Here is a 57,671-nt window from a genome sequence, read left to right as displayed (position 1 = left end):
AACGTATTTTTCCATTTGCAAAGCGAGATGGCATCAAAAAAGGGATTGTTCAAAACGTTAACTTTCAATACGACGTTAACGCCCAGAATAGCATTACCACTACTGAAGAGGATTTCTTTACCAGTAAAATGTTTGATGAAGCAAAGATCGGGGCAAGGCATAGAATTCCTATTGGAACAAATTTTAAAGTTGCCAAGTACCTTAGTGTAAGTTTAAATGGTAGCTATGAGGATGTATGGACTTTGGAAACTGTAAGAAGGCGTTTTGATGAAGATGAACAAAAAGCAGTAACCGACACTATTCCTGGTTTTGACCGTTTTAACAGATATAATCTTGGTGCTAGCATAGGGACCGTGTTGTATGGTACCTTCAACTTTGGAGAGGACAAAAAGATACAGGCCATACGACATGTTATTCGGCCTTCTGTGAGCTATAGTTATGCTCCTTCTTTTGAGCAGTTTTATGATACATATACAGATGGTGACGGTAGAGAGATACAATATACTCCTTTTGAAACCAGTATTTATGGTAGACCATCATTGAGTAAGGGAAACTCCATGAGCTTTTCCATACAAAATACACTCGAGGCCAAAGTAAGAGATAAAGATTCTACCGCAACGGAACCAAGAAAAGTGAGCATACTAAGTAACCTCACCCTTTCTGCCAGTTATAACTTTGAAGCAGACTCCCTTAAACTAAGCCCAATTAACTTAAGTGGTGGTACCGAAATCATTAAAAATGTTCCCATTAACTTTTCAGCTTCCTTAGATCCTTATGCTATTGATAATAATGGAAGAAGAATAAATACATTTAATGCCAAAAACGGAGGGGGGCTTTTACGATTGACATCTGCCAGAGTAAATACAGGTTTTTCCATTAATAGTGAAATGTTCCAAAAAGGAGGGGCTAAAGAAGATGAGGAATCCAAACAAAAGGATCCTGATTATGGTGCCAACCCCTTTGACTTGGATAACGCCCGAGATCGAAAACCACATTTTCAGAAAGACGATAAGGACCCTGATCAGACAGAGAACCCTCTATATGCCTCTAAAATACCTTGGGACATGAGACTCACCTATGTCGCAACTTACAACAATAGCAACAGGCAAAAAGAAATTACCAATCACTCGTTGATGTTTTCTGGTAATGTACAGCTTACCCCAAAATGGGAAGTAGGTTTTAACTCTGGTTATGATATAAAAAACAAAGGATTCACCGACACTAGGTTCAGTTTTAATCGAGACTTGGACAGTTTCCGATTAAGTTTTGACTGGACACCTTTTGGAAGGTTTGAACGATGGTACTTCTTTATTGGTATAAAAAGTTCTATTCTTAGCGACCTCAAATGGGAAAACAGAAGTCAACCTTTTAGTCGCAGATAACCATAATTATTTTGATGATCTAACTTAATTCCAAGTAATGAAAACAATAATAAACACACCAAAAGCACCGGCACCGATAGGCCCATACAATCAAGCAGTACTCGTCAAGGATACTTTATATATTTCAGGGCAAATTCCTATTGATCCTGAATCTGGAACATTGGTAGAAGGAAACATTAAAAAGGAGACCCATCAATCCATGGAAAACCTAAAGGCCATCCTTACTGAAGCTGGAATGACCTTTGAAAATGTTATAAAGACTTCCATTTTCATTAAAGACATGCATCAGTTTTCGGAAATAAATGAGGTGTATGCAAATTATTTTGATGCAGAAACAGCACCAGCAAGAGAAACCGTAGAGGTAGCTAATCTTCCAAAGTTTGTAAATGTAGAAATCTCTATGATTGCAGTTAAATAGTTTCTTTGTGAAACTCTACAAGCCCCTCAATAGGTCGTTGCCTAACAACTCCCAATATCAAATCGTTGCGTTCTAAAACCGTAGCTAGTTCGTCGCGCAAAAAATACGCAATACTACCTACAAAGTTGATTGGAACTTTGGTTGCCAATTCAAACTGCATAATGTAGTTGTTCACAAACTGCTGCAATCCTTTATCTATGACGCCACGACAATATGGGTGTTCTTTATTTTCAATAATGAACCTGGCAAAAGTTGCCAAATAGGTATTTGGGTTGGGCTGTTTGTATAGGTTTTCCTTGATAACATCTGCCTCTAGGTTATATTCTTTGGCAAATTTTATCCCCAAATCTTGGGGCATCTTATGATAATAATAATCTCTTATCAATTTTCTTCCAAAGAAATTACCACTTCCATCATCCATTAAAATATATCCCAAAGAGGTTACTTTTTGGAACAATTGATGTCCATCATAATAACTGCAATTAGACCCTGTACCCAATATGCAAACAATACCTTGATGACCAATTTTAGTGGTTGAATAGATAGCCGCGTAAGTGTCTTCCCGTACTTCAGTTTTGGCGTTTGGAAAGAAATCCTTAAAAATCTCTCTTAAAAAGTTCTTCATTCTATCGGTGCCACATCCAGCTCCATAGAAATATAGGTGACTTACAATATCCTTGTTCTTGGAAAGTTCAAAATTGTTGGCTAAACGATCTTCAATGACCTCTCTGGTCAGTACTTCGGGGCTTAATCCCAAAGTTTGGGTCAGGAACAACTGTTCGCCTTTATCATTTAGGGCAATCCAATCTGATTTGGTTGCTCCACTATCCACAATCAATATCATAAGCAAGGTTTTATATTGAATCCAGGAAAGATGATAGACCTTTCCTGGATTTTCTTATAAGATAATGAATTAAAGATTTGCTACGTGCTCAGCTAAATCAATCAATTTATTAGAATAGCCAGCTTCATTGTCATACCATGAAACTACCTTGAAGAAGTTGGAATTCAATTCCATTCCCGCCCCAGCATCAAAAATACTAGTTCGCGCATCTCCAATAAAATCTTGTGATACTACTGGCTCTTCAGTATAACCTAAAATTCCTGCCAAATCTCCTTCAGAAGCATCTTTAAAAGCTTTCTTGATTTCATCATAAGAGGTTGCCTTCTCCAATCTCACTGTCAAGTCAACAACAGAAACATCAGCAGTTGGAACCCTGAATGCCATACCGGTAAGTTTCCCCAAAAGTTCTGGAATAACTTTGGTAACCGCTTTAGCTGCTCCTGTAGATGCAGGAATAATGTTCAACATAGCACTTCTTCCTCCTCTATAATCTTTTCTAGATGGGCCATCAACAGTCATTTGAGTTGCTGTGGTCGCGTGTACAGTGGTCATTAGACCTTCAACAATTCCAAAGTTATCATTCAACACTTTAGCCAATGGGGCCAAACAGTTAGTGGTACACGATGCATTGGATACAATGGTATCCGATGCTTTTACATCATTATGGTTAACTCCCATAACAAACATTGGGGCATCTTTGGAAGGTGCTGAGATAACTACCTTTTTGGCTCCTCCATCAATATGGTATTGTGCAGTTTCCAATGTGGTGAAAATTCCTGTACATTCTGCAACGATATCTGCTCCTACTTCATCCCACTTTAGATTTTTAGGATCTCTTTCGGCGGTAATTCTAACTGTTTTACCATCTACGATAAGGTTTCCATCTTTTACCTCAACTGTTCCATCGAATCTACCATGAACCGAATCATACTCTAATAAGTATGCTAGGTGTTCAACATCCAATAAATCATTGATTGCGACCACATCCACATTAGCTCTCTTTACGGTAGCTCTGAATACCAATCTCCCAATTCTACCGAATCCGTTAATTCCAATTTTCAAATTTGACATTTTTTCTGTATTTGATTTTTATTATGTAGTCATTATATCAGAAACCTTCACAAGTTCCTCATCAATCTCTGTATGGGCCTTAATGGCCTCACTTATTGGTGTAAGTATAAGTTGGTTGTCCCTAATACCTACCATGTAATTAGATTTTCCTTCCAATAGACTTTCTACGGCCTTTACTCCCATTCTACTAGCCAACACCCTATCAAAACATGTGGGGTTTCCACCTCTCTGCATATGTCCTAATACAGACACACGAACATCATATATAGGTAAATGCTCCTCAACGTATTCTTTAAGTTCAAAAACGTTCTTACCTATCTTATCTCCTTCGGCCACTATAACAATACTTGAAGATTTTCCAGATTTCTTGCTTCGCTTCAAGGATTCTAGTAACCGTTCCAATCCTAAATTCTGTTCTGGAATTAAGATTTCTTCGGCCCCAGCTCCAACACCTGCATTAAGAGCAATATGACCAACATCTCTTCCCATTACCTCAACAAAGAAAAGGCGGTTATGGGAACTGGCAGTGTCACGTATTTTATCTATTGCTTCCACTACCGTATTTATTGCAGTATCAAAGCCAATGGTATAGGTAGAGCCAAGAATATCGTTATCAATGGTACCTGGCATACCTATTACTGGGAAATTGTACTCTTCATTGAAAATCAGAGCGCCGGCAAAACTTCCATTACCTCCAATGACCACAAATGCGTCAATACCTTCCGTCACCAACTGGTCGTGGGCTTTTTTTCTCCCTTCTTTGGTTCTAAATTCGTCGCATCTAGCCGATTTTAGAATAGTTCCACCTTTATTGATGATATTATTTACACTACGGGCATCCAAAGGTTTAAAATCTCCTTCTATCATTCCCTGATATCCTCTATAAACTCCTACGCAATCTATGTTCAAGTATGCGCAAGTTCTTACCACAGAGCGAATTCCAGCATTCATTCCTGGGGAATCTCCACCTGAGGTAAGTACCGCTATCTTTTTGATTTCTGACCCCATTTAACATTTTAAGAGATCAAAACTAGCAAACTTTATTTAATAAATGAATGACATAATAACGAATTTGATATTGGTTATTTACGCAAACGTTTTCGTTGGTTTTTTTTTGAGAAATTCTAAAAATACACCCCCTTAATTTGACAACTTCTTGGCAGTGGTATTCTTAGGACGAAAACGAATCAGGCTATCGTTTCCCATAATCTCGGTAGATTGTTCTTGTTTTGGGGGCACCTCCTTTTTTTCTTTCTTTTTAAATACCTTTTGCATCAGTTCCTTGAAGCTATTAAAATCTACTTGGTAAGAAAGTCCTACACCTTGAGTATATCCTTGTCGTTCAGCCAAAAATTGTTGTACTTGATTTTCACGATTAAAAATCTTTGCACTCAATGTTCCTTCTTCATTCAACAACACTTGAACTTCAACATCTCCGGCAACAACTGTTTCAGAAACCCCACCAACTGGAACTCCTACCCTACCATTGACCAAAACTCTGTCTGAAATCTGGGTTGAAACGGTAACACCTATCCTGTCCTCAGTCAAAATATCAGCATTAGTGTCCACATACCCTTGTTCGTAAGAAACCCCAAGGTTAAATTTATCATTATCTCCTGCAAGAATTTGATTTAGAAGTCCAGAAGCCGTTTGAATTAAATTTCCTGTAACGGCTTGTTGGTTAATTCCTGTTTGCTCACTTGCAAAAGAACCCTGTGCCAATAGAAAAAAAGCATTGCGTTCTTTTACTGTAGGGTCTTGGAGCCTGTATTCCAATTCTGATTGTACAACCGAGTTTGTTCCGGGGAAATCAATATCAAAATTGATGTTTGGACTCTCCAGTTCACCATCTAGTCTAACTACAACTTCTGTTGGTATCCTTCCTGTGTAATTTGAATTGTCTAAAAGAGGCGCGGGATTGGCGTTGAGTGCATAAACTGCTTCTAAATTTAATTGTGCTGCCAATGGATCCCGCTCCCATAAAATGGTACCTCCAGGGCGCACTTTGAACTTTTTATCTATTACACCTGCGTATTTAAAATTATATTCCCCTGTCACAGCAACAAACTCTCCATACATATTGAATTTACCATTGGTATTGATCTCAATCAATAAAATACCTTCACCGGTACCCTTTAAAGAACTTCCTGTACTTTGATCTACTACAATCTCAACCTCTGCCTCAGGTGTTACCACAAGGTCAAAAGCCATTTCCAAACCTTGATAATCCTGTAAGACTCGCTCTTCTTTAAAAGTTTCGGAACTACCTTTTTCAATAAAGTTGATAAAGGAATAATCTCCCACACTGGTAATATCACTTAAAGGAATCTTCAAAGAAGTTCCTCTTGCCGTTGTAGCATCAACCGCAATAGTAAGTGCATCGGTAGATCCATAAATACTCCCTGTTCCATTTATAAAACCTGTTCCATAGTATAATGCCTCTTCATCGAATCCGGTGTTCAGTATTAGGAACCGATCATTATTGGTGTCCACATCCAAGTCCAAAGACCAATCATCAAAAGCTGTGTGGTTTATGGTTCCATCCAAAGTGGCCTTTGTTCCTTCTGCCACATCAGTTAGGCGAATATTTTCAAAATAAAAGGTCTGGTCAAAAAGACGTACTCTTGAATATGGTGCAAAATCATAATCAACGTTTAACTCAGCAATACCAACACCAGCCTCGTTAAGGCTAAGGGTTCCATTTATAGAAGGGTTGGAAACATCTCCGGTAATCTTGGCAAACCCATTAACCATACCTCTTATATTGGATATGACTCCATCTCCCAAGGGGCTGAACGGTTCAAGATTCAAGTCTGTAAAGTTAGCTGCTAAATCCAGTTGTCTTTTTCTATTTTGACTGGTCACCTTCCCATTAATGCTCATTTTTTCCTTGCCATCATCTATTAGCCAAGTACTAACTCCAAATTGGGTCAAGTCATTATTTCCAAAAATACCTATCTCCAAATCGCCCATGCGTCTTTTGTTCACCATAAAATCCTTTACATTCAAGCTTGAAGTAGGTAAGTACTTTCCATCTTTTTGAAGAATATTTAGAAATCCATCCACTGAGCCATCCAGTTTAAGACTGTCAATCTCCGGAGTAATCTTATCAAGGGATACAATTTTAAATTGAAGGTCCAGGTCCTTGTAAGTAGAGTCGGCTAGTTCTCCTCTCAATCTAATTTGCTCCCTGTCGGCATTGTCCATAACAACATCTTCTATTTTAATGCTATCCAATGTTTTATTTATTATGACCTTATTTTTATTATTTCCCTGTTTATTGAGCACCCATTTGTTTCCTTTAAAACTAACATCAGATTTCTTTAAGCCTATTACAGACTTATTGTCTTCGTTGAAAGTATGGTAGAAATTGAGTTTGTAACTGTCATCAAATCCCCTCCCTCCTTTAAACTCGGTTCTAAAGAACAAAGTATCCTTTAATGTGGTATTGATAAGATTGAAATCCTTAACATCATAATAAACAGTGGACATATCTTCCACAGAGACAAAGGTGTTGAAGAGTGGATTCTTATTATCTATTTTAAGCTCAATATTTTCAAAATCATTTTTATAGGCCTTTATGCTGGGTGATTTGAAGGTTAGTTTAAAATCTCCTTCGTCTGAAATAATATTTCCCCTAATAAAGGTGTTCTGCCCAAAAATGACTTCTGGAAAGAACACATCTACAATCTTATTGTAAATCTTAAAGTTGAAGTTCAGTTCCTGACCTTCAGAAATTTCATGCGGTTTATAGTTGGTATAGATGCTTCCGATAGAATTTTGAATTAACCTTCCCAATTCGTTCACCTTGAACTTTCCTTTAGCGTATCCGGTTATAATGTCTGGGGAATTTATCTCTATGGTCCGCACAGTATCTTGATTAAAGGAAGAGGAAACAGCAAAATCCTCGAAATAATAAGTTTGATTTTTGTTTTGATAAGTGGTGTTTGAAAAACGCACCTGCCCTGCGATGTTGTCCAATGTACTACCATCGATATCCATATTTAAGTTGCCTTTAAAAATGGAAACACTATCATTAATGAAATTCAACTTCTTTAAATCTGCATGATCTACAGAGGCAATAAAATTGAAGTTATTGGTATCATCCCCAAAATCGGCCAATCCTTTAAAATCAAACTTAAAGTTCTCATCACTGCTGACTACCGACCCATCAAACAATTTTTCTTTAAAAACCCCGGAGACCCTTAAATTATTATATTCATAATCATTGAATTCCAATTTATACACTTCGCCAATAGCTTCCGTATTTAGATATTCTGATATAAACCCTTTTCCTTCTACGTTAACATCCAGTGTAGCCAATCCCAGTCGATTATCTTCCACAAAATTTCCTAAATCAAAATCAATAAGAGATATAAACCCAATGTAAGATGCATCATCTATGGTTTGTATATTGGTCATCTGCAAATCGGTATAACTACTACCAATGGCTGTATTTAGGTTGATTTGTACATCGAGTGATGTTTCTGTCACCTCCGCGTCTCCGCGAACCGTAAACTGACCCAATTTTTGAAAGGAAGACGGAATGTTCTTTCCAAGTATGTTAGGAAGCAAAGATCTTAGTTGATAGTAGCTAGACGTAATATTTTCTATATCTGCCCGCATTATAAAAGGTGCTTCTTTACTGAACATGTTGTCAAACTCAAAATCACCCCTAATTCCTGTATTCTCGGATTGAACAAATAGCTCTTTTACCTGTAATTGGTTTAACACTCCACTTACATCTCCAGAGAACATGACCATTTTATTGGTGCCAAACTCATCATAAAGCAAGTTAATATCGTTGAGCGACACCTTGGATTCTTCAAAGTAAGCATCCACCTGAACTTTATCCAAGAATTCTGAAAAGTCTTCCCTATTATAATTGAATACCAAATTTCCTTTGAGATCTGATTCTTTGGTTTGAATACTCAAGACGTCAAAACGCATTTGTTGCTTGGTATACTTGAACTTTGTGGAAAGGTTTTCAAGAGCAACACCTCTTTTGCTCATCAATGAAAGGTTTTCAATATTTAGAGATACATCTGGTCCTAAAATCTGGAAATCCTTTGCCAAAACCTCAAGGTCTGTAAAGTTCAAAGTTTCATGATTCTCTAGATTTTCATCAATGAGCTTAAACCTTCCCCTTGAAATTTGTATCTCATCAGATGACATAAAAAAAGGAGGGGTTCCTGGTGCCCTTGGTTTTCCATCATCCAACTTGTCTACAAAAACATCCAAATTGGTATTCCGTTCACCTTCATAAGTCTTCAAGTTCATAAACAGACCGTCTACATCAATGTCTCCAAATTCCATTTTTCCATTCATCATGTTACGAATATTCAGAATGGAAGTGGAAAGTTTTTGGATATAGAAAAGGGTATCCTTCTTATAATCCTCAACATAAATACCTTTGATTCCTGTGTTCAGATTAAAAAGGGATAATCCCAAGCGATCTATATTGATATTTGTGCCAAACTCCTCATTAAGGGATTCCGTGGCATATTTGGCCATCTTGGTCTGCACTGCCGGTATAGAAAGTATTAAAGAGCCCAAGACCATAATCAGCAGAATTGCCAATAGTATCCGAAGTAGTATTTTCCTGAGTTTTCTGATAGGGCTTTATGTTTTACCTTTGCTCGACCAATTTTTGTTCCAAAACCAGTGGCATCCAAAAAAAATTACATTCTTGCAATAGAATCTTCTTGTGACGATACCTCTGCAGCCGTTTTATGCAATACAAAAGTATTGAGTAATGTGGTAGCAACACAAGAAATACATAAGCAATATGGAGGTGTAGTCCCAGAATTAGCTTCTAGGGCACATCAACAAAATATTGTTCCCGTTGTGCATCAAGCCTTGGCCAAGGCAAATATCGATAAAAAACAACTATCTGCCATAGCTTTTACCAGAGGTCCTGGGCTAATGGGATCACTCCTTGTGGGCACTTCTTTTGCCAAGTCTTTGGCCCTGGGCCTTAACATTCCTTTAATTGAAGTAAACCATATGGAAGCCCATATTTTGGCTCACTTCATTGAAGAAGAAGACATGGGCACTCCAGAGTTTCCATTTTTAGCAATGACCATAAGTGGAGGACATACACAGATTGTTAGGGTAAACGATTATTTTAATATGGAAGTTCTTGGTGAAACCTTGGATGATGCGGTGGGTGAAGCCTTTGATAAGAGTGCCAAACTTATGGGATTGCCCTATCCTGGAGGTCCTTTAGTAGATAAATATGCACAAGAAGGAAATCCAAAGGCGTTCCCTTTTCCCAAACCTAAAGTTGATGGCCTCAACTTTAGTTTTAGTGGCTTAAAAACCAGCATTCTCTATTTTGTACAGCGTGAAACCAGAAAAAATCCGGATTTTGTTTCAGAGAATATTAAAGATATCTGTGCTTCAGTGCAGCATACCATATTGGAAATTTTGATGGACAAGCTAAAGCTTGCTATCAATCAGACTGGGATAAAACAGATTGCCATTGGTGGCGGAGTTGCCGCCAACTCCGGAATTAGGTCAAGATTAAAAGAAGCTGAGCAAACCATGGGCTGGACAACTTACATTCCCAAGTTTTCGTATTGTACAGACAATGCAGGCATGATAGGTATTGTTGGATATTTAAAGTTCCTCGAAGGAAAATTTGCAGACCAAAAAGTAGCGGCCAAGGCGCGTTACACCATTGGAAGTTGATTTAAAATTTATACCTTTTCGATTTTAATTTTCATTTGGATTAAAATGGCATATGACGAAGAATTGGCGAAAAGAATTCGCAATGCAATAACACTTTTTCCAGAAGGTTTTACTGAAAAGAAGATGTTTGGAGGAGTTGCCTTTTTGTATCAAGGAAAAATGACCATTGGACCGGTCAAAAACGATTTAATGGTTCGTGTCATTGATTCAAAAATGGAAGCTATTCTGAAACAAGAATCTGTTAGACCCATGGAATTTACAGGAAAACCCATGAAAGAATTCATTTTTGTATCCCCTGAAGGCTTTAAAACCGAAGAGCAATTACAAAACTGGATTGAATTAGGTCTTGAACATGCAAAAAGTAAATTGAAATAAATGCAACACTTCTATAATCCATCACTCGATAACAGCTTTAAACAATTTTTCTTTTCTTCAGAGGAGAGCAAGCATATAGTTAAGGTCCTTCGAAAAAAAGAAGGAGACGTTCTGCATATTACCAATGGCAAAGGATATCTTTTTGAAGCTGAAATTCTGGTAGCCGATCCAAAAAAATGCAAGGCACAGATTATCTCTGAAGATAAGACCGTTCCTAAACGCTATAAATTACACTTGGTGGTGGCCCCTACCAAAATGAACGACCGATATGAATGGTTTTTGGAAAAAGCCACTGAAATTGGCATTGATGAGATTACACCCATTATTTGTGAACGCTCTGAACGAAAGATTATAAAGCTGGAACGTATGGAAAGAGTAATCTTATCAGCAATGAAACAATCCCTACAGACCATGCTGCCAAAATTGAACCCACCTATCTCTTATAATGACTATTTACAGCAAGAAATAACTGGGTTGAAATTTATTGCCCATTGCGACGAAGGTGAAAAAATGGAGTTAAAAAGACGTGTTGCAGCTGATAAGGATGTTACCATTTTAATAGGTCCCGAAGGGGATTTCAGTACCTCCGAGATTGCTCTTGCCATGGATAATGGATTTGTACCCGTATCGTTGGGCAATACTCGTTTAAGAACAGAAACCGCCGCCATAGTAGCTTGTTCCACGGTTTCCATTATCAACAATTAAAGCATCACAGAGGCTTTTGTGGCAGCGGTAATATCAAGATTGCCTTCTTCAACCAGTAATATCAGGGTCAGCGCTTCATTTTTTGAAACAATGGCAGGAACCGAAATTGAAGCTTTGCCTTCGGAAGATTGCAATGGCACGTAATTTTCTAAAACTACAATGTTGCTGTTCTTTAAGATTCGATTTCTATTCTCACCTCTTTTGATTGAAGTGGTTCGTTCATCCAAAACCAAAACTGCCCTGAGCTGTTTTCCTTCCAAGCTTCCTTTCACCTTAAAATCATATGAAATATTGGAACCTGATAGTATCATATTTTTAAGCACAACACTGTTTTCAGCTTTCTTGAGCTTGTAATTTGATATTATTGATGTCAGTTTTGAACCATTTGATCCCACAAAATGTTCCTTCCCGTTAACCACCAATTGCGGGGTGTAGTTACTTCTATATTGAAATTTTTGATTGTAATCCTTTTGCTTTTTTGTGAATGTTGATTGGCTAAAAGGATCCCTCCAACCTATATAATTCCAATAATCCACATGATATGATAAGGCGAACACCTCTTTCGGGTACTGTTTTTTTGCTTTTTCCAAAAGTACATCCGCAGGAGGGCAACTTGAACATCCTTGTGATGTAAAAAGCTCCAACACCACCACGGGCTCATATGTACCTTTCTCAACTTTCCATTCTTCATTTACCCTATCCTCCATTCTGGCTGCATAAATCGCAACCAAAGAGATTCCAAAAAACACAAACGAAGGAATTAAGATTTTTTTAAACATGAATACTGTACTTTTGATTATCTAGTTATTCGCACCTACATGAAACAACTTACCTTTTTAGGCTGTTTTTTAACTTTTTTTGTGATTGGAATCTGTCAAGCTCAGCAGATAGCTGTGTTAAAATATGGTGGTGGAGGTGATTGGTACTCCAACCCTACGGCACTACCCAATCTAATAGCATTCTGCAATAACACAATTGGCACAAAAATCACCGAAAAACCAGAGACGGTGGAAGTGGGCAGCGTATCTATTTTTCAATATCCTTACCTCCACATGACAGGACATGGAAATGTATATTTTTCAGATGAAGAAGCTGAAAACCTAAGAACCTATCTACTTTCGGGAGGTTTTTTGCATATTGATGACAATTATGGCATGGAACCTTACCTAACAAGGGAATTGGAAAAAGTCTTTCCAGAAAAACAATTGGAAGAATTAGGTGCTGATCATCCAATTTTCAGCCAGCGGTTTTCGTTTCCTGAAGGCCTCCCCAAAATACACGAACATGATGGCGAAAGACCACAAGCACTTGGAATTTTTGATAATGGAAGATTGCTGTTATTGTTTACTTTTGAAAGCGACCTTGGTGATGGGTGGGAAGCCCCATCGGTTCACAATGACCCCGAGGAAGTACGATTAAAAGCATTACGAATGGGCGCTAACATACTAGAGTACGCCTTTAAAAGCTAACCGATGAATTCAAAAATTATAGCCAATGGAATTCTAAGGGCCGTAGCCGTAATTACCGGAGTGGTTCTTTTAGGATATTTTCTATTCAAAATACAATCTGTATTGGCCTATTTGGCCATTGCAGCTGTAATAGCATTATTGGGAAGACCAATTGTTCTTTTCCTTCGAAGAAAATTGAAATTCCCCAACACATTGGCCGTGATAGTGACCATGATTTTAATGGTGGGTATTTTTTTAGGCATTTTGTCTTTGTTCATTCCTTTAATTTCTGAACAGAGCAAAAACCTTTCACTGTTGGATATTGAAGCTTTGAAAGCAGATGTAAATACATTGTATCTCCAAATTTTGGAATACTTTGGAGCTACAACAGATAAGGTTTCTGATTTAATACAGGATTCACATTTGGAAAAAAATGTTTTGGAAGGCCTTGATTTGGGATTTATTCCCAACTTCCTTAATTCTTTTGTAAACACCTTGAGTAGTTTTAGCATTGGACTTTTCTCGGTACTTTTTATTTCCTTTTTCTTTTTAAAGGATAGCAAATTGTTCCAAAACGGGATGTTGGTCTTTGTTCCTGATAACAAGGAAAGTAATTTGGTGAAATCCGTTGATAAAATCAACGGCTTACTATCCCGATATTTTGCAGGAATCTTGCTTCAGCTTTTTATTTTGTTTGTCATTTATACCATTGCATTGTTAATTGTTGGAGTTGAAAATGCTATAGTAATAGCATTCCTTTGTGCCTTGTTCAACATCATTCCATATATAGGTCCAATTATTGGTGGAGTTATTATGATTACCCTCACCATGACCAGTTTTTTGGGCGCAGATTTTAGCACTGTTATTTTACCAAAAGCACTTTATGTTCTTATCGGTTTAACCATTGGACAACTTATCGACAATTTCTTTTCACAGCCCTATATTTTTTCAAAAAGCGTAAAGTCGCATCCGCTTGAAATCTTCTTGGTAATCATAATCGCCGGGCTTGTTTTTGGGGTAGTAGGAATGGTTGTTGCAGTACCAGCTTATACCGCTATAAAGGTAATTTTAAAGGAGTTTTTGGCTGAAAATTCCTTTGTTGAAAAGCTAACAAAAAATTTGTAGTGTTAGTTTGAATAAATTGATATTAAATACTGGTGTACAGCATTTTATAAAAAATAATTGGAATACTGACATCGTGTCAGTTTTGTTTAAAAAACCACATTTTGAAGGTATTTCACAGAAAGAGCTTTCCGAACAGTTAGAGGCTAAAAAAAAATGCAAAGACAAGCTTCCTACATGGTTCCATACCGAAGAAATTTATTACCCAAACAAACTGAATATTGAGCAAACCAGTTCAGAACAAACAGCAGCTTATAAATCAAAAATAGTATCTGGAAAATTACTTCTGGATGCAACTGGCGGACTAGGCGTGGATACCTTCTATTTTTCCAAAAAAATGGACCAAGTTTCGCATTGCGAAATTGATTCAAAACTCAGTCATATTGCCCAACATAATTTTGAGGTTTTGGGTCAAAATAACATCGTTTGTATCGATACGGATGGAATTGAAACATTAAAGGCCTCCCGTCAAAAGTATGATTGGGTTTATATTGATCCCTCTAGAAGGAGTAACGTTAAAGGAAAGGTGTTTTTGTTTAAGGATTGCATCCCAAATCTACCAGAACATCTTCCTGCAATTTTTGAAAAATCATCAAACATTCTTGTAAAAACCTCTCCCCTTTTGGATATTTCACAAGGGCTTAAGGAACTTGATTTTGTCAAGGAGATTCATGTTGTTGCTATCAACAATGATGTAAAAGAACTGCTTTTTGTATTAGAACATGGATTTGATGATGATGTGAAAATCAAAACCATAAACTTGGTTCAAAACCGAGAAGATGTTTTCAATTTCCAACTCAAAAGCGAACAACGCTCCTTTCCTACCTTTGGCGAACCAGAAAAATACCTCTATGAACCTAATTCTGCAATCCTGAAATCGGGAGGGTTTAAATCTGTTGCAAATGCGTTTGGTCTAAAAAAATTACATCAACACTCCCATCTATACACTTCAACCAATTTGATTGAGTTTCCAGGAAGAAGGTTTGAAATCTCCCAGATTCTCCCCTATTCAAAAAAGGCCTTAAAAGATTTGAGCGTCAACAAAGCAAATATTACCACTCGAAACTTCCCAATCTCTGTTGCAGAACTCAGAAAAAAGCACAAAATAAAAGATGGTGGAGGTATTTACTTGTTTTTCACCACTGATTTAAATGACAAGCTTTTGGTGCTAATTTGTAAAAAAGTCTAGTCATTACAATCCCATTTAAAATTAGCGACCTTATCATTGGAGGCTGCAGATAAGTTATAATGCCACCATTCAGTTCTGATAGACCAGAAACCATGCGCTTCCATGGTCTCTTTTAAGAGTCTTCTATTTGCGAGTATTTCTTCGGGTAAGTCCATATTATCATGGTAAGCTCTTTTTCCAAAAAAATCGAAGTCTGTTCCCATGTCCAGTTCCTTGCCTTCCAAATCTACCAAAGTAATGTCTACTGCCCCGCCTTTGTTATGAATTGAGCCTTTGACCGGATTTGCCACATATTGTGGATTGGGCACAATCTCCCACATTTTATATTGTACCGAATTAGGCCTGTAACAATCAAAAAACTTGATTTTAACTCCTTTATGCAAAAAAGTTTTATTGGCTTGAATTAATGCTTTCGCGGTTTTTACCCTAGTATAACATTCTGCACAATCGTAAACCTTAGCTTTTAAAAAATTGTTCTCTGTTGCATATCGCATATCGTAAGCAAAGTCATTACTGAAATCTGCCAATCTCACAAAAGTAGTATCAGCTAAACCATCAAATGGCATTAAAGTATTTTTCTTTACTGGCTCATGAACAAGGGTATCTTGGACGATTTCATCAATGGATTGGGATGTACTTGGTAAAACAATACTTATTGATTTATTTCCATTTTGCTTCTTACAGGAGCAAACAGTTATCAATAGAAAGCATAAAAAAAAATTCCTCATCAATCTCTTTTTTGTTGGTTGAACCAGATATATAGAGAATCATTGGTATATGCCCTACTCCATGAATTGTGCCCGACCCCTTTATATCGTGTATACTTTATATCGTAATTCATTTCTTTTAGTTTAGCCACCATTCTGTCAGATTCCTCTACCGAAATCACCTTATCTCTATCTCCATGAAACACCCAAATAGGCATATCCTTGTCAATCCAATGGGCATATGGTAAAGGTGCCATACCGCAAACCACAGCCATTGCGGCAAATTTATCAGGGTATTGGGTGGAAAGCTCCCAAGCAGCACTTCCGCCACGGCTAAGTCCAGTCAAGTAAATCCTCTTTTTGCTAACTCGGTTTGTTTCAACCACTGAATCTAAAAGTTTTACTACTGCCCCCGTGTTCCACCATTTCCTTTTGTGTGGATTTTGAGGAGCTAACACTAAAAATGGAAATTGCTTCCCTTCAACCAAAAGTTTTGGAGGTCCATTTTTTTTAATCTCCTCAATTTCTCCTCCAGATTCCCCTCCTCCATGTAAAAAAAGTAACAGTCCAAAATCTTTTTCTGTATCAGCTTCATACTCTTCTGGATAATATAGATAATACTTTAGGTTTTCAATGTTCACTGTTTTAACCTCATCTTCAATAAGCGTAGATTGGGCAGCACAACCTTCCAATAAAAAAAGCGTTGCCAGTAAAAAGGATACATGTAAGATTTTAGGTATTTGCATGCCCTAAATTACAAAAGTTTATCGGCGATTTCATTCCAAGAATCCGCACGTTCAAATCCATTGGTATTCATGTTATGTGGAGAAGTATACATAATGGAACGTCCTTCAAAACTTTCTAAGTTATAGGCTCTATCATCTATTAAAACATCGCCTTTCAAGATGTATTTATGCCCACATAATATGCGCCTTTCCCATGGGATGAAGGGAAAAAAATCATCAAGCCAATCTGATTTTTCCTTTAGCGAATTTGGAAACTGCATTGCGGCGGAAGCAATATATACCTCATGTTTTTTATTGAGCTCAGCCATTACTTCCTGACTTCCTTCAATGAGTTTTAAATCTCTAAAGAAACCAACCTGCCAAGCATGGCTCATCATTCCTTTAACGTGTTCCTCAGGTACACATTGCCAAGCTTCTTTGCCTTTACAATCAGCAGGGTTAAGCTGTACTCCAAACTCTTCTTTATATAATTCCAAATGGGCTCCATACGTATCGGCCAGCACCTCATCCATATCAACAAATAGTGTCATTCCAAAAAAATTAAGTCTCGAAGGAATGAAAAAATAAAAGAACCACAAACTAAGACAGAAAATATAATTGATAATTAACCTCTTCCTTTGTGCTTTTTCTTCTTATCTCCGAAAATGAAGATTACTGATCCTTTTTTGTAGAATCCCTTTCGATTAGGGTGGTTTTTACCAACTTGGTAGTAAATGGCATCTCTCCTTCATACTCTATTCGATCAACAAGTATGTTTGCCGCCAGTTCACCAATATATTTTCCATGTTGGCTGACCATGGTCAATGCCGGCGATACGTATTTAGAAAGTCTTCCATTGGTGAAGCCCACAATGGAGATTTCATCTGGAACGGTGATTCCTTTTAGTTTTAGAATGTTGAGGGTATCCACAGCTGTCATCTCATCCAATGCAATTATGGCATCTATTTCCCTATTGTCCAATAAAAGGGAAATCAAAAGTTGTAAATCCTCATTTTTTCCAACCTCTACTACATTTTTTCCATCATAGTTGAATCCACTCTCCCGTAGCGCCTTTTTGTAACCCTCAACACGGAGTTTCCCAACACTGGAATTATATATGGTTGAAATAATGGCAATTTTATTGCATCCTGTTTTTAACAGATGTTTTGTAGTGTTGTAACCGGCCTCAAAATCATCTACCACAATTTTATCACAACTTATTTTTTCGGTGACTCTATCGAACAATACCATGGGAACATGATTTTCAATAAGATTCTGTAAATGTTCGGTATTATCCCTAGCTTGTGTTTCTTCTGAGAGTGATAGAATTATTCCATCAACAATACCAGATCCAAGTAATTCAACCGTTTGAAGCTCTTTTTTGTAAGATTCATCCGAAATACAACTTATAATGGTATACCCTCGTGCATTTGCAGATTGTTCAATTCCATAAAATACCTGGGTAAAAAAATAATTTAAAATATTAGGGACTATGACGCCAATGGCTTTTGTAGTTTTGTTCAACAAATTTAGAGCAACACGATTTGGCTTGTAATGATGTTCTTTAGCATATTCCTGAATCTTTACTTTCACTTCCCTGCTAATCTCAGAACTGTCTTTAAGCGATTTTGAAACTGTTGAGATGGACACACCAAAATGGGAAGCAATATCTTTTAAGGTAAGCTTTTTCATAATCCACTGATTTTATCCTTCAGAAGCCTAATTTATCCAGTAAAATAGGACAGAATAAATACGACAACAGCAATAAGCAATAGTGAAAGCACAATATCAATAGTAGAAATGCTTTCTCTGTTCAATTGTCTATCCTCTGCCGACAAGGTACCAAAAGTAAGGCCTTTGATCAAACCATAATTGGGTGGGTTTGTTGCCAAACTAACCCCAATGCAAACAATCACCGAAAAGACAAACATGAAAATAGCCATATGCGCAAAATTAATCGTGGCAAATTCTAAAAAGGCTCCAGATAAATCAGCTTGATATATTTCTGCCAAAATACGAAGTGCTGCAACCACTAAACCTGAGAATAGTGTAATTATAGCTGCTTTAGAATTAACCCGCTTCCAAATAATTCCCAATAAAAAGACTGCTGTTATGGGTGGAGCAATATACGACTGTACACTTTGCAGGTACTGATAAAGAACACCTCCTCCTATCTTTTCCATGATTGGAATCCAAATAATCCCAAGAACAACAACAATGGATGTTGCAACTTTTCCAATTCGTAGAAGTTTGTTTTCTGCGGTAAGTGGTTTTAATTTTTTGTAGATATCAATTGTAAAGATTGTAGAGCACGAGTTAAAAACTGAAGCCAAAGAACTCATCAAAGCAGCCATTAATCCTCCGGCCACCAATCCTTTAAGGCCAACAGGCAGCAAGGTTTTCACAAGTACTGGAAAAACCTCATCACTCTTTTCATAGGTCAATACGCCTTGCTTAGCAAGGGCAAAAGCTATGATTCCAGGAATCAGAAAAATAAAAATGGGCAACAATTTTAGGTAAGCTCCAAAAATAGCTCCTCTCCTTCCAATCTTAATGTTGTTGGCAGCCAAAGTTCGTTGCACAATGTATTGGTCTGTGCACCAATACCAAATACCAACAATAGTTCCTCCAATCAACATTCCTGTCCATGGAAAATCTGGATCAGAAATTGGCCGCCACAGATTAAAATGTTCGCTACCAGCTATTAGACGAAGCTCCTCCCATCCACCTACTTTTTGTAATCCTAAATAGGTAATAATCAATGACCCGGCAATGAGAATTACAGTTTGAAGTGTTTCTGTATAAATAACTGCCTTCATCCCACCAATAATAGTATAGGCCCCAGTGAAAACAACAATGCCTATTGCTCCATACCAAAATGGAATCCCCAAGAGCTCGGAAACCACAATGCCACCGGCATATATAGTTACAGATACTTTAGTAATCACGTAACCTACTAAGGAAAAAACAGAAAGAAACCATCTTGAACGACTATCAAACCGCTTTTCCAAGAACTCAGGCATGGTGAAAGCTTTGCTTCTGAAATAAAAAGGCAAGAAAAGCCAACCTAAGAGCAAAACAATCCAAGCGTGAAGTTCGTAATGGGCCATGGGCATTCCGGATTCAGCTCCTGTGCCTGCTAATCCTACTACGTGTTCAGAACCTATATTGGAAGCAAAAATGGAAGCGCCAATTACAAACCAGCCCACATTTCGGCCGGCCAAAAAGTAGTCTTCGGTATTTTTATTTTTTTGAAGCACCACCCAAATGGCAACTCCGATGAGTGCCAAAAGATAGGCAGCCAGAACCCACCAATCTGCTGTTTCCAATATTGATTCCATATAACTCTCTTAGGTATACTGATTCAAAATATTCTCGAACAATTCTTGTTTACCACTTATTTGTTCAGGCTCGCCTTGACCACTAGCATAATCATACAAATCTGTAAACGATAATCTACCGGCGACAAAATCGGCTCCTTTTCCAGAATCAAAAGAGGAATATCTTTTATGCAAGATTGATTCGTAGGGTGATTGTTGAATTACGGCATCTGCCGTCAATAATGCCCGCGCAAAAGTATCAGCACCGCCTATATGGGCCAAAAAGATATCTTCCAAATCCGTTGAGTTTCTTCTGGTCTTAGCGTCAAAGTTGATGCCACCACCTTGAAGTCCTCCAGATTTCAAGAAAACCAACATAGCTTCGGCAACTTCCAGAGTATTGTTTGGAAACTGATCTGTATCCCATCCATTTTGATAATCTCCCCGGTTGGCATCTATACTTCCCAACATGCCGGCATTGGCAGCCACCTGAAGTTCATGCTGAAAAGTATGTTGGGCCAGAGTAGCATGGTTCACCTCAATATTTAGCTTAAAATCATTTTCCAATCCATATTCACGAATGGAGTTTATTGAAGTAGCGGCGTCAAAATCATATTGGTGCTTTGTGGGTTCCATGGGTTTGGGCTCCACAAAGAAAGTTCCTTTAAATCCTTGACTTCTAGCATAGTCCTTGGCCATGTTCAAAAATCTTCCAATGTTGTCCTGCTCTCGTTTCATATCAGTATTCAACAAAGACATATAACCTTCCCGACCTCCCCAAAAAACGTAGTTTTCCCCATTAAGTGCAATGGTTGCATCCAAAGCAATTTTTACTTGAGCTCCTGCCCTGGCGACCACATCAAAGTTGGGGTTGGATGCCGCTCCGTTCATATATCTTGGATGCGAGAAACAATTGGAGGTACCCCAAAGGAGTTTAACTCCTGAGGCTTTTTGCTTCTGTTGAAGATAGGCTACTATCTCTTGAATTCTTTTTTCGGATTTTGACAAGGTTTCTGCTTCATCAACCAGATCATAGTCATGGAAACAGTAATGGCCAAAACCCATTTTTGTAATAAATTCAAAAGCAGCATCAGCTTTATCTTTTGCAGCCCTAATGGTATCACCTGAAGTTGCCCAAGGAAAACTCTTGGTACCAGGCCCAAAAGGGTCCCCTCCTGTTCCGCATAGGGTGTGCCAATAGGCCATGGCAAACTTAAAATGGTCGCGCATGGTCTTGCCGGCAACTACTTGGTCTGGGTTATAATGTTTGAATGCCAATGGGTTATCTGAATCCCATCCTTCATATTTAATATCCCCTATTCCTTTAAAAAATTCTTTATCTCCTAAAAGTGCCATGGTTGAATGTTATTTGTTTGTAATTAGTTCAAGTTCTTTTTTCCAATCGTTATATGCCTTTTCAAAAAGCGACAAACCCTTTGAGGGTTCGAAGGTCATTACATAATCATTCTTCATGAAAGATGAAAAAACATCATATCCTTCTGAAGCAACAATACACGCTCTGGCAGCACCTATCGCCCCTGTTGTGTCGTATATTTCTATTTCTTGCTGAATCAACGTAGCTATGGTATTGGCAAAAATCTCCGAACGAAAAAGATTGTCGTTCCCTGCGCGAATGACTTTGGGGTCGATACCATCACATTTCATAATCTCCATTCCATATACAAATGCGAAAGCAATTCCTTCAAGGGTAGCCCGGCAGAGATGTCCTCTAGTATGACGGTTAAGATCCAAGTTTACGATTCTTGTTCCCATATCTTGATTTAGAAGCATACGTTCGGCACCATTTCCGAAAGGAATGACACACAAACCATCGGAGCCTACCTCCACCTCATTGGCCAAATTGTTCATTTCTTCATAAGACGAAACGGCCAAATTGTTGAGTAGCCATCTATATTGGATTCCAGCTCCATTAATACAAAGTAATTTTCCAATATTTTTTGTTTTTCCCTTGATATAATTTACATGCGCAAAATTGTTGACCCGCGAACTTTCTTTTACGGACAGATTATCAGTAACTGCATACACCACTCCTGAAGTTCCACCTGTTGCAGCTACTTCGCCAGGATTAAGTACATTCAAGGATAAAGCGTTATTGGGTTGATCACCAGCGCGATACAAAATCGGAGTTCCTTCTAAAAGTCCACTTTCCATTGCTCCAGTTTGAGCAACCTCTCCCTGATTACCAAAAGTGTTTACGATATCAGGTATCAAATCTTGGGGAAAGCCATGGTAGTTCAATATGTCCGTTGAAATTTCATCCTTTTCAAAATTCCATAAAATTCCTTCTGACAGCCCAGATATTGTAGTATTGGTCCAACCCGAAAATCTATAGGCAATGTAGTCACCTGGAAGCATGAATTTATGGATTTCCTTGAATGTTTCAGGTTCATTGTCTTTAATCCATCGCAATTTAGACGCTGTAAAATTAGCAGGTGCGTTCAACAAACTATTGTCACAATGCTCAGGCCCAATAGTCCTATACGCCTTGTCACCTATATCAACCGCCCTGCTATCACACCAAATAATTGACTTTCGAAGGGATTTTCCGTTTTCATCCAATACCACCAGTCCGTGCATCTGATAGGCTATTCCGATGCCATTGATTTCTTTTTTGGAAATGTTATGGTGCTCTTTGATTTTCTTAATCCCATTGCAAACATGCTCCCACCAATCTTTGGGGTCTTGTTCTGCCCATCCTTTTTGGGGAGCATCTATTAACATTTCCTCCTCAGGTTCTTGAACAACCCCTACACTTTTACCAGTGGCGCATTCAACCAAAGCTACCTTAATTGATGAACTTCCTACATCTATTCCTAGATAATACATTGATTTCTAAATTGATGGAATTAATCAAATGTAAAAAATGTTCACTCTAATAAAACGTTCTACTCAGATATCTGGAATGTCATTCATTGTAGAGTGGATAAAAATCATGTTGGAATAATATTTCAATTAATTGTTTTTCAACCAGTTATATATCTTATGCTAATCATGAGAATTTTTCGAAAAGGTTTTCGTGAATTTTCGTTTGCTGGTAAATCCAATTCATTAGTCTTAAAATCCTGATGGGCTTCAATCTAAAGATTGCTCAATCCCATCTGGCCTTTCTTTCGATATTTGAAATTTATCGTTATAAATTCTATCCATTTGGGTAAAACTGCGATGGACCACAAACACCTTAATTTCCAAAACCAACTAAATGCACAAAAATTAAAACACCTTAAATTTTGGCATTAGGTTTTAATAAAACCAAACTATCTATCTCTCTGACAGCCGCTATTAGTTCAAATAGCACATCAATTAGTTTTTATGAGCACTGAAACATGTTTATAAAAGTTCTAAAACTTTGGTTTTATATATACAAATCAATCAAATTTTACGTTGTAGGTAAAACCTTACATTAAAACAGTACTATTATGACAAAAAGTTAAACATCAATTTTTGCTGGCACATTGGATTACGAGACACCTATGAAAAACAGATAAATCAGTACCAATAAATACGTATTCCATGCAAAATGCAGTTTCTTCAGAAGGAAGACTTAACAAGTCCGTAAGTTTGATAGTAGTTTCATCCTTAACGGCTTTCATACTTCTATCCATTTTAATCCTTTGGCTGGGTCAAAATGAGTTTACCACATTCACTTGGCTAGTAACAGGTATTCTCATAGCTTCTATCCTATTCACTGGAATATATGCATATGGGAATATTAAAAAAATGCTTTACGCTGGTAAACTTCTCTTACAAAATGATGCCAAAAACAAAGCAATCCTTAAAAATGCCGCTGACGGTATTGTAACCTTAAGTCAAGATTGGACAATCTTATCCTATAATAGGACCGCTGAAAGTTTGTTTCAATATAAGTTCGAAGAACTAAAAGGTAAAAAAATTGATGCATTATTGACTCATCAATCGGGTGTGCCTTATGAAGGGGTTGAGGATATTCAACTCACCAATAAGAATCAAAAAGTTACAGGTCAAAGAAAAGACGGAACCCTATTTCCCGTCCATTTATCATTAACCGAGGTCAATATAAATAGTACCACAATACTGACAGGGGTATTCCGTGACCTTACAGAAGAAATTCGACAACAGGAAGAAATTGAGAAAAGAACTCAGGAAATTGAAAAACAGAATTGGATAAAAACAGCTGTTTCCCAAGTATACGAAGCCACTAAGGGAGTACAAGATATTGATGCCCTTACCGCCATATTGAGTGGGGTTATTAGTAAGCTATTGCAAGCATCAATAGGCACCTTTTATTTAAACCAGCGTTTGTTTATTTCAGAATCTGACGAATTGAAGCTGTACGGAAGCTATGCGTTCAAAAACACCACGGGGCTGTCCAATAGTTTCAAGTTTGGTGAAGGATTAATAGGTCAATGTGCATTGGAAGGAGAATCTATTATTATCACAGATATACCTGAAGATTATATTGAAATAAACTCAAGCGCAGGGAAATCAAAACCCAAGGAAATAACCATAATTCCAATTAAACATAACAAGGAAATCATTGGGGTGATGGAGTTTGGAACCACTACGAGATTTAATAGTGCACAACAAGAGTTTATAAAAGAGATATGCTCTTCAATTGGGATTATTATCAAAGGGGTAGTTGAACGGGCCAAAACCGAAGAACTTTCCATTGAAATCAATAATCAGATATCAGCTATCAACCGTTCCAATGCTGCTATCGAGTTTGACCTTGACGGAAACATCCTTTCTGCAAATAGTCTTTTCCTTGACTTAATGGGATATACCTTGGATGAAATTAAAGGAAAACACCATAAAATATTCGTTGAAACGGAATTCTCAAAATCAAATGAGTATAAAGGGTTTTGGAAAGAGTTAAAGAAAGGGAAATTTAAACAGGGAGAGTTTGAGCGTATACAAAAAGACAACGAAACAGTATGGATTCAAGGATCATACAATCCAATACTTAATGTAGACGGACAACCTTACAAGGTACTTAAGGTTGCCGTAGATATTACAAAACAGAAAGAACAGCAGATAAAGACCGAAGAACTCTCAATTGAGATTAACAATCAAATTTCTGCAATCAACCGATCCAATGCTGCAATAGAGTTTGATCTTGATGGAAATGTACTCACTGCCAATGAGCTTTTTCTGGATCTTATGGGCTACACAATAGATGAGATAAAGGACAAACACCACAAAATATTTGTGGGGAATGCATACTCTAAATCAAAAGAGTATCAAGAGTTCTGGAAGGAACTCAAGGTAGGCGCATTTAAACAAGGGGAGTTTGAGCGGAGAACAAAAGACAGAAAACCCGTTTGGATACAGGGTTCATATAATCCCTTATTAGATGCTGAAGGTAAACCCTATAAAATTCTTAAAATAGCAGTTGACATTACTGAGCAAAAGAAAATTCAGTTTGAAGTACAAAAACAGAAAGAAATTGTAGAAGCACAGGAGGAAGAACTAAGAGTCTCCAATGAAGAATTGACCAAACAGGCCAACCAGCTACAAGCTTCCGAAGAGGAATTGAGGCAACAACAAGAAGAACTGGAAAAGGCTAATGTAATGTTAGAGGAGAAGGCTCAACAACTTGAAGAACAACATCTATATACCGTTGAGAAAAATGCAGCATTGGAACAGGCGCAGGAAGCTCTAGTGATTAAAACGGAAGAACTTGAGAAAAGTGGAAAGTACAAATCGGAGTTTTTGGCCAATATGTCACACGAGCTTAGAACACCCCTCAATAGTGTAATCATCCTTTCCAAATTGCTTCAGGACAACAAATCTGATAACCTTACTGACAAACAGATTGAGTTTGCCCAAATTATCAATAAATCTGGTGAAGACCTGCTCAGTTTAATTAATGAAGTTCTAGATCTTGCCAAAGTTGAATCTGGAAAAATAGAACTGGAAATTGAATCACAGAACTTACGTTCTTACGCAGAGGAAAGTCAGAAAACCTTCATTGCCATTGCAGAGGATAAAAAAGTGAATTTTGAATTGAATGTTGATGATTCCCTTCCTGAAACATTTTCAACAGATAAGCAACGACTAAATCAAGTGATTAAAAACCTCTTGAGCAATGCCTTTAAATTTACCGATCGGGAAGGTACGGTCACATTAAAATTCAAAAACAGTAAAACGCTACCAAAATTTACAAATCCAACACTTTTAAAAAGTGAAAAAGTACTTCAAATTGCAGTAACAGATACAGGTATTGGTATTGCCCCAGAAAAACTTGAATCGGTTTTTGAAGCTTTTGTTCAAGAAGATGGAACTACACAAAGAAAATACGGAGGAACAGGTCTTGGACTTAGTATTTCCAAAGAATTAGTAAAACTGCTGGGAGGGGAAATATTTGTGGAAAGTGAAATTGGGCAAGGATCAACTTTTACACTCTTTTTACCTTTTTCAACACCGGAAAACATACAATTAAAGTCAACTAACCAAAAGACGAGCGAAGAAAATCACACTCCGGTGAGTGTGCACGAATCAACTCTTAAGGAAGACGTTGTTGCACAACCGGTGGAATTAAATACAGGAAAAAAAGTTTCCGATAAAAAACTTGAAGGAGTTATTGCAGATGACAGGGATTTGCTCAAGAAAGGGGATAAAACCCTTCTCATTGTTGAGGATGACCTTCAGTTTGCCAAGGTACTTTTAGATCAAGCAAGGGAAAATGGTTTTAAAGTACTAGTAACCAACCAAGGAGATAAAGCACTTCAACATGTAGAAACATACCTCCCCAATGCCATTATTCTAGATATGCAACTACCCATAATGGATGGGTGGACCGTACTTAAAAAACTCAAAGCAAATGAAAAATATGCCCATATTCCAGTTCATGTTATATCTGGTATAGACAAAACAAAACTTGGTCTGGAATTAGGTGCAGTTGAGTACTTGGTAAAGCCCATAGCTCTTCATACTCTTGAGCAGACTTTTTCCAATATATCAAAAACCATTTCTGGTACTGATGTTAAAAAAGTACTGATTATTGAAGATGATGAATCCAACAACAAAGCTTTGCAAGAAATGGTAAAAAGCAAGCAGTTGGAAGCCGTGGCTGCTAAAAACGCCAAGGATGCCCGCAAGCTATTTAAAAATGAACATCCTGATTTGGTTGTTCTGGACCTGGGATTACCCGATATAGATGGTATTGAACTATTGGATGAGTTTAAAATGCAGAAAAAAGAAGTTCCAGTAATTGTATTTACCGGCAGGGAATTGACCAAAAAAGAATTAAAGCAAATAGAAAGACACCAGGACACTTCGGTAGTTTTAAAGACCACCAGATCGTATGATAGACTTTCAGAGGAAACGGAACTCTTTATGAACATGCTAAATTCCACACATACAGATTATAAAGTATTACCTCCTAAAGAATTTGCTTCGGAAGATATCATAAAAGGAAAACGAATACTTATTGTGGATGACGATATGAGAAACATATACGCACTCGAAACTGTGTTGGAAGAAGAACAGGTTGAAGTAACCGTGGCTACAAATGGTGAAGAAGCTGTAGATGAAGTTAGGAACGGTGAGTTTGATGCTGTACTAATGGATATTATGATGCCTGTAATGGACGGGTACGAAGCCACAAAAAAAATAAGAGAACTCGGACACAAAAAACTACCAATTATTGCCTTGACTGCCAAAGCAATGAAAGGAGATCGCGAAAAATGTCTTGAAGCGGGAGTCAGTGACTATATGTCAAAACCTCTAGATGTTGAAAAACTATTGTCACTATTGAGAGTTTGGTTATACAAATAATGGAAGTACTGTTAGAAATTACGCAAGCCGAATTGGCTGACTTTATAGAGATATCCAACAACCTTTATGGTGTAGATTTCTCTGGATACGCTCAAGAGTCATTGAGAAGGCGAGTATTGCGGCTCATGAAGCTCAAAGAATGCGATACATTTGCTGCTTTCAAGTATTTCCTGGCCAACCAAAAATTAACCGATAATGAACTGTTGAACGAGATTACTGTAAATACTACAGAAATGTTCAGGGATCCTGAGGTTTTTAAGTTCTTGAAGGAAGAAGTATTTGACATTATGGAGACCTATCCCAGAATCAATATTTGGCATGCAGGCTGTTCTACTGGTGAAGAACCTTTAAGTCTTGCCATTCTATTAAAAGAACATGGATTGTTAAAAAGATCAGTTCAATACTGCACAGATATCAATTCTGAAGTACTCGCACAGGCCAAAAAAGGAATTTACGAATTAAGAGAGATGAAAGAATACTCCACCAATTATATAAGATCAGGTGGAGAACAATCTTTATCAGATTATTATGTAGCCAACTACGGTAATGTAAAAATGAACAAAGGATTAGGTAAAAGCATGGTCTATACAAAGCATAGTTTAGTTAACGGCTCATCATTTAATCAAATGCATATGATTATGTGCCGCAATGTCTTTATTTATCTGACCACGGAACAACAAAATAAGGTACTACGGTTATTTCTGGACAGTTTGTCCCCTCGTGGTTATCTTATTTTAGGAGCAAAGGAAAGTGCAGTTTTTTCAACTGTTTTTAATGAACTCGAAACAGTCAATGGTAGACTTAAAATATATAGAAAGAAAAAATAGAGAACCTATCAAGGTAGTCCTCTTTTGCGGCTCTTCCGGTGCAATTAATGTGTTGGAAAATTTTCTATTAAATATAGAACAAGGCCTAAAAGTAGCAATTGTAGTGCTATTGCATAGAAAAAAGGGAACCCAGGATTATTTGGTGAAATACTTGAATCAGAAAATATGTGTAAAGGTGCTTCCAGTGGAACATGGTATTCAAATAGAAAAAGGAATCATTTATATAATTCCTGCAGGATACCACTGTATAATGGAAAAAAATAGGACCCTTAGCCTTGATCTTAGTGAAAAAGTAATGTTTTCCAGACCTTCTGCAGATGTTTCGTTGGAGTCATTTTCATTCAATTTAAAAGAACAACTGATAGCTATAATAGTTAGTGGAGCAAACGCTGATGGGGCAAACGGTGCCAAATGGGTGGCTAAAAGAAATGGAAAATTAATAGTGCAAACGCCCAAAGAGGCTTTTGCCAAAACAATGCCCAGTTCGGTTCTTGAAGCCGTGGACAGGGTGGACCACATAGTGCCAACAAACGAACTTTATAACACTGCCGCTAAATATTTTTGAAATGGACAAAGCAAAAATTCTTATTGTAGATGATTTGGTGGAGAATTTATATTCTCTGGAACAGATTATTGAAAAAGAAGACCGGGAAATAATTTCGGCCACCAGCGGAAATGACGCCTTAAAACTGGCAAGAAAACATGAATTTGCTTTGGTCATTACAGATGTTCAAATGCCAGAAATGAACGGTTTTGAATTTGTGGAAATCTTTAGGAGCAAAAAGAATACACAAAATGTTCCGGTCATATTCGCTACCGCAATAAACAAAGAGAAAGAATATGTCATAAAAGGATATTCAGAAGGTGCTGTGGATTATTTGTACAAACCTTTAGATCCAGACATTGTATCAGCAAAAGTTGACATTTTTGTTACACTTTACAATCAAAAAAGGGCATTGGAGCTACAATACAAGGAATTGAAAGACTTGAATCAACTCAAAAACAAATTTCTTGGAATAGCCGCCCATGATATAAGAAATCCACTGGCCATAATAGAGTTTTATTCCAAATCATTATTAAATGAGCTAGGGCCTATTTTAGACGACCCAGCCAAAATTCAAGAATTAGAGAATATTTTTGTTTCAACAAAATTTGCCCAAAATCTTGTAAATGATTTCTTGGATATTAGTAAAATGGAATCTGGAAACATTGAGCTGGAAGAGGAAATGGTAGATGCTCGTCATTTTTTAGAAACCAACATTCTATTTAACCAAGTTTTCGCAAGTAAGAAAAATATCCGTCTTGTTGGGAAAATCAAAATTGATAATCTCAAGACAGCTTTTGATAAAAACAAGATGAATCAGGTGCTCAACAATTTGATTACCAATGCAATTAAATTTTCACACGAGGGCACTACAATACATCTAAATGCCCAACAGAAAGGAAATCATTTAATATTATCCATACAGGATGAAGGTCAGGGAATTCCCGAAAAAGAGATAGGTCATTTATTTGATCCTTTTGCCAAGACCTCAGTAAAATCTACTGCGGGGGAAAAAAGTACAGGACTCGGGCTCATGATTGTAAAAAAGATAGTGGATGCGCACAATGCAAAAATATCAGTTACAAGTGAAGTTGGGGTTGGATCATGTTTCAATATTGAACTTCCTCTAAAAACATTGGAACCCAAGGAAGTAGTATCCATCCAAACAAATAACCAAGAAATTGGTGAGCTTGATGAAAAATTAAATATTGTTGTTGTGGACGATGATATTCTTATGCGGACACTTTCTGAAGTAGTGTTCAGCAAGATTGGAGGAAACATTACCATGCTCGAAGATGGAGAAGCGCTTTTAGATCAAGTAGATAGCATAGGTCCCGATTTAATTTTTACAGATATCAACATGCCAGGTATCAGCGGTTATGATTTGGCTAAACAAATCAGAGATATGGGTATCGATATTCCAATTTTTGGGTTAACAGGACTCATCAATGATGAAGTGCACGCACTTTCTAAAAAATCTGGGATTGACGGTGTTTATGAAAAACCACCCGTAGAAAACATGCTAAAGCATTTAATCTCCCAGATTAATGAGGAACGTTTGACATAGTACGCCTGTTTACATATGATATAACTCCATTTTATTTTACGGGGCATGGTTCCATTTCTTCAATAACGAAGTACACATTCTTATATCAAATGCTTTTGGATTTTTCTTTCCTTTATTATATACAACAAAGGTCTCCTTCTGTATCTCCTGGCCATTTTCATCAACACAATCAATAATATTCAGAGCTCTAACACGTGTAGAAATATTATCACTTTTTAATGCCGTCAATAACAGTGCTTTTCCTTTTTCAGGCTCAGCAATTCTATACAAGGCCTCCGCAATAACCAAAAATGCAGTTTCTGAAGAATCCGAAATGGTTTTTTCCAACATATCGAGCTCTCCTTTTGCATCATCTCCCAAAATCAAAAATCCGGTGGCTGCCCAATACCGAATTGCACTGTTTTTAGAATTTAAGGATGATACAAGTTTGGGAATATCCTTTTTTGTGGCGTGCATGGCAAAATCTGCCATAGTGATCAATGAATCTACGTCAACTTCCTTCTGACTATTTCGCATTACGTCATAAAGTGGTGTATTTGATTGAATTTCCGCATATTCTTCCTCTGGAATGAAGCCAACATCCTTGATATTGGACATCCAATCCCGATTGGCTTTACGCAGACGTTCCAAAACTGAGAGATATGTGCTGTCTTCCGCAAGGTTGTTTATTTCCCAAGGGTCATTTTCCGTATCATATAGTTCTTCTACTGGTTTTTCATTCCAAAAAACACTTTGTGTATCATTGCAAAGCCCATTTGTATAAGCTTTTTCCCAAGATCTTGTGGATGGGGCATTCCATAGGTAATTCAAATGTTGCCCATAAACCCTATACGGCATATAATTGCGTATATATCTGAACTTTTTATCCCTTGTAGAGCGACTCATATCGTAGCGCTCATCCATGCGGTCTTTAAACATAAAGGCATATTCCGGGTCATCGGTTTTTGCTTCACCCAAAAAGGCCTCGCCTTGCATAAATTCAGGAATGGGAAGCTTACACAGACTCAAAATGGTGGGCGCCAAGTCCACAAAACTGACCAATCGACTTACTTTATTATCACCAGTTGTTTTTGGGTTTAGGTGCTCAAATTTTTCAGGAATATGGACAATCATCGGAACTCTGGTTCCTGTTTCATAAACAAATCGTTTGCTCCGGGCCAAAATTCCGCCATGGTCACTATAATAGAAGATGATGGTGTTTTCATATTCACCACTGCGCTTCAATTCTTCAAGAAGCTCCCCCAATTGGGTGTCCATATTTTCAATTTTGTCATAAAATTGCGCCCAATCATGTCTTATCTCAGGGGTGTCCGGATGGTAGGGAGGCAATACCATATCCTCTGGTCGGTGTCTAAGGTCATTTTTTGGGGTGGTTTTGTGGATAGAACTCTCATGCGAGGTCCCTATGTTGAATATGGCAAAAAATGGTTGGCCTTCTTTTCTATTTTTATAATGGGCATTTGAACTTGATTCATCCCAAATATCCATAGCCTGTTCCACATTTATATTATAGTCCTCTTTCCTGTTGTTGGTACAATAATATCCCGCTTGCCGTAAGTAGTTTGGGAAAAACTTGACATTATCCGACTTATTGTACTTGCTTCTCATATGCTGATGCCCATTGCTATTGGCGTAGACCCCTGTAATTATGGTATTTCTTGCAGGTGCGCAAACTGGTGCATTGGCATAGGCATGGGTATACAGAAAACCAGATTTGGCCAAATCATCAATATTGGGAGTATTGGCAAATGAATCACCATAACAACCTAAATATGGGCTATTGTCCTCACTTACAATCCATAAAATGTTTGGCTTTTTTTCTTCTTCTTTTGAGCATGAAATCAATGTCAAAACAACAAGAATACCCAACAATTTCACTTTAATGTACTCCATCTTTCTTCGCTATTTCATTTATTATAAAAGTCCTTATCAAGGTAAGGTTTTCTAGTTTTTCCTGATTTTGGACAATTCTGAATTTACTTCTTCCATAAAAGTATCATCAAGTTTGTAAAAAAACATAAATACAGCTGATGCCAGCGCGCCGATAGCAGGAAATATGGTCAGCATTAATTTAATTCCGGTGATGGAATCTGATGTTTGGTCCGCATTCGCTTCAAAACCATAGGCGGCCAAAATCCATCCTGCAATAGCTCCACCCAAGGTCCATCCCATTTTTTGTGACATGGAAGAAGATGAAAATATTAAGCCAGTAGCTCTTCTTCCATTTTTCCATTCGGAAAAATCGGCTATATCGGCATACATGGACCAAATTAAAGGCAAAACCATTCCGGCGGCTATCCCGATTAAAACATTCAATCCGTAAAGCAACAATACTTGATCTGGATTTACCCAGAACAACATAATACTCATAACTGCAGCCAGGATCATGGCAATAATAAAGGTTTGCTTTTTGCCAATTTTATTGGCCATTGGAGTCGATAACAAAACTCCAACGATATTGGAAACGAGCCACATGGTCATATAGGTTGCGGCCAATTTCTCCCATCCAACATTACCAAAACCTGATATATCTTGATCTTTTACAATGTACTTGAAATAATACATCATGGAACCGTCGCGTAACGAATTAAATATCAAAGTAGAGATTCCAGCACCAATCATGATAAACCATGCCACATTTTTGGAAAGATCTTTTAAGTCATCCTTTAGAGAGGATTGTTCTTTTTTTGTTGGCTCTACCCGTTCTTTTGTCCATTTAAAGGTCACGAAAAATAAGATGGCGGCCAAAATAGCATAAATAGATACAGTATATAGATAGCCTTGAGCCTCGTTGGCCCCCGTTTCTTTAAAAATACCTATAAAATATGCCGCTGTAGAAGTCACAAAAATACCTCCGGCGAAAGCGCCAATAAATCTGAAAGTAGCCAAGGAATTCCGTTCCTTGGAATCTGACGACATTACTCCAAGTAACGAAGAGTACGGCACGTTTACACCGGTATAGACCATCATCATAAGCGTATAGGTGATGTAGGCGTATATCAATTTTCCGATATCACCAAGGTCAGGAGCCAAAAAGGTTAAGATTCCAATGGCAGCAAACGGAATCGCCATCCATTTTAAATAGGGTCGGAATTTTCCATGTTTGGTATTTGTGCGATCACAAATGATTCCCATCAACGGATCATTAATACTGTCCCAGATACGGGTCAATAAGAACATCAGTCCAACAGAGGCAGGGGTAAGCCCAAATACATCGGTATAATATATCATTAAGAACATGGAAAACAACTTCCAGAACATGGAAGAAGCAAAATCCCCTAGTCCGTAACCAATTTTTTCCTGTATCCCTATTTTTTGGCTCATGAGGTATTTGTTTAATGGTTACCGATTCTTATTGGTAAAACAATTCAACCCTACTGATCTGGGTCTCTTTTGAAAATTTGATTTTTAGATAGCTCGCCTCATTGACCACCTCAACATCGTATAGAATTGGTATCCAATATCCATAATCTCCTTTTCCATTGTTATAGTTGGTTGGACTCACAGATTGATTTTGATACGCATTATTATCAGCGGCTATTGAAAGGGTTAAATTACCCTCAGTTCCTTGTGAAAAACTATATATTTTGACCTTTTTTAGATTACCTGGAACATAATAAATCATTTCATCACCAGAGTTTCCTTTAAAACGGTACATATCTTCTTTGAAGATTCGGTCATTGCTCGATTCTAAGGTTACACTTTCACTGGAAAAGAAAACTTTACCAAAGTTGTTCATGTTATCAATCAAGGCAAAAGTTTCTGCTAGTACAGGCCCAACTGTATTTGAAAACCCAGACGCCCCATGTTTATTTATAGCCTTAATTTTATAATAGTATGATTTTCCAAGTTGTACGGTATTATCCTCAAAATGTGGGACATATTGATTGGCTGCATCAGAAACATTAAAACCGACTTGAACAAATAGTTCATCCTCACCTTCTGCACGATAAACATCATAGCCCGTGGCTCCGGTTGAACCTTTCCATGTGATAGCGGAAGTATGGTCAATAGGCAACAGTTCTGGAGTGGCAGGTGCCGCAAGTTGCGGAGCTTCCAATCCAGATATTTCGGATGCTTTTTTGCGCATCATTGCAAAGAGATTCTTTTCATCATATTCGGTTCCGCTATCAAACCCTGGCCAATGGTAAGATTTATACCGACCATACCCCAAAGGTTCTGAATGCCAGTAGAACCCTCCTTCGGAGCGATGACCTCGTAATCCCCAAATCAAAATTCCCACAACATCCGATTCAATAACATCATTGATGCACTTTTCCATGGCCGTGGTGCTCACAAAACCATATTCCCCTATTATATATGGTTTTTTGCCATCAACAATTTCAATGTTCTTTTTTACGTGCTTGCTAAAGTCCTTCGCATCCAATTCATAATGATGGGAGTTGATGATGTCAATGTTAGGGTCTTCAACCGCACTTTTCCTTACCGGAACATCGTCAAAGGCAAAGAATCCGTCCATGATCAAATGGTTTTTGTCCATTTTTTTAATGTACTTGGCTATCATGGCCGTCCATTCAGGGGTGGATTCCAATTCGTTTCCGGTTTCCCAGCATAGAATGGCCTTATCATCTTTATAGGCCACTCCGGTTAAAGTGTTTACCCTGTTAATAACATGTTTTAAGGTTTTCTTATAATCTTTGATAAGCTGCTTATCGGTGTAAAACTCTTTTACAGTTTTTCCTCGGAATCCAGCATATTGTGGCGCACCGCCCATCCATCTAAAGTTGTTAAGGGTGGAGAATATAATTCTAATGTTGTATTCGTTGGCCAATTTCAACACCAAATCCATGGTCTGGAAAGATTCCTCTACAAACTCTCCCGGGCCTTTTACGTAGGTAGGTGTATCCGGAGATTCATTTTCCAACTGCACGGGAATGGTATACATTCGGATTACCCTACCCCCTAATTGTCTTACGGTTTCAAAAATATCTCGAATCTCATATTCATCCGGCAAGCTGTAGGGCTGTTTTTCCGTAAAGGCAAACTCGTCTTCGTTATAGTTTAGCGTGGGCACATTAAATGAAACAAAGCGAAATTCTCTATCTCCATCCATTAATTTGTTTCCTTTTACGGTGATAAAGTTTTCAATCCCATTTTGGGACCATCCCCATTGCATGGAAATTAAGGCTGTAATAATTAAAAGGGTTATTTTCTTCATTTTCTTTTGATTGTCTATTATTTTTTGAGCTGGGGAATATTCAATGCCTCAATCCTGTCCATCATTTCAAAACAGGCTCTTGAGTTGTGATAAGGGCATTTCCAAAATCCAATCTTTTCTTGGGGGTTTTCAGAAATGTTTTCGGTTTTTGCCATCCAAAACCACTCCCCGTTTTGATGGTCTATCAAGTTCTTTTTAATGAATTCCCATATACTGAAAATATGGGGAACAAAGTTTTCATCTTGCGAAATCGTATGCGCATTCATTAAACCTACAAGTGCTTCCGCATGCTGCCACCAATGTTTTTCATTATCCACATGCCCATTTTCCGTATCACGTTCATTTATAATTCCACCATCCTTATCTATAGCTTCGGCAATGAACTTTTGGGCAATTCGGACAGAAACTTCATGTGTCTTTTTTATGAGCTCTGGGTGTTCTATCATTTCTGCAGCCTCCGTTAACAGCCAGGCACACTCAATATCGTGTCCGTATGAAATAATTGAGCTTTGGTTTTCCCATGTGTTGGTAAAGAAAAGATTTAGGTGGTCTTCGGCATTGATAAACTTATCCAAAAAAAGCTTGATTAGGTTTACCTGTTGTTCCCTTAAAAAATCATCTGGCCATACACTGTACAAATTCGTATAGGCTTCCAAAATATGGAGATGGGTGTTCATTGTCTTTTCTTGATTGGCATCTTTGGTGCTCAATCGCATATCTTTTAAAGTCGACCAATCCTCTGAAAAAGCTTCTATGTATCCTTTGTTCACCTTATCGAAACTTTTATCTTCAATAAGATGGAACAACTCCATGGCCCTTTGCAAAGCATGCTTGTTCTTGGAAATTTTATAGTACTCGGTAAAAGCATAAATGGTGAACGCCTGAGCGTAGATTTGCTTTTTTTTGTTGATGGGCTTACCAAGATAGTTCAACTCCCAATATACTCCGCCTTCATTCTTGTCAATAAAATTTTCATTGACATAATCGTATGCTCTATCTGCCAATACACGAAAGTCTTCCTTCTTTAGTTTTTTATAGGCTAGAGAAAATGTCCACAATATTCTGGAATTCAAAACAATGCCTTTGTTGGAACGCATGTTTTTAATATTTCGATAATCGACCTGCCCAACAAACCCTCCATGCTCAACATCGATAGAATTGTTTACCCAATATTCCAATATGTTCTGCTGAACGGTATAATCCAGCTCGTCCTTCAACATGCTAAATTGGTCTTTCACTGGGTAATTTTTGAATTTTTTAATATCAAAGCGTTGATTGCTTCAACCGATTTTTCAGATCTAAACCCATCTGGCGGGGTGTTTATGGCATAATCTACAAGACAATCTAAAGTTGAAGTAGCGACATGCATACGGGTATCTGAAGATGCATAATAAATGTATACCGCACCATCATCGTCCAAAATCCAACCATTTGAAAACAAAACGTTGGATACATCCCCAATGCGTTCTTCCCCCATTGGTGCCATGAAATAGCCTCCAGGGATATGGGTAACCTTGGAAACATCGTCTAGGCTGGTCATGAAAACATAAAGGGTATACCGAAGACCTGCTGCTGTATTGCGCACTCCATGGGCCATATGCAGCCAACCTTCACTGGTTTTTATTGGAGCAGGTCCCAGACCGTTCTTTAACTCGTATATGGTATGGTACTCCTTGTTGTTTATGATGGTTTCTTCTTTAACTATTGGGTTTTCCATACTATCTACAAACCCAAGACCAATGCCTCCGCCACCACCTACTTCAATAAAACCATCTTGCGGTCTGGTGTAAATTGCATATTTTCCACCAACAAATTCTGGATGCAGTACCACATTGCGTTGTTGTCCCGCATTTGAGATCAAATCTGGCAACCGTTCCCAGTCCACCAAATTTTTTGTCCTTACGATTCCCGCTCCGGATATAGCAGTACTTGTATCTCCTTCTGGAGCATTCGGGTCTTTTCTTTCCGTACAAAAAACACCGTAAATCCATCCGTCTTCATGTTGTGTCAACCGCATGTCATAGACATTGACATCAGGGTTTTCTGTTTGTGGAAGGGTAATGGGATTTTTCCAAAACGTAAAATTGTCGACTCCATTTGGGCTTTCAGCAACAGCAAAGAAAGATTTTCGGTCCCAGCCCTCGACTCTGGCCACTACAATATATTTATCGTTCCATTTTATTGCACCAGCATTAAAAACCGCATTTACGCCAATGCGTTGCATCATGAATTTATTGGATGAACTGTCCAAATCGTATTTCCATTCCAACGGAACATGGCTTGGGGTCAGAATGGGATTTTGATATCGTTCATAAATGCCATTGGACAATCCTTCTTTTTGGTTTTTTTGGGTTATAGTTTTGTTATGTGCATTTTTTAATGCAATCAACCTTTTTTTACTCATTGATATTAATGGTTATATATGTTTAATGGTTTAACTCTTTGGTCATCTCCGCTATTTCATCTTCAGACAAAGCCTTATCATAAACAGCCAGTTTTGCGATTCCACCAACAAAAAAATTTCCGATTTCCCCTAAACGATCTACGGCTCCCACAGTGAAATCAGAACCATCTTCCCCACCATCAAAAAGTTGATGTTCAAATTTGTACGGATTAAGTCCTTCCCTTACATCCAACTTTCCATTTAAATAGGATTTGGCATACTGGCCATCAAAACTGAATGCTACCGTAACCCATTCTCCATATGCAATGGATGTTTGCCCTATTGAAGCATCCCTAGCCCATTTATGACCCGGCGTGGGACCTCCTACATCCGAAATATGACCACATACCTGATCCCCACTTTCTTTTTGTAGCAGATTCAGGAATAGATAGTATTGTCTTTTTTTACGGGTTTCGTTCCACATCCCTGCAATGGCTTCGCATTGTTCGTAAGATTTTTCACGTCGATTTATCTTTGCCACTATGGTGAACTTGGAATTTTCCCCATGAAAATTTAAGGCGGGACAATCTTTTCTTGGGATGTAGAGATAGCCTCCCTCTTCTATATTCAGGTAGTCTGTGGTTTCATCTTTTTTAAACGATACCAAGTCATTTCCCTTGATTAATTTATAACTGGCCTTCCCTGTGCTTTCCAATGAGTTGTTGGTACTAAAATCCCAAAACACGGTTGGTTGGGGTTCGTTATTTTTTGAAGTACAAGCCAACAAACAGGTTGCCAATAACATTATTAAAAGCTGTCGCATCATATTTTTAGTTTCTTTTAGTATTCTACCCTTCCTCTATCGGTAACTTCTCTCATTTCAGATAATGAAATATTATCCCCATATTCCTTTTGAAGTGCTTTTAACCTCTTTTTTAATTTTCGTACGAGCGATTTGGTTCCTTCGGCACCATATATATTCTTCATTTCGTTGGGGTCTTTTTCCAAATCGTAGAGTTCCCAGACATCAATATTATAGTAGTAGTGAATTAATTTGTACCTATTTGTCCTAATGCCGTAATGTGGTTGTACATTATGCCATTTGGGATACTCATAATAGTGATAGTACATTTCTTCCCTAAAATCTTCTTCTGACTCACTTGTTAGCAAGGGAACAAAGCTCTTCCCCTGAATGTTCTTGGAAGGTGTAACTCCGGCCATATCCAAAATGGTTGGGGCGAAATCAACATTTAAAATTGTAGCATTGCTTTTTTGTCCTGTCTTTATCTTTTTGGGGTATCTGGCAATGAACGGCATTCTCAAGGATTGTTCATACATGAATCGTTTGTCGTACCATCCATGATCACCCAAATAAAAACCTTGATCTGCAGTGTAGATCACTATAGTATTTTCTCCCAATCCACTTTCATCCAAATACTCTAAAAGCCTTCCAATATTATCATCCACAGACCTAATGCATGCCAGATAATCTTTTATATAGCGTTGGTATTTCCATTTCTTTAAATCCATCCCTTTTAAGGTATCGGAAGGTGAAACATGCTCTCCCTTGTCGCCCAACCGTTGCCATTTTTTAAATTCCTCATCCAACATCCCTGATGGGCGAGGCAGTTTAAGATCTTTGTTGGTCAAATGGTTTTCAATGGTCATCATGGTCTTCCCAGCGGTTAGTTTCCTGGTGGAGTAGTCATCATTGAAAGTTTCCGGATAAGGCATTTCCACCCCATCAAACAATTTTTCGTATTTACCATCTGGGTACCATGGTCTGTGAGGGGCCTTAAACTGGAACATGAGCATGAACGGTTTGGATCTGTCCCGCTTATTTTTAAGCCAATCCAAAGCAAAATCACCTGTTAGGTTAGTTGCATATCCTTCCTCCTGCACATATTCCCCATTGTCATTGTATACAGGATTCCAATAGCTTCCCTGTTCTCCATTTAGGGTATGGTATTTAAAATAGTCAAACCCTGTAGGTTCACTCCACAAATGCCATTTGCCAATAATAGCAGTGGTATACCCCTCTTTTTGCAAGGTTTTTGGAAATGTTTCTTGGCTTCCATCAAAAGGATCTCCTCCCTCGTTTTTATAAAATCCATTTTGATGGCTGTACTTTCCGGTTAAAATAGACGCCCTACTGGGGCCACAAATACTATTGGTGCAAAATGCATTGTTAAAGAGCATGCCCTCTTTTGCCAATCTGTCTATGTTTGGCGTTGGAGCCACATCTTTGTAAATGCCACCGTAAGCACTTATGGCATGCGACGCGTGATCGTCGGACATTATAAAAATGATATTGGGTCTATTTTCTTCCTGCCCATATAGTCCGCAAACAGCAACCATGCAAAGAATAAGAATATTCAAAGTAGTACTCTTTTTCATTTTTTCTTCCATATTATGTTTCGTTTTTGATGAAAAGTATTTTTAAATACTTATTCAATATATGAGAACTTTGGGTTACACAGATAGTTGATATGCTGAATTGTCCTATTTCAAAAGAAAACAGAAAAAACAACCCAGTTTTTATGCCGGGTCGTTTTCACATGAATTAAACTAAACTAACTCAAACTAAATTTTAGTACCCAGGGTTCTGATCTGCATTGGTCAACTCATCGTTATTATCAATCTCTTGTTGTGGAATTGGATATAACCAATCTTTATCGTCTTCAAAGAATTCACCTAGATTGGCACCATTGATCAATCCAATAGCCTTGGCTTTTGGCATCAATTTCATATCATACCAACGCTTACCTTCCAAAATAAATTCCCATGCTCTTTCGTTCCAAACAGCATCCATAAATTCGTCTTGGCTTAGGCCCGTATAGTCTATACCTGCATCTGGAGTTGTAATATCCACCCCATATCCTCTACGGCGAACTTGGTTCAGAGCTTCATAGGCATCCGCTGACGGGGTTCCATTGGCCATAGCATCCGCCCAAGCATACATGGTCAATATATCCGCATATCGATATATAGATTGGTTATTGCCATGAGCATTTTGTCCGGCGCCATTGCTATCGATGTATTTTTTAAACAACATTGGAATACTGGAAGATAATACTGCCACCTCTTCAGGTGTATTGTATAGACTGAAGTTCTTTCTCAAATCTGTATCATCCCATTGCGAAGTTATGACCGGAGCATCCAAATTGCCCAATAATACTCTCCACCCTGCAGATGAATAACCCAAGCTTGAGTTGTGCATAAAGCTAAGCAACCTCATACCACTGCTGCCTTCTCTTACCCAAACAACAGAAAGCATTTCACCGGAATGGGTAGCCCCATCTTCTGGAGAAAATACCGTGGCCAAATCTGGCTCCAATTGAAATTCGCCAGAATCGATAACTTCTTTTGAAACAGCTGCGCTCTCTGCGTAGTTGCCCAGTGTTAAATGCACATGGGCCAAAATTGCCTTAACTGCATGTAGACCCAATCTGCCCTGGTCACCACCAGTAAAGGTTGCGGGCAATGCATTGGAGTTGATTGCATCTGTTAGGTCCAAGATTATCTGGTCATAAATTGCATCTACGTTAGACTTGCCCAAGGCAATATTGTCCAAGCTCTCCAAAGGTTCTAAACGTAAGGGCACAGCTCCCCAAGAACGTACAATATTAAAATAATGCAACCCTCTTAATGCTTTCGCCTCGGCCACAAACTGCGTTTTAAGTGCCTCATCAATATCCAAATCCGGTACGGTGGCAATCACTGTATTGGCTCTATTGACAGCATTGTACATGTCATCCCATGCATCATTGATCCTACTTCTACTTCTTGCAACCAGATCATAACGTCCAACATCTGCCCAACTTCCTCGAGCCATCATATATTCACTGCGCACTTCTGCCTGCATTAAAAAATCCTGCTGATAATAGCTACGTAACTGTAGTCCGGCATACGCGCCTTTTAATAAGGCTAATGCCCCTCCTTCGGAATTTAAATCTTCAGGTGCCAAAAATGCACTTGGTTCTTCAGTATACACATCTTCACAAGATGCGAAAACCAAGGATAACCCAAAAAAGATTAAAATAAATTTTGTTTTCATTTTTCTGATTTTTTTTAATTAAATACCTACTCTTAATCCCATTGAGATGACCTTAGTGCTAGGGTAAACATTGTTATCCACCCCTAAACGCAAGTCACCGTCTCCAAACGCGCTAACCTCTGGATCATATCCAGAATAATTAGTGAATGTGAACAGATTTTGCGCATTAATGTACACTTGCGCATTGTTCAACCATGAAAACTTATCTGTTGGGATGTTATATGCCAGGTTAATGGTTCTAATCTTAATATAGGAACCGTCCTCCACAAATTCAGAAGAACCTCTGAAATCATTGGTTTGCGAAATTATCGGGCTAGAGGCGTTGGTCGTATTTGTAGGTGTCCAACGATTCAATACTTCTGTTAATTGATTGGCACCTCTCTGAAAGGAGTTTCTCAATATAAATTTCCTGCCCCAAACAATATCAAAGCCTTGTGCTCCTTCTAAAAACACATTCAATGAAAAGTTCTTATAAGTAAAAGTATTACCCAAACCAAAGGTGAAATCTGGATGAGGAGAGCCAATTACCCTTCTATCATTCTCATTGATTTCTCCATCAGGACCTGGCACAAAATTGCCTTCGCTATCTGAGCCACCAATATCCAAGAATTGGTTTTGCCCTTCATCAGTATATCCGTCATTTACATAACCGTAGAAAGTGGATATCGGAAGTCCTTCCCTTATAATGTGGAAATCAGAAATCAGATTGGTAACTCTACCTGGAAAAATATCTGCACCTCTGCTAAGCTTTAAAACCTTGTTTCGGTTTCTTGATAGTTGAAAGGAAGAATCCCAGCTAAAATCTTCATTGTTCACCACGTTGGCATCAATACTAAATTCCAAACCTTTATTCTCCATTTCCCCAATGTTTTGGGTAATTGAGATAAATCCAACTGAAGATGGCAGATTTACCTGCGCCAACAAATCAGTAGTCTTTTTGTAGTAGTAGTCAAAAGTAAAGCGCAACCTATTATTTAGTAGTCCAAAATCCAATCCAAAGTCATATTGTTCGGTGGTCTCCCATTTTAGATCTGGATTAGCAGGTGCGCCGGGCACAAAACCAACACCCAAAGCACCACCCAAAACAACAGGAGCAGATTCAACACTGGACCATGTCTGGAATGGACTTACCGCCTGATTACCTGTAATACCCCAGCTAAGCCTTGCTTTAAGGTTTGAAATCCAATCAACATTTTCCATAAAATCTTCGTTGGATACTTTCCAAGCAAATGCTGCAGATGGGAAGGTTGCCCTTTGCTTTCCTTCAGCAAAACGAGACGACCAATCTGAACGGGCAGTTACGGTGAATAAGTATTTGTCCATATAAGAATAGTTGACCCTGCCCAATAGCGATGCTAGTCCCCATTCTGTATTTCCCGATCTAGGCACTTGTGGAGAAGCTCCATCTTCAAGTACTTCGGCGCCAAGCAAATCTGTAACAAAATCGAAAGATGAAGCAGAGATAAAGGTACTTCTAAATTTCTGCCAGTTGTAACCTAATATGGCATCTATCCTGTGAGCTCCAAATTCTTTGTTGTAGTTAAGTATATTCTCGTTCAATACTGAATAACTTTCCGTTGAACCTCGAAATGCTTTTCCTGCAGGAGCACCATCCAAAAGTTCCCTTCCTATATATCTTTTGGTTTGTGTTGTAGTATAATCGACTCCAATAGAAGATTTAAAGGTTAGGCCCGGAGCCAAGGTGAACAACCCATAGAAATTGTCAAAAATTCTGGTGCTCAGTATCTCATCATCATATTCATTGATCCACTTCATTGGATTGTCCAAAGCTCCCGGGGCATAATCTAGATCCGAATAATCATTTTCAGTAATATCATTATAGGTGCCATCAGTATTGTAAACAGACTCCGTTGGAGATGCAATATGTGCTTCACTAACTGCCCTATTACCACCATCCCCACTATATTGTCTGTCTGATCGAGACAAAATCAAGCTGTTGCCCACAGTCAACCAGTCGCTCATTTTCGCTTCCGTATTATTACGGAAGGTCACCCTTTCAAAACCACTGTTCTTAAGAATCCCATCTTGGTTGAAATAATTGAAGGACTGTGAAGTTTTTACACGCTCATTACCAGCTGTTAAGGTAATAGTGTGACTCTGTACGGGAGAGGCATCAAAAAGTTCGTCTATCCAGTCAGTATTTGAAACCGCAGAGGCGTTTGGAAAATATAGCCCAGCTTCGCCATCGTTGGTTGCTCTTTCGTTGGCAATTTCTACAAACTGTTCAGCATTTAGCAAATCCAATTTTTTGGCTTGCTCCTGTATTCCGTAGTAACTATCCAAGTCTATGGAAAATCTACCATCTTTACCTTTCTTAGTGGATACAAGAATAACACCATTGGTACCTCTTGCACCATAAATGGCCGTAGATGAAGCGTCTTTTAAAATTTCAATACTTTCAATATCAGCAGGATTTATCCCATCCAATCCACCAACAACTGGAAAACCATCAACAATAACCAAAGGTTTATTCCCTCCTTGGATGGAATTTGTACCCCTAATTCTAATTGTAGTTGGCGCTCCAGGGATACCACTATTCTGGATTACACTTACACCACTGGCCCTTCCCTGAAGGGCCTGATCTATGGAACTTACGGGTATTGCGTTTAAATCATCGGCATCTACCGATGCTACAGAGCCTGTTAAATCGCTCTTTTTTACAGAACCATAACCTACCAATACAACTTCATCCAGGTTAGAAGTATTCTGTGCCAAACTAATTGTTAATTGTGTTTGCCCATTAACTGGGATTTCTTTGGTTGTGTAACCTAGATAAGAAATTACCAAAATTGTATTCGAATCCGCATTAATAGTAAAATTCCCGTCAAAATCAGTTTGCACTCCGTTAGTTGTTCCTTTTACAACTACGTTGGCTCCAGGCAACGGATCGTTAAGGTCATCAGTAACTGTACCGGTAACCACTACTTCTTGCCCAAAAGCCATACAACAAAGGGCAAAGAGTATTGTTGTTAAAACAGATTTAAGATTTTTTTTCATAATTCGTGTTTGATTTGTATTCCTGTTTATTTTGATTATTTAGTTTGAACAAATCAGTAAAAACCACTCCATTAGATTTTACCATTTGTTAACAAAAAAATCACGTCTTCAAATCTATAATCACTATCACACTAGTTATAAATATTTTTATATCATATAATGATACTATTACATCAAAACAAACGTACTAAATACATTTAATAAGAATTTTATTATAATACCAAATTCATTAACATTCTGTTTATTAATATTTTAACCTAAACTTATATTCTCATTTTTTTATACCCTGATATATCTTAACGAATATTTATATGTACTTTTATATCATTATACTATACAAAACAGATGAAAACACATCGAGAAATCACCCCTTTAAAGGAAAACGATTGCTTTTTAGTATTTGACCGGAAGCGAAACAATTTTGACTTTCCAATACACTTTCATCCAGAATTTGAAATTAATTTTATACGAAATGCAAAAGGAGCCAGAAGAGTTGTAGGTGACCATATCGGAGAAATAGAGGATTACGAATTAGTAATGGTAGGTCCAAATATGCACCATGCTTGGGAAGACTATAAAAATGACCCATCTGAGACCTTACATGAAATAACCATCCAATTCCCCAGATATTTGTTTGATGATCAAATGTTGAACAAAAACATTTTCAAACCTATAAAGGATTTGTTCAGACAAGCTAACCACGGTATTCTTTTTTCATATGACACTGCAAAGAACGTTGAGGAAAAACTTGCCCTTATTAGTCAGAAAAGTGGTTTTGACAACTTTCTTGATTTCCAATCACTACTGTATGATCTTGCCATCTCCAGAAACAAAAAACTATTGACCACAATCTCGTTCGAAAACCAAAACGATTTTCATAACAGCAAACGAATTGAAAAGGTCTACAACTACATAAAGGGTAATTATGCTCAAAAAATCAAGATAGAAACAGCAGCATCAGAAGTAAATATGACCGTTATTTCCTTTAGCAGATTAATTAAGCAGCGAACAGGAAAAACGTTCACTGAATTTGTGAACGATTTAAGATTGGGATATGCCATAAGAAAATTGATAGAAACCAACGATGGCATCTCAGAAATATGCTTTCAATGCGGATTTAACAATATTTCTAACTTCAACAGGGTCTTTAAAAAGAAACAAGGCTGCACCCCAAAAGAATTTAGGGAAAACTTTACTGGAACAAAAAATATTTATTAATGCTTGCTCAATCCATTGCCCAAAACCCAATCCCTTAAAATTTGATAAAAAAGAAAAAACCTCAGTAGAACCAAGGTTTTTTTAGCTGTGATCGCGGAAGGATTCGAACCTTCGACCGTCTGCTTAGAAGCCCTTTTTAGACATGAAGTAAAAATTTAAAAACACCTATTTAATTACCTGTAAAATAGTGTTTTAATAAAATTTGGTTTCAAATCTATTTATTTGGAATCAAATAAAATGTTGCAAATTGTTTGCAAATTTTTTTCTTAACTTCGAGAGTATGAAGACGTTTTTGAGCCTCGTTTTAGATACTCGAAGAAAGAAAAAAGATGGTAGTTTTCCAATAATTTTACGCCTTACTCACTTCCGAAAAACTACATCAATTTCTACTGGATTTTCTGTGCCCAAAAAATACTGGAACTCCAGAAAAACTGAAATTACAAAAAATTATCCAAACGCAGATTCAGTACATAGATTAAATAATTTACTACTAAAAGAAAAAACAAAGGCAAACGACATTATAAATAAACTGTACGATGAAAAAAAGCTTCATTACATGTCTATTGATGATGTTAAAAACCGAATTGTAAAAAACCATAAGTATGTTTCATTTATAGGTTACGGTTATTCTTTAGTGGAAGACTTGAAGAAATCACACAGATATGGTACAGCAAGAAGCTATAAAGGTTCTTTAAGCATCCTAAGAACATTTATGAATGGACGAGATTTAAAATTTAATGAGTTTAACTATTCATTTATTCTAAAGTTTGAAAAATATCATTTAAGTAAGGGTAATAGTCTAAACAGTTTGTCATCATATCTAAGATCGTACAGAGCTATTTTTAATAAAGGAATAAAAGAAGGGCTTATAGACAGGGAAGCCTATCCATTTTTTAATTATACCATACGACAAACACCTACTAAAAAAAGAGCAATAGACTTTAAATACATAAAACGCATTGTAGATTTAGAGCTTCCTAAAGACACCACTTTGTTTAGGTATCGGAACTATTTCATCTGTTCATACTTATTATATGGAATGAATTTTACAGATATGGCTTACCTCAAACTTGAAAACATAGTTGATAGTAGGTTAAAATTCAGAAGAAAAAAGACAGGTAAGTTATTTGATATTAAAATTACAGATACTCTTAAAGAAATTCTTAGTATTTACACAGATGGGAAATCTCAACAAGATTATATATTCCCAATTATTAAGAGGAGTTCTTTAGAAATTCAAGAACGGGAAATTGCATGGGAACGTAAAAGATATAATGCAGGTTTAAAAGAAATAGCAAAATTATGTGGCATTGAAGAAAAGCTGACTACCTATGTTTCTAGACACACTTTTGCTACACAAGCTTTACTTAAGAATATTCCTGTTATGGCTATTTCTGCCATGTTAGGACATAGTAAGTTAGATACTACCCAAATCTATTTAAAATCACTACCCACAACCATGTTAGACAACTATCATGAAAGGGTGAGTAATTTCTAATTTCGGTAACGAAATAATGTTTTTAAAATTGGTTCACTTTGTGAACGAGTTTTGAAAAGCAAGAGGGCAACACGCTACGCGATGTTGCTTATTACATATTTAATTGAAAATCAATTAAATAAACTCAATTTTTGATTTCTTGTTTTTGAAGCTTTTACGCAAAAATGAAAATAAAGCCTTTAAAATCAAGGATTCATTGTAACAATTACATAAAATATGGATGATTTTAATACAATTCGACTACGGAGAAAGACACTTGAAGAATTTAAGGAATACTCAATAAAAACTGGCCCAAATTATTCTGAAACATTAGAATATATGATTGCCTTTTTTAAGGACACTGGTTTATCTCCTTATGATACTATGACCCATCCTATTTTTGCTTCTACGATTGCTATAAATAGACGGTTGGATTATATAATAGCTCTATTAAAAAATATGGAGCAAACGCAGCTCATACCTACAAGAGAGATGTTAGAGAGACTATTTGAGGGAATAGAGAAGCCAGAACCTGTTTATATTGAACGTTCACAAGAAGAAATAGAAGCATCAAGATTAGAAACTGAAAAACTACGAAGTAAATATTCTAATGAAATATACTACACCAAAGAAGAATTGAAAGCTTTAAAAAGAAAATTTGAAAATATATTGAGAAAGGTTGTATATGTTGATAAAACCTTTGGAAAGGGATATTATCACTTAGATATTTCAAAAGAAGAATTTGAAGATCTTAAGACTGAGTTTTTTAAGATTTAGCCTCTTTGTTTTTCTAACGCACTCGCCTAAGGCTCGTTTGTTTCATTTTTAAAGTAACGGATTCTCTACGCTACACCTACCTCTGAATCCATTACTTTAAAAACGTTTATTGATATCCAACCAGTTACATTCATAGGTAATTTCTTTTTAACAAATGTCGATGTATATTTAAAATTTCGACATATATTTGGCTTATGTCGAAATCATCGACATATATACATTCATTTGTCGAAGCCATGTACAATAAAGAGCAAGCTTATAACAGTTTACCCGTATTACCGCCAACAATAGATATAGAAACAAAAGCTATATTAAAACAGGCAATAACCGCAAATAAGGTTTTGGCTGAACTTAAAGGTAGAGCAGACGAAATTCCAAATCAGTCAATGCTGGTAAATGCTATTACACTACAAGAAGCGAAAGACAGTTCAGAAATAGAGAATATTGTAACCACTCAAGATAGTTTGTATAAAGCATTTTCCTCAAATATTAGCGCAACGGATGTACAAACGAAAGAAGTACTTAGGTATCGTCAGGCTCTTTGGGATGGCTTTAATTCGTTAAAAGAACGTCCGCTTTCTACAAATACCATTATTAAAATTGTACAAACAATTAAAGAAAATAATGCAGGTATTAGAAATACGCCTGGCACGAGGATTATGAGCGCAAATGAAGTTATTTATACACCACCCGAAGGCGAACAATTAATAAGAGAGTTATTATACAATTTAGAAAACTTTATACATGATGATAAGGGTATTGACGATTTAGTAAAACTAGCTGTAATGCATTATCAATTTGAAGCGATACATCCTTTTTTTGATGGTAACGGCAGAACAGGAAGGGTGTTAAATATTTTATACTTGGTAGATAAGCAGTTATTAGACACACCTATTTTATACCTAAGTAAGTACATAATCGAGAATAAAAATGAGTACTATCAAAAAATAAGAAGTGTTACCGAGAATAATGATTGGGAAGCTTGGATATTATTTATGCTTAAAGGTGTTGAGGATACTGCTAAATACACCTTGCAAAAGATAAATACCATTAATGAATTGATGGATGAAACCGTAAGATATGCTAAAGCAAATTTGCCAAGTAGGGTTTATTCCAAAGAATTAATAGAATTACTATTTGTACAGCCCTATGCAAAGGTTAAATTTTTAGTAGATAACAATATAGCCAAAAGACAAACAGCAGCCGAATATTTACAAGAACTAGAAAAAATTGGAGTTTTAAAATCTCAAAAAGTGGGAGTAGAAAACTTGTTTTTGAATGTGAAATTATTCGAGATTTTAAAGAATTAAAAATAGAATGACCAACGAAAATATATTACAATACGTTCCAAAAATTTGGCAAAAAGCCGACTTATTAATTGGTGCAGGTATAAAACAGAGTGATTTCCCAAAATACATGATGCCTTTTTTCGCATTGTTAATGGTTGAAAGTAGACTTATACGAGAAGCCAACAGCTTAGTAAAAGATTTTGGAGTGGATTCCGTTTCTGAATTAGATAAAGAAGCCTTAGAAGATTTTATTGATGAATTTGAACAAAACGGACTAGGCTATAACGATTTTATTATTCGTAAAAACAAAAAGCTATCTGACATTTGTGAGAATGATAAAACTTTTGAAATAGATTATCATAACTATCTAAAGGCTTTTGATGCACAAACTAAGTACTTGTTAGGAGTGGACAAAGGGAATGACGAAGTTAAGTTTCTTGACATTTCTGGTATTAGTGGGCTTTTAAAGAAAAAGAAAATCCTTTTTTCTACTGTAAAATCTTGGAGTGAGATAGATTTAGTCGATTTCAACAATTCAGAAATCACAACGCTTGAAGAACACATAAAACGCAAATGGGCAGATATTTCCGCTGAAACTGCTGGAGAACAGTATACGCCCGATGATGTAATATCCTTAATTTCTGAAATCATCCTTTCGAAAATTAAAGATAATGGCAAGTTTTTAACCATTTATGACCCAACATGTGGCGGAGGAAATATGCTATTTGGTGTAGAAGATAAAATCAACCAAAGATACAGCAGACCAATTAAAACATTTGGTGAGGACTGGAATGATACCTTATACGCACTCGCCAAAATAGAAAGTAGATTTAGGGAAGATTCGATTATTGAATATGGTAACTCTTTGACAGGACAAAAATTTAGCGATAAACAGTTTAATATTATTGTTGCCAATCCACCATATGGTGTGGACTGGAAAGGATTTAAAAAAGATATTGAAACTGATGAAACCGATCGATTTGTAGCTTTACCTTCAGTTTCTGACGGACAATTTTTATTTACGCAACATATTTTATCTCAACTTGATGATAAAGGTTTGGCTATTGTAGTACATAATGGTTCAACCTTATTTAGTGGAGATGCAGGCAGTGGTGAAAGTACTATTAGAAAGTACTTTTTCGATAACGATTACGTAGAAGCCATCATACAATTGCCTAAAGATGAATTTTTTAACACAGGTATCTACACCTATTTATGGGTATTCAACAAAAACAAACCTAAAGAGCGCAGGGATAAAATTATAATGATAAATGCCGATGCACATTACACTCAGTTAAAGAAAAGTAAGGGTAAAAAGCGTAATGAAATGCGTCCCGAACAGCGTAAAATTATAGTCGATACACTTACCAATTTTGAGGACAACGGATTTACCAGAGTATTCGATAAATGGCATTTTTACTATAACAAACAAGCGATTATTCTAACTAACCTTGATGAAAATGGAAAATCGTATGAAGCACATTTACCAACTAAAATAAATAGGCAAGGGGACACGGTAAAAGCTAAATTTACCAAACTAGAACCCATAAAAATCACGCAAATAGACGATGAAAACAACACAATTGAGCTAACAGATTTTGTCGTTACAACATTTAACTCGGATAAATACAACACACTAAAAGAATATAATGATAATTATATAAAGCCCTTACTCGCCAATTTGTACTACAAAGAACATAAACTTACTGTTACAACTGAAAGCGAAAGTTATACCTACGACAAAGACGCCGAAACTATAATACAAACTATTAATGGTAAACAAACAGCTTTAGGTTGTGGTAAAATAGTAATAAAAAGTAGCTATAAAAAAGCGACTAAAACAAAGGAAGCACAAATTGTTATTACCGCCCAATTAGAACCCGATTACCAAAAAGATTACGAGATTATACCATTTTCGCCTAGCGAAAATGAAAACGGTAAACGTATTGCTGACTTTATGGAAAAGTACATTAGTAAACCTTTTGTTTATGTTGATAATGTTGTAGGTATAGAGCTTAACTTTAATAAAATATTTTATAAACCTGAGCAACTCCGTGATGTAACAACTATCGTTGCAGAGTTAAACGATTTAGAAAATCAATTGGTAAAACTTGAAAAAAGTTTACAGCTATGATAAGTGAATACAAAGGGTATAAAGAAACTGAAATAGGTTATTTAAAAAAAATTCCTAAAAACTGGAAGATTACAAGATTGAAATCTGTTACAAATTCACTTACAGGTTATCCTTTCAAGAGTAATGAGTATTCTGACAAAGGAATAAAACTAGCAAGAGGTATTAATGTAAAGGAAGGAGTGTTTGACTGGAAGAACACAGTATTTTGGAACAAGTATGAGCCTTATCTCAAAAAGTATTTATTATTCGAAGGAGATATTTTAATTCAAATGGATGGTTCCAAAGTTGGTAAAAATTATTGTAAAGTACGCCATGAAGATTTACCAATTCTCTTATTACAAAGAGTTACAAGATTAAGAACAAGAGGTAATTTATTGTCAAATTTTTTATTCTACACTATTGCATCAAAGAATTTTCTCTATTGGATTACAATATCAAAAACTGATCCTATGGTGCCTCATATTGCTCCGAACGATATTGATAATTATGTAATACCCTTACCTTCTTCAAAAATAGAGCAAACCCAAATCGTCAATTATCTAGATCAGAAAACCCAAGCCATAGATGAAAAAGTAAGCTTATTACAACAAAAAATAGAAGTCTATAAAGAATTAAGAAAATCGCTAATAAATCAAGCTATAGCCAAAGGTTTAAACCCTAATGTGAGATTTAAACAAAGTAATATTGATTGGATTAGTAATATTCCAGAGCATTGGGAAACGATACGAATGAAAGATGTTGGAATATTATATAGTGGTTTATCAGGTAAAAGTGGGAAAGATTTTGAACAAGAAAACAATGGAAAAAGTAAAACATATTTACCCTTTACAAATGTAGCATCTAATACTTATATAGATAAAAATGCTTTGGGCTTAGTGATAGTTGAGGAAAATGAATCCCAAAATAAGATTAGAAAAAATGATTTATTCTTCTTAATGAGTTCAGAAGGATATGAAGATATCGGCAAGTCTGCACTGCTGATTCAAGATTTAGATTCTGAAACATATTTGAATAGCTTTTGTAAAGGTTTTAGAATCACCTCTAAAAAGATTGTTCCTAAATATCTCAATTGGTTATTGTTATCATCAGCTTACAGAGAGAAAATGTTAGTTCGGGGGAAAGGATTTACTAGAATTAATTTGAAGATGGATAAGATTAATGATTTTGAAATTTGCATTCCTAATTCAATTAAAGAACAAGAAGAAATAGCCAACTATCTCGATGTCAAAACACAACAAATAGATGCTATTGTTAAAAATATAGAAACCCAAATAGCCACTTTTACAGAGCTTCGTAAAACCCTAATAAACGATGTGGTTATTGGTAAAATTAAAGTAACTGCTTAACACTTATGAACGAATTAGATTTACAAGATAAATATGTTATCCACTTTATTACCAATAATACTGATGGTTTAGGATACAAAGAAGTAAAAGCTAATACGGTTTCGCCTAAATTTTTTGTAGTAGAAGATTTAAAAGAGTTTATAAGCGAAACATCATTAAACAAAGATAACTACCGTAAACTACTACGAACCAAATTTGCCAATAACGAAAAAGCGTTAATGAAGGAGTTTATGGATTTTCTTAACGAGAAGATAAAATCGTCAATGAATATGGCAATATTCATTAACAATAACCGCTCTGTTACATTTAAAGGGTATAAACTGCATTTATTTTATCCTAGTGGTTCTGTTAGTGGTGAAAATAAATTCTTCGAAGAAAATATTTTTTCTGTTGTTCAAGAGTTACCCTATACATACAAACACAATGGCAAAATTGTATTTTCCTTTCGTCCAGATATCACCTTCTTTCTTAATGGAATCTTTTTAGGCTATAGTGAGTTAAAATCTAATTGGAACAGTCAAAATGCTCGTAAAAATGGTGTTAATAAAGTCGCCAAAGATTATCATAAAGCAGTAACCACTTATCTAGAATTAGCAGATGGTAATGATACCTCACAAACCATAAAAAAGGAATTTTTAAAAATATTCGAAAAAGCCATTCACATCACATCAACTGATGTTAACGAAACCTATATCATTAGGAATATAAGTCAACATTTTGATGACATAAAAACGTTCGGTGTTTATGATTATGATAAATACCAAGTAGCCATTTCTAAAAACTTTAAAAGTTATCCATTAAAAAATGTAAACGCTACGCGCCAACAAAAATTTGAAGAAATTTTTCGGGCACATTACAGTAAGGAAATGATAGAGAAAGAAATTCTCTATTACAACTTTATTGAGCGCGAATTAATTAAAAAAGAAGGAAGCAAACAAAAGGAATATAAGCATAATGATGGCAAACTCATTAGCCCGAGACCAAAACAAAAATTCGGCACTGATAAAATTGTTGGCAAAATCAGCGAGTTTTTAGAGCACGAAAATGAGCCTGACTACTTTTTAAATAAATTAAAAAAGGAACTCGCAGATAAAGGGTTGGGTGAACTTCAAATTCGAGAATTAGTAGATAAACGCAACAAATACCAAAACAATAAAAATGTGTATTCGCTACTGTTGCAGTATGCAGCAGGTTTTGGTAAAAGTAATATTATTGGTTGGACCGCACTACAATTAAAAGACCTACGCAAGGATAAAGCCTTTGTTTATGATAAAATATTGTTAGTGGTTGACCGCGTACAGCTACGAGACCAATTAGATACCAAAATGCATAATATGAACATTCATAAGAAAATGTTCATAGAGGCCAATAATAAAAAAACGTTCCTAGAAGCTTTAGAATCTAAAACTAGAGTTGTTGTAGTAAACCTGCAAAAGTTTGGCACTATACGCGATGTGTTGGATAAAGATACGTTAGGCAAGTTAAGTGACATGCGCGTAGTCTTTTTAATAGACGAAATACATCGCTCTAATAGTGGTACACAAAATTTAGAAATGGTTAGTTTATTTGATGAATTGCAAAGCAGCTTCAATAATGAAACCACCAAAAAGAAGAACTTAATTATTGGTTTCACCGCAACACCAAGCGATCATACTCTAGCTAGATTTGGTGAATACAACACGTACGCAGAAGCTGAAAAAATTTGGATTCCATTTGATAGCTATACCATGCGAAATGCTATTGATGACGGTTATATCTTAAATCCAATTAAAGGCATTGTACCAGTATCATCAAAAATGTATTTTGAATTGCCTGATAGCGATTTGGAAGGTTTTGAAGGAGATATGGGTTATGAGGCCATTCCAGATAATACAGAAACAGGAACGGACGAATATGGAAGAAAGTACAGAATACGTAAACAAAAGGTATATGCAAATGAAAATCGTATTGAAGCAATCTCTAAATTTATAGTAGAAAGATTGGTGAGTAGTGTTTACCATAATATTAGAGGGTATGCTAAAACTATGCTAGCGGTGTCTTCAATAAGTTCTGCAATTAAGTATAAAAAACATGTCGATTCGTATTATAAGAATATCGTAAAAGAATCTAAATATGAACGTTTTAAGGATGCACCTGTTTACATTGTATATAGTAGTGATGGGCAAAGCCATCCCGCTTCATCTACATTAAATGGCGGACTTACGGAAGCTAAAGTTTTACAAAGCTTCGCTATTAAAAAAAATGGTTTAATAATAGTTGTCGATAAACTACAAACTGGTTTTGACGAGCCTAAATTACACACGCTTTTTCTTGACAAAGAAATTAGAGGAATAAACGCTATACAAACGATATCAAGAGTTAATAGAAAAACGAAATATAAAAACGATTGTAAAATTGTTGATTTCTCTTATAAAAACATCAACGTAAAGAATATTCAAGAAGCCTTTGAGCATTTTAGCAATGTTGTGGTGAGTGATTTCAATCCGTTGGAGGATGAGAAGGTATTAAAATCTCATTTTTCAGAAATGCAAGGACATATACTTTTTGAGACCTATTATGAAACGTTTATAGATTATAATACCGAAAGTGAAGATGAAAAAGATATAACTATAGTTCAGGAAATTACAGATGCCTTTACAAATTATATACACAAGCAATCTGACGAGGCAAAAAAACTAAAACGTAAAGTAGGTAAATATTTCCAAATACTTAATCTTATTGAATTCGTAATAGATTTAGATGAACAGTATACCTATGAATATTTTCTAGCTTTTTGGAGAAAGTACAACACTATATATAATACCATACACAAGCCAGATGAAATTCTTGATGACGTAGAAGTTTACTACGATAATAAAACGGGAATCATTGCACCAATAGAGTATATAACTGTTCAAAAGAAATCTAAAGTAAACGAAGAATCTGAAACTTATGGTGCTGGTAAGCAATACAAGTTTCACATATTGGCTGTAATTGAAAAGCGTAATCAAGAAGAAGCAGAAATTGAAAAATTAATTGAAGATTTTGAAAATAAAATCTCTAAGTTATTTGATTTCGTAAAAGAAGATCCAAAAGGGAAAAGAGTCATCGCTAAAATTTTAGATGAAGGCTCAGCTTTTGGTACAGAAGAAATTTACGATGATTTCTATAAGATTTTCAGAAAGTTTATTAATCGGAATCGAAAAGAATTAGGAGAGTTTTTTATCAAAGAAACAAAAGGGATTACAAATCAGCTTTGTGATGATTTTGAAAGAATTTTAAAAGAGGAGCAACTATTTGTGAGTAGAAAGCAAGATTCTTTATGTGATAAATCTGTCCAAGAAATTATAAACAATGGAGAAACAAAAGAGATAGAGTTTAAATCATCCTTGCGTTATTGCTTAAGAGAAAAAAAACCAATGGCACATATTGAGCATTCCGCATTTAAAAACATAGCAGCTTTTTTAAATACAAATGGTGGCATTTTGTTAATAGGTGTGGAAGATAATTTCAACATCATTGGAATAAATACTACCGATTTCCCAACGTTTAAAGACGATGACAAAAAAGATGCCTTTTTAAAACACTTTGATAATTTGTTAGCCAAATTCTTAGGAAATCATTTTAATAGTTTGGTTAATATTGAAATTGAAAATATCGGAGAAAATGCTGTGGCAAAAATCTGTATTAAGAAAAAAGCACCCGAGCCAGTATTTTTAAACCAAAAAGGCAAACAAGACGAGTTTTATATAAGAAGAAGCGCTAGCGCAATTGCTTTAACAGCAAAAGAAATGCTCACTTATACTAAGGAGCATTGGAGTTAGATTTTTAGCTTAAAAATCACTTGATTTTGTTAAGGAAATGTTAAAAAAAGAGGTTGCTTGCAAAAAGTTTGCAAATAAAAAAGGCTTCAAAGCTTAAAAAGCTAAGAAGCCAGTGTTTATGCGTGATCGCGGAAGGATTCGAACCTTCGACCGTCTGCTTAGAAGTAATTCTAAGTGCAACTAGATTAATTCATATTTAATTGAAATACAATTATTTAACTATTTTAAAAACTAAATAAACTGAATTAAACTCGTCTATATTTATCCATTTTCTGGC

General features: G+C 36.6%; 40 protein-coding genes (1 of these 40 cut by a window edge). 19 read left to right on the top strand and 21 right to left on the bottom strand.

Annotated features, from left to right (window positions below):
• A protein-coding gene (locus CRO15_RS06950) for a putative LPS assembly protein LptD (RefSeq protein WP_243396924.1) crosses the window boundary here: on the top strand, window positions 1-1,382 show its 3' portion. The gene continues 1,258 nt to the left of window position 1, outside the view; only the last 1,382 of its 2,640 coding nucleotides appear in the window; its start codon lies beyond the left edge, outside the window; its stop codon occupies window positions 1,380-1,382.
• A 37-nt stretch (window positions 1,383-1,419) separates the two neighbouring features.
• Entirely contained in the window at window positions 1,420-1,800 is a 381-nt protein-coding gene (locus CRO15_RS06945) for a RidA family protein (protein ID WP_097045090.1), read from the top strand.
• Here the strand turns inward: CRO15_RS06945 and CRO15_RS06940 are convergent.
• From CRO15_RS06940 to CRO15_RS06925, 4 genes are all read right to left on the bottom strand, one after another.
• Window positions 1,793-2,644: an N-acetylglucosamine kinase gene (locus tag CRO15_RS06940; RefSeq protein ID WP_097045089.1), complete on the bottom strand. Its 852-nt coding sequence runs from the start codon at window positions 2,642-2,644 to the stop codon at window positions 1,793-1,795. The two genes, CRO15_RS06945 and CRO15_RS06940, sit on opposite strands and share 8 nt — an antisense overlap.
• Window positions 2,645-2,713: 69 nt before the next feature.
• Entirely contained in the window at window positions 2,714-3,715 is a 1,002-nt protein-coding gene (gene gap / locus CRO15_RS06935) for a type I glyceraldehyde-3-phosphate dehydrogenase (RefSeq protein ID WP_097045088.1), read from the bottom strand.
• Between the two features lie 21 nt (window positions 3,716-3,736).
• Window positions 3,737-4,723 carry a 6-phosphofructokinase gene (pfkA, locus tag CRO15_RS06930; RefSeq protein WP_097045087.1) on the bottom strand — a complete coding sequence of 329 codons (987 nt, stop codon included), beginning with the start codon at window positions 4,721-4,723 and terminating at the stop codon, window positions 3,737-3,739.
• A gap of 132 nt (window positions 4,724-4,855) precedes the next feature.
• Window positions 4,856-9,277 carry a translocation/assembly module TamB domain-containing protein gene (locus CRO15_RS06925; protein ID WP_097045086.1) on the bottom strand — a complete coding sequence of 1,474 codons (4,422 nt, stop codon included), beginning with the start codon at window positions 9,275-9,277 and terminating at the stop codon, window positions 4,856-4,858.
• A gap of 102 nt (window positions 9,278-9,379) precedes the next feature.
• Here CRO15_RS06925 and tsaD point away from each other — a divergent pair, with 102 nt between their 5' ends.
• Genes tsaD through CRO15_RS06910 form a run of 3 tightly spaced genes read left to right on the top strand, consistent with a single transcriptional unit; the run spans window position 9,380 to window position 11,488 of the window.
• A complete protein-coding gene (tsaD, locus tag CRO15_RS06920; RefSeq protein WP_097045085.1) occupies window positions 9,380-10,408 on the top strand; it encodes a tRNA (adenosine(37)-N6)-threonylcarbamoyltransferase complex transferase subunit TsaD in 1,029 nt (342 codons plus the stop codon).
• Between the two features lie 45 nt (window positions 10,409-10,453).
• Window positions 10,454-10,783 (top strand): TfoX/Sxy family protein, encoded by a 330-nt coding sequence (locus CRO15_RS06915; protein ID WP_097045084.1) that lies wholly within the window; start codon window positions 10,454-10,456, stop codon window positions 10,781-10,783.
• A complete protein-coding gene (locus CRO15_RS06910) occupies window positions 10,784-11,488 on the top strand; it encodes a 16S rRNA (uracil(1498)-N(3))-methyltransferase (RefSeq protein ID WP_097045083.1) in 705 nt (234 codons plus the stop codon). It begins immediately after the preceding gene.
• Here CRO15_RS06910 and CRO15_RS06905 read toward each other — a convergent pair.
• Window positions 11,485-12,267, bottom strand: a complete 783-nt coding sequence (locus CRO15_RS06905; RefSeq protein WP_097045082.1) for a DUF1223 domain-containing protein — start codon at window positions 12,265-12,267, stop codon at window positions 11,485-11,487. The two genes, CRO15_RS06910 and CRO15_RS06905, sit on opposite strands and share 4 nt — an antisense overlap.
• A gap of 39 nt (window positions 12,268-12,306) precedes the next feature.
• Here CRO15_RS06905 and CRO15_RS06900 point away from each other — a divergent pair, with 39 nt between their 5' ends.
• The 3 genes from CRO15_RS06900 to CRO15_RS06890 all read left to right on the top strand — a co-directional run bounded on the left by CRO15_RS06900 (window position 12,307) and on the right by CRO15_RS06890 (window position 15,247).
• On the top strand, window positions 12,307-12,957 hold the full coding sequence (locus CRO15_RS06900; RefSeq protein ID WP_097045081.1) for a DUF4159 domain-containing protein: 651 nt from the start codon (window positions 12,307-12,309) through the stop codon (window positions 12,955-12,957).
• Window positions 12,958-12,960: 3 nt separating this feature from the next.
• Window positions 12,961-14,061 (top strand): AI-2E family transporter, encoded by a 1,101-nt coding sequence (locus CRO15_RS06895; RefSeq protein WP_097045080.1) that lies wholly within the window; start codon window positions 12,961-12,963, stop codon window positions 14,059-14,061.
• A 73-nt stretch (window positions 14,062-14,134) separates the two neighbouring features.
• Complete coding sequence (locus tag CRO15_RS06890; protein WP_313788456.1) at window positions 14,135-15,247, top strand: THUMP-like domain-containing protein; 1,113 nt, start codon at window positions 14,135-14,137, stop codon at window positions 15,245-15,247.
• On the opposite strand, the gene CRO15_RS06885 is transcribed toward CRO15_RS06890, so the two are convergent.
• The 7 genes from CRO15_RS06885 to CRO15_RS06855 all read right to left on the bottom strand — a co-directional run bounded on the left by CRO15_RS06885 (window position 15,244) and on the right by CRO15_RS06855 (window position 22,846).
• Window positions 15,244-15,975 (bottom strand): M15 family metallopeptidase, encoded by a 732-nt coding sequence (locus CRO15_RS06885; RefSeq protein WP_097045078.1) that lies wholly within the window; start codon window positions 15,973-15,975, stop codon window positions 15,244-15,246. The two genes, CRO15_RS06890 and CRO15_RS06885, sit on opposite strands and share 4 nt — an antisense overlap.
• Entirely contained in the window at window positions 15,975-16,700 is a 726-nt protein-coding gene (locus CRO15_RS06880; protein WP_097045077.1) for a carboxylesterase family protein, read from the bottom strand. Before CRO15_RS06880 ends, CRO15_RS06885 begins: the two co-directional genes overlap by 1 nt.
• Window positions 16,701-16,708: 8 nt before the next feature.
• Entirely contained in the window at window positions 16,709-17,230 is a 522-nt protein-coding gene (locus tag CRO15_RS06875) for a 5' nucleotidase, NT5C type (protein WP_097045076.1), read from the bottom strand.
• 121 nt (window positions 17,231-17,351) lie between these two features.
• On the bottom strand, window positions 17,352-18,371 hold the full coding sequence (locus tag CRO15_RS06870) for a LacI family DNA-binding transcriptional regulator (protein WP_243396923.1): 1,020 nt from the start codon (window positions 18,369-18,371) through the stop codon (window positions 17,352-17,354).
• Between the two features lie 32 nt (window positions 18,372-18,403).
• Complete coding sequence (locus tag CRO15_RS06865; RefSeq protein ID WP_097045074.1) at window positions 18,404-20,020, bottom strand: sodium:solute symporter; 1,617 nt, start codon at window positions 20,018-20,020, stop codon at window positions 18,404-18,406.
• 9 nt (window positions 20,021-20,029) lie between these two features.
• Window positions 20,030-21,355, bottom strand: coding sequence for a xylose isomerase (xylA, locus tag CRO15_RS06860; RefSeq protein ID WP_097045073.1), 1,326 nt, complete (start codon window positions 21,353-21,355; stop codon window positions 20,030-20,032).
• Between the two features lie 9 nt (window positions 21,356-21,364).
• The gene (locus CRO15_RS06855; protein WP_097045072.1) at window positions 21,365-22,846 is read right to left on the bottom strand and encodes a xylulokinase; all 1,482 of its coding nucleotides are present in this window, start codon (window positions 22,844-22,846) and stop codon (window positions 21,365-21,367) included.
• Between the two features lie 684 nt (window positions 22,847-23,530).
• Between CRO15_RS06855 and CRO15_RS06850 the strand changes: the two genes are divergently transcribed.
• From CRO15_RS06850 to CRO15_RS06835, 4 genes are read left to right on the top strand one after another with little or no spacing between them, the layout of a single operon-like run.
• Window positions 23,531-27,775 carry a response regulator gene (locus CRO15_RS06850; RefSeq protein ID WP_097045071.1) on the top strand — a complete coding sequence of 1,415 codons (4,245 nt, stop codon included), beginning with the start codon at window positions 23,531-23,533 and terminating at the stop codon, window positions 27,773-27,775.
• Window positions 27,775-28,602 carry a CheR family methyltransferase gene (locus CRO15_RS06845; protein ID WP_097045070.1) on the top strand — a complete coding sequence of 276 codons (828 nt, stop codon included), beginning with the start codon at window positions 27,775-27,777 and terminating at the stop codon, window positions 28,600-28,602. The genes CRO15_RS06850 and CRO15_RS06845 overlap by 1 nt, the downstream gene beginning before the upstream one ends.
• Entirely contained in the window at window positions 28,550-29,167 is a 618-nt protein-coding gene (locus CRO15_RS06840; protein ID WP_097045069.1) for a chemotaxis protein CheB, read from the top strand. Before CRO15_RS06845 ends, CRO15_RS06840 begins: the two co-directional genes overlap by 53 nt.
• A gap of 1 nt (window position 29,168) precedes the next feature.
• Window positions 29,169-30,713, top strand: a complete 1,545-nt coding sequence (locus CRO15_RS06835) for a hybrid sensor histidine kinase/response regulator (RefSeq protein ID WP_097045068.1) — start codon at window positions 29,169-29,171, stop codon at window positions 30,711-30,713.
• 36 nt (window positions 30,714-30,749) lie between these two features.
• Here CRO15_RS06835 and CRO15_RS06830 read toward each other — a convergent pair whose 3' ends face one another.
• The 9 genes from CRO15_RS06830 to CRO15_RS06790 form a co-directional block, all read right to left on the bottom strand.
• Window positions 30,750-32,606: a sulfatase family protein gene (locus CRO15_RS06830; protein ID WP_097045067.1), complete on the bottom strand. Its 1,857-nt coding sequence runs from the start codon at window positions 32,604-32,606 to the stop codon at window positions 30,750-30,752.
• A gap of 51 nt (window positions 32,607-32,657) precedes the next feature.
• Entirely contained in the window at window positions 32,658-34,037 is a 1,380-nt protein-coding gene (locus tag CRO15_RS06825) for an MFS transporter (RefSeq protein ID WP_097045066.1), read from the bottom strand.
• 28 nt (window positions 34,038-34,065) lie between these two features.
• Window positions 34,066-35,892 (bottom strand): glycoside hydrolase 5 family protein, encoded by a 1,827-nt coding sequence (locus CRO15_RS06820; protein WP_133067222.1) that lies wholly within the window; start codon window positions 35,890-35,892, stop codon window positions 34,066-34,068.
• A 17-nt stretch (window positions 35,893-35,909) separates the two neighbouring features.
• Complete coding sequence (locus CRO15_RS06815) at window positions 35,910-37,130, bottom strand: AGE family epimerase/isomerase (RefSeq protein ID WP_133067221.1); 1,221 nt, start codon at window positions 37,128-37,130, stop codon at window positions 35,910-35,912.
• Entirely contained in the window at window positions 37,127-38,296 is a 1,170-nt protein-coding gene (locus CRO15_RS06810; RefSeq protein ID WP_097045063.1) for a glycoside hydrolase family 130 protein, read from the bottom strand. The genes CRO15_RS06815 and CRO15_RS06810 overlap by 4 nt, the downstream gene beginning before the upstream one ends.
• Window positions 38,297-38,318: 22 nt before the next feature.
• Window positions 38,319-39,098, bottom strand: coding sequence for a LamG-like jellyroll fold domain-containing protein (locus CRO15_RS06805; protein ID WP_207763835.1), 780 nt, complete (start codon window positions 39,096-39,098; stop codon window positions 38,319-38,321).
• Window positions 39,099-39,115: 17 nt separating this feature from the next.
• Window positions 39,116-40,684 (bottom strand): sulfatase family protein, encoded by a 1,569-nt coding sequence (locus CRO15_RS06800; protein WP_243396922.1) that lies wholly within the window; start codon window positions 40,682-40,684, stop codon window positions 39,116-39,118.
• Between the two features lie 181 nt (window positions 40,685-40,865).
• Window positions 40,866-42,332, bottom strand: coding sequence for a RagB/SusD family nutrient uptake outer membrane protein (locus tag CRO15_RS06795; protein WP_097045061.1), 1,467 nt, complete (start codon window positions 42,330-42,332; stop codon window positions 40,866-40,868).
• Between the two features lie 18 nt (window positions 42,333-42,350).
• Window positions 42,351-45,350: a SusC/RagA family TonB-linked outer membrane protein gene (locus CRO15_RS06790; protein WP_097045060.1), complete on the bottom strand. Its 3,000-nt coding sequence runs from the start codon at window positions 45,348-45,350 to the stop codon at window positions 42,351-42,353.
• Window positions 45,351-45,695: 345 nt separating this feature from the next.
• Here CRO15_RS06790 and CRO15_RS06785 point away from each other — a divergent pair, with 345 nt between their 5' ends.
• The 7 genes from CRO15_RS06785 (at window position 45,696) to CRO15_RS06755 (ending at window position 57,394) form a co-directional block, all read left to right on the top strand.
• Entirely contained in the window at window positions 45,696-46,568 is an 873-nt protein-coding gene (locus CRO15_RS06785; RefSeq protein ID WP_097045059.1) for an AraC family transcriptional regulator, read from the top strand.
• Between the two features lie 280 nt (window positions 46,569-46,848).
• The gene (locus CRO15_RS06780) at window positions 46,849-48,066 is read left to right on the top strand and encodes a site-specific integrase (protein WP_097045058.1); all 1,218 of its coding nucleotides are present in this window, start codon (window positions 46,849-46,851) and stop codon (window positions 48,064-48,066) included.
• 216 nt (window positions 48,067-48,282) lie between these two features.
• Window positions 48,283-48,822 (top strand): BfmA/BtgA family mobilization protein, encoded by a 540-nt coding sequence (locus CRO15_RS06775; protein ID WP_097045057.1) that lies wholly within the window; start codon window positions 48,283-48,285, stop codon window positions 48,820-48,822.
• A 236-nt stretch (window positions 48,823-49,058) separates the two neighbouring features.
• On the top strand, window positions 49,059-50,132 hold the full coding sequence (locus CRO15_RS06770; protein ID WP_097045603.1) for a Fic family protein: 1,074 nt from the start codon (window positions 49,059-49,061) through the stop codon (window positions 50,130-50,132).
• A 7-nt stretch (window positions 50,133-50,139) separates the two neighbouring features.
• Window positions 50,140-52,245, top strand: coding sequence for an HsdM family class I SAM-dependent methyltransferase (locus CRO15_RS06765; RefSeq protein WP_097045056.1), 2,106 nt, complete (start codon window positions 50,140-50,142; stop codon window positions 52,243-52,245).
• Window positions 52,242-53,591 (top strand): restriction endonuclease subunit S, encoded by a 1,350-nt coding sequence (locus CRO15_RS06760; protein WP_097045055.1) that lies wholly within the window; start codon window positions 52,242-52,244, stop codon window positions 53,589-53,591. The genes CRO15_RS06765 and CRO15_RS06760 overlap by 4 nt, the downstream gene beginning before the upstream one ends.
• Window positions 53,592-53,596: 5 nt before the next feature.
• Complete coding sequence (locus CRO15_RS06755; RefSeq protein ID WP_097045054.1) at window positions 53,597-57,394, top strand: DEAD/DEAH box helicase family protein; 3,798 nt, start codon at window positions 53,597-53,599, stop codon at window positions 57,392-57,394.
• The last annotated feature ends 277 nt before the right edge of the window (window positions 57,395-57,671 follow it).

The organism is Flagellimonas pacifica (assembly GCF_900215465.1).
GTDB lineage: Bacteria > Bacteroidota > Bacteroidia > Flavobacteriales > Flavobacteriaceae > Flagellimonas > Flagellimonas pacifica.
The sequence above is the reverse complement of the archived record's forward strand: the minus strand, read 5'-3'. Positions and strand labels throughout refer to the sequence as shown.

Coding starts and splice junctions, on each gene's coding strand:
- CRO15_RS06945 (WP_097045090.1), top strand. CDS start 1,420: ATGAAAACAATAATAAACACACCAAAAGCACCGGCACCGATAGGCCCA.
- CRO15_RS06940 (WP_097045089.1), bottom strand. CDS start 2,644: ATGATATTGATTGTGGATAGTGGAGCAACCAAATCAGATTGGATTGCC.
- gap (WP_097045088.1), bottom strand. CDS start 3,715: ATGTCAAATTTGAAAATTGGAATTAACGGATTCGGTAGAATTGGGAGA.
- pfkA (WP_097045087.1), bottom strand. CDS start 4,723: ATGGGGTCAGAAATCAAAAAGATAGCGGTACTTACCTCAGGTGGAGAT.
- CRO15_RS06925 (WP_097045086.1), bottom strand. CDS start 9,277: ATGGTCTTGGGCTCTTTAATACTTTCTATACCGGCAGTGCAGACCAAG.
- CRO15_RS06915 (WP_097045084.1), top strand. CDS start 10,454: ATGGCATATGACGAAGAATTGGCGAAAAGAATTCGCAATGCAATAACA.
- CRO15_RS06910 (WP_097045083.1), top strand. CDS start 10,784: ATGCAACACTTCTATAATCCATCACTCGATAACAGCTTTAAACAATTT.
- CRO15_RS06905 (WP_097045082.1), bottom strand. CDS start 12,267: ATGTTTAAAAAAATCTTAATTCCTTCGTTTGTGTTTTTTGGAATCTCT.
- CRO15_RS06900 (WP_097045081.1), top strand. CDS start 12,307: ATGAAACAACTTACCTTTTTAGGCTGTTTTTTAACTTTTTTTGTGATT.
- CRO15_RS06895 (WP_097045080.1), top strand. CDS start 12,961: ATGAATTCAAAAATTATAGCCAATGGAATTCTAAGGGCCGTAGCCGTA.
- CRO15_RS06885 (WP_097045078.1), bottom strand. CDS start 15,975: ATGAGGAATTTTTTTTTATGCTTTCTATTGATAACTGTTTGCTCCTGT.
- CRO15_RS06880 (WP_097045077.1), bottom strand. CDS start 16,700: ATGCAAATACCTAAAATCTTACATGTATCCTTTTTACTGGCAACGCTT.
- CRO15_RS06875 (WP_097045076.1), bottom strand. CDS start 17,230: ATGACACTATTTGTTGATATGGATGAGGTGCTGGCCGATACGTATGGA.
- CRO15_RS06870 (WP_243396923.1), bottom strand. CDS start 18,371: ATGAAAAAGCTTACCTTAAAAGATATTGCTTCCCATTTTGGTGTGTCC.
- CRO15_RS06865 (WP_097045074.1), bottom strand. CDS start 20,020: ATGGAATCAATATTGGAAACAGCAGATTGGTGGGTTCTGGCTGCCTAT.
- xylA (WP_097045073.1), bottom strand. CDS start 21,355: ATGGCACTTTTAGGAGATAAAGAATTTTTTAAAGGAATAGGGGATATT.
- CRO15_RS06855 (WP_097045072.1), bottom strand. CDS start 22,846: ATGTATTATCTAGGAATAGATGTAGGAAGTTCATCAATTAAGGTAGCT.
- CRO15_RS06850 (WP_097045071.1), top strand. CDS start 23,531: ATGCAAAATGCAGTTTCTTCAGAAGGAAGACTTAACAAGTCCGTAAGT.
- CRO15_RS06845 (WP_097045070.1), top strand. CDS start 27,775: ATGGAAGTACTGTTAGAAATTACGCAAGCCGAATTGGCTGACTTTATA.
- CRO15_RS06840 (WP_097045069.1), top strand. CDS start 28,550: ATGAACTCGAAACAGTCAATGGTAGACTTAAAATATATAGAAAGAAAA.
- CRO15_RS06835 (WP_097045068.1), top strand. CDS start 29,169: ATGGACAAAGCAAAAATTCTTATTGTAGATGATTTGGTGGAGAATTTA.
- CRO15_RS06830 (WP_097045067.1), bottom strand. CDS start 32,606: ATGGAGTACATTAAAGTGAAATTGTTGGGTATTCTTGTTGTTTTGACA.
- CRO15_RS06825 (WP_097045066.1), bottom strand. CDS start 34,037: ATGAGCCAAAAAATAGGGATACAGGAAAAAATTGGTTACGGACTAGGG.
- CRO15_RS06820 (WP_133067222.1), bottom strand. CDS start 35,892: ATGAAGAAAATAACCCTTTTAATTATTACAGCCTTAATTTCCATGCAA.
- CRO15_RS06810 (WP_097045063.1), bottom strand. CDS start 38,296: ATGAGTAAAAAAAGGTTGATTGCATTAAAAAATGCACATAACAAAACT.
- CRO15_RS06805 (WP_207763835.1), bottom strand. CDS start 39,098: ATGCGACAGCTTTTAATAATGTTATTGGCAACCTGTTTGTTGGCTTGT.
- CRO15_RS06800 (WP_243396922.1), bottom strand. CDS start 40,684: ATGGAAGAAAAAATGAAAAAGAGTACTACTTTGAATATTCTTATTCTT.
- CRO15_RS06795 (WP_097045061.1), bottom strand. CDS start 42,332: ATGAAAACAAAATTTATTTTAATCTTTTTTGGGTTATCCTTGGTTTTC.
- CRO15_RS06790 (WP_097045060.1), bottom strand. CDS start 45,350: ATGAAAAAAAATCTTAAATCTGTTTTAACAACAATACTCTTTGCCCTT.
- CRO15_RS06785 (WP_097045059.1), top strand. CDS start 45,696: ATGAAAACACATCGAGAAATCACCCCTTTAAAGGAAAACGATTGCTTT.
- CRO15_RS06780 (WP_097045058.1), top strand. CDS start 46,849: ATGAAGACGTTTTTGAGCCTCGTTTTAGATACTCGAAGAAAGAAAAAA.
- CRO15_RS06775 (WP_097045057.1), top strand. CDS start 48,283: ATGGATGATTTTAATACAATTCGACTACGGAGAAAGACACTTGAAGAA.
- CRO15_RS06770 (WP_097045603.1), top strand. CDS start 49,059: ATGTACAATAAAGAGCAAGCTTATAACAGTTTACCCGTATTACCGCCA.
- CRO15_RS06765 (WP_097045056.1), top strand. CDS start 50,140: ATGACCAACGAAAATATATTACAATACGTTCCAAAAATTTGGCAAAAA.
- CRO15_RS06760 (WP_097045055.1), top strand. CDS start 52,242: ATGATAAGTGAATACAAAGGGTATAAAGAAACTGAAATAGGTTATTTA.
- CRO15_RS06755 (WP_097045054.1), top strand. CDS start 53,597: ATGAACGAATTAGATTTACAAGATAAATATGTTATCCACTTTATTACC.